Annotated in this window: 39 protein-coding genes (1 of these 39 running past the window's edge); 8 read left to right on the top strand and 31 right to left on the bottom strand. The window is 56.4% G+C overall.

What is annotated here, in order from left to right:
* From VK738_10560 to sbnA, 8 genes are all read right to left on the bottom strand, one after another.
* A protein-coding gene (locus VK738_10560) for a peptide ligase PGM1-related protein (GenBank protein ID HTD23087.1) crosses the window boundary here: on the bottom strand, window positions 1–1,149 show its 5' portion. It extends 174 nt beyond the left edge of the window; the window shows 1,149 of its 1,323 coding nt (coding positions 1–1,149); its start codon is at window positions 1,147–1,149; the stop codon falls past the left edge of the window.
* A complete protein-coding gene (locus VK738_10555; protein HTD23086.1) occupies window positions 1,146–1,880 on the bottom strand; it encodes a methyltransferase domain-containing protein in 735 nt (244 codons plus the stop codon). Before VK738_10555 ends, VK738_10560 begins: the two co-directional genes overlap by 4 nt.
* A 68-nt stretch (window positions 1,881–1,948) precedes the next feature.
* The gene (locus VK738_10550) at window positions 1,949–3,640 is read right to left on the bottom strand and encodes a class I tRNA ligase family protein (protein ID HTD23085.1); all 1,692 of its coding nucleotides are present in this window, start codon (window positions 3,638–3,640) and stop codon (window positions 1,949–1,951) included.
* The gene (locus VK738_10545) at window positions 3,637–4,725 is read right to left on the bottom strand and encodes an FAD-dependent oxidoreductase (GenBank protein ID HTD23084.1); all 1,089 of its coding nucleotides are present in this window, start codon (window positions 4,723–4,725) and stop codon (window positions 3,637–3,639) included. The genes VK738_10550 and VK738_10545 overlap by 4 nt, the downstream gene beginning before the upstream one ends.
* Window positions 4,713–5,054 carry a cupin domain-containing protein gene (locus tag VK738_10540; GenBank protein HTD23083.1) on the bottom strand — a complete coding sequence of 114 codons (342 nt, stop codon included), beginning with the start codon at window positions 5,052–5,054 and terminating at the stop codon, window positions 4,713–4,715. The genes VK738_10545 and VK738_10540 overlap by 13 nt, the downstream gene beginning before the upstream one ends.
* Window positions 5,051–6,367: a SidA/IucD/PvdA family monooxygenase gene (locus tag VK738_10535; GenBank protein HTD23082.1), complete on the bottom strand. Its 1,317-nt coding sequence runs from the start codon at window positions 6,365–6,367 to the stop codon at window positions 5,051–5,053. Before VK738_10535 ends, VK738_10540 begins: the two co-directional genes overlap by 4 nt.
* Before the next feature lie 186 nt (window positions 6,368–6,553).
* Window positions 6,554–7,564 (bottom strand): 2,3-diaminopropionate biosynthesis protein SbnB, encoded by a 1,011-nt coding sequence (sbnB, locus tag VK738_10530; protein ID HTD23081.1) that lies wholly within the window; start codon window positions 7,562–7,564, stop codon window positions 6,554–6,556.
* Between the two features lie 21 nt (window positions 7,565–7,585).
* A complete protein-coding gene (gene sbnA, locus VK738_10525) occupies window positions 7,586–8,617 on the bottom strand; it encodes a 2,3-diaminopropionate biosynthesis protein SbnA (protein ID HTD23080.1) in 1,032 nt (343 codons plus the stop codon).
* Between the two features lie 859 nt (window positions 8,618–9,476).
* On the opposite strand from sbnA, the gene fucP reads away from it, so the two are divergent.
* The gene (gene fucP, locus VK738_10520) at window positions 9,477–10,763 is read left to right on the top strand and encodes an L-fucose:H+ symporter permease (GenBank protein ID HTD23079.1); all 1,287 of its coding nucleotides are present in this window, start codon (window positions 9,477–9,479) and stop codon (window positions 10,761–10,763) included.
* 58 nt (window positions 10,764–10,821) lie between these two features.
* On the opposite strand, the gene VK738_10515 is transcribed toward fucP, so the two are convergent.
* From VK738_10515 to VK738_10505, 3 genes are all read right to left on the bottom strand, one after another.
* Complete coding sequence (locus VK738_10515; GenBank protein ID HTD23078.1) at window positions 10,822–13,902, bottom strand: hypothetical protein; 3,081 nt, start codon at window positions 13,900–13,902, stop codon at window positions 10,822–10,824.
* An 80-nt stretch (window positions 13,903–13,982) separates the two neighbouring features.
* Entirely contained in the window at window positions 13,983–15,212 is a 1,230-nt protein-coding gene (locus tag VK738_10510) for a Gfo/Idh/MocA family oxidoreductase (GenBank protein HTD23077.1), read from the bottom strand.
* Window positions 15,209–16,210: an FAD:protein FMN transferase gene (locus VK738_10505; GenBank protein ID HTD23076.1), complete on the bottom strand. Its 1,002-nt coding sequence runs from the start codon at window positions 16,208–16,210 to the stop codon at window positions 15,209–15,211. The genes VK738_10510 and VK738_10505 overlap by 4 nt, the downstream gene beginning before the upstream one ends.
* 403 nt (window positions 16,211–16,613) lie before the next feature.
* On the opposite strand from VK738_10505, the gene VK738_10500 reads away from it, so the two are divergent.
* Both VK738_10500 and VK738_10495 read left to right on the top strand, forming a co-directional pair.
* Window positions 16,614–17,615 (top strand): ROK family protein, encoded by a 1,002-nt coding sequence (locus tag VK738_10500; protein HTD23075.1) that lies wholly within the window; start codon window positions 16,614–16,616, stop codon window positions 17,613–17,615.
* 179 nt (window positions 17,616–17,794) lie between these two features.
* A complete protein-coding gene (locus VK738_10495) occupies window positions 17,795–18,802 on the top strand; it encodes a LacI family DNA-binding transcriptional regulator (protein HTD23074.1) in 1,008 nt (335 codons plus the stop codon).
* A gap of 286 nt (window positions 18,803–19,088) precedes the next feature.
* Here VK738_10495 and VK738_10490 read toward each other — a convergent pair whose 3' ends face one another.
* Entirely contained in the window at window positions 19,089–20,543 is a 1,455-nt protein-coding gene (locus VK738_10490) for a hypothetical protein (protein HTD23073.1), read from the bottom strand.
* Window positions 20,544–20,554: 11 nt separating this feature from the next.
* Complete coding sequence (locus VK738_10485) at window positions 20,555–22,282, bottom strand: NAD(P)/FAD-dependent oxidoreductase (GenBank protein HTD23072.1); 1,728 nt, start codon at window positions 22,280–22,282, stop codon at window positions 20,555–20,557.
* Window positions 22,283–22,699: 417 nt separating this feature from the next.
* On the opposite strand from VK738_10485, the gene VK738_10480 reads away from it, so the two are divergent.
* Window positions 22,700–24,934: a hypothetical protein gene (locus tag VK738_10480; protein ID HTD23071.1), complete on the top strand. Its 2,235-nt coding sequence runs from the start codon at window positions 22,700–22,702 to the stop codon at window positions 24,932–24,934.
* 335 nt (window positions 24,935–25,269) lie between these two features.
* Here the strand turns inward: VK738_10480 and VK738_10475 are convergent, their stop codons facing one another.
* From VK738_10475 to VK738_10455, 5 genes are all read right to left on the bottom strand, one after another.
* On the bottom strand, window positions 25,270–26,988 hold the full coding sequence (locus tag VK738_10475) for a hypothetical protein (protein ID HTD23070.1): 1,719 nt from the start codon (window positions 26,986–26,988) through the stop codon (window positions 25,270–25,272).
* A gap of 232 nt (window positions 26,989–27,220) precedes the next feature.
* On the bottom strand, window positions 27,221–27,889 hold the full coding sequence (locus tag VK738_10470; GenBank protein ID HTD23069.1) for a hypothetical protein: 669 nt from the start codon (window positions 27,887–27,889) through the stop codon (window positions 27,221–27,223).
* A gap of 923 nt (window positions 27,890–28,812) precedes the next feature.
* Window positions 28,813–32,043, bottom strand: a complete 3,231-nt coding sequence (locus tag VK738_10465; protein ID HTD23068.1) for a CHAT domain-containing protein — start codon at window positions 32,041–32,043, stop codon at window positions 28,813–28,815.
* Between the two features lie 395 nt (window positions 32,044–32,438).
* On the bottom strand, window positions 32,439–33,125 hold the full coding sequence (locus VK738_10460) for a sigma-70 family RNA polymerase sigma factor (GenBank protein ID HTD23067.1): 687 nt from the start codon (window positions 33,123–33,125) through the stop codon (window positions 32,439–32,441).
* Between the two features lie 1,062 nt (window positions 33,126–34,187).
* Window positions 34,188–37,280: a TonB-dependent receptor gene (locus VK738_10455; GenBank protein HTD23066.1), complete on the bottom strand. Its 3,093-nt coding sequence runs from the start codon at window positions 37,278–37,280 to the stop codon at window positions 34,188–34,190.
* Window positions 37,281–37,442: 162 nt separating this feature from the next.
* On the opposite strand from VK738_10455, the gene VK738_10450 reads away from it, so the two are divergent.
* Window positions 37,443–37,814, top strand: coding sequence for a nuclear transport factor 2 family protein (locus tag VK738_10450; protein HTD23065.1), 372 nt, complete (start codon window positions 37,443–37,445; stop codon window positions 37,812–37,814).
* 32 nt (window positions 37,815–37,846) lie between these two features.
* Here the strand turns inward: VK738_10450 and VK738_10445 are convergent, their stop codons facing one another.
* From VK738_10445 to VK738_10400, 10 genes are read right to left on the bottom strand one after another with little or no spacing between them, the layout of a single operon-like run.
* Window positions 37,847–39,085 (bottom strand): M20 family metallo-hydrolase, encoded by a 1,239-nt coding sequence (locus VK738_10445; protein ID HTD23064.1) that lies wholly within the window; start codon window positions 39,083–39,085, stop codon window positions 37,847–37,849.
* A gap of 4 nt (window positions 39,086–39,089) precedes the next feature.
* Window positions 39,090–39,827, bottom strand: a complete 738-nt coding sequence (gene allE, locus VK738_10440) for a (S)-ureidoglycine aminohydrolase (GenBank protein ID HTD23063.1) — start codon at window positions 39,825–39,827, stop codon at window positions 39,090–39,092.
* Complete coding sequence (locus VK738_10435; GenBank protein HTD23062.1) at window positions 39,827–41,182, bottom strand: allantoinase; 1,356 nt, start codon at window positions 41,180–41,182, stop codon at window positions 39,827–39,829. The genes allE and VK738_10435 overlap by 1 nt, the downstream gene beginning before the upstream one ends.
* Entirely contained in the window at window positions 41,175–42,395 is a 1,221-nt protein-coding gene (locus VK738_10430; GenBank protein HTD23061.1) for an allantoate amidohydrolase, read from the bottom strand. The genes VK738_10435 and VK738_10430 overlap by 8 nt, the downstream gene beginning before the upstream one ends.
* Window positions 42,396–42,737, bottom strand: coding sequence for a hydroxyisourate hydrolase (gene uraH, locus VK738_10425; protein HTD23060.1), 342 nt, complete (start codon window positions 42,735–42,737; stop codon window positions 42,396–42,398).
* Window positions 42,738–42,753: 16 nt separating this feature from the next.
* The gene (gene pucL / locus VK738_10420) at window positions 42,754–43,605 is read right to left on the bottom strand and encodes a urate oxidase (protein ID HTD23059.1); all 852 of its coding nucleotides are present in this window, start codon (window positions 43,603–43,605) and stop codon (window positions 42,754–42,756) included.
* Window positions 43,602–44,114 (bottom strand): 2-oxo-4-hydroxy-4-carboxy-5-ureidoimidazoline decarboxylase, encoded by a 513-nt coding sequence (gene uraD / locus VK738_10415; GenBank protein ID HTD23058.1) that lies wholly within the window; start codon window positions 44,112–44,114, stop codon window positions 43,602–43,604. The genes pucL and uraD overlap by 4 nt, the downstream gene beginning before the upstream one ends.
* Window positions 44,111–45,418: a guanine deaminase gene (gene guaD, locus VK738_10410; GenBank protein ID HTD23057.1), complete on the bottom strand. Its 1,308-nt coding sequence runs from the start codon at window positions 45,416–45,418 to the stop codon at window positions 44,111–44,113. The genes uraD and guaD overlap by 4 nt, the downstream gene beginning before the upstream one ends.
* A complete protein-coding gene (gene xdhB, locus VK738_10405; protein ID HTD23056.1) occupies window positions 45,415–47,745 on the bottom strand; it encodes a xanthine dehydrogenase molybdopterin binding subunit in 2,331 nt (776 codons plus the stop codon). The genes guaD and xdhB overlap by 4 nt, the downstream gene beginning before the upstream one ends.
* Window positions 47,742–49,202 (bottom strand): FAD binding domain-containing protein, encoded by a 1,461-nt coding sequence (locus tag VK738_10400; protein ID HTD23055.1) that lies wholly within the window; start codon window positions 49,200–49,202, stop codon window positions 47,742–47,744. The genes xdhB and VK738_10400 overlap by 4 nt, the downstream gene beginning before the upstream one ends.
* Before the next feature lie 167 nt (window positions 49,203–49,369).
* Between VK738_10400 and VK738_10395 the strand changes: the two genes are divergently transcribed.
* Entirely contained in the window at window positions 49,370–50,842 is a 1,473-nt protein-coding gene (locus VK738_10395; GenBank protein HTD23054.1) for a CoA-acylating methylmalonate-semialdehyde dehydrogenase, read from the top strand.
* Window positions 50,843–50,996: 154 nt separating this feature from the next.
* Here VK738_10395 and hydA read toward each other — a convergent pair whose 3' ends face one another.
* Complete coding sequence (hydA, locus tag VK738_10390; GenBank protein HTD23053.1) at window positions 50,997–52,388, bottom strand: dihydropyrimidinase; 1,392 nt, start codon at window positions 52,386–52,388, stop codon at window positions 50,997–50,999.
* A 125-nt stretch (window positions 52,389–52,513) separates the two neighbouring features.
* On the opposite strand from hydA, the gene VK738_10385 reads away from it, so the two are divergent.
* Both VK738_10385 and preA read left to right on the top strand, forming a co-directional pair.
* Complete coding sequence (locus tag VK738_10385; GenBank protein HTD23052.1) at window positions 52,514–53,881, top strand: NAD(P)-dependent oxidoreductase; 1,368 nt, start codon at window positions 52,514–52,516, stop codon at window positions 53,879–53,881.
* On the top strand, window positions 53,874–55,199 hold the full coding sequence (preA, locus tag VK738_10380; GenBank protein HTD23051.1) for an NAD-dependent dihydropyrimidine dehydrogenase subunit PreA: 1,326 nt from the start codon (window positions 53,874–53,876) through the stop codon (window positions 55,197–55,199). The genes VK738_10385 and preA overlap by 8 nt, the downstream gene beginning before the upstream one ends.
* Window positions 55,200–55,705: 506 nt before the next feature.
* Here the strand turns inward: preA and VK738_10375 are convergent.
* Together VK738_10375 and VK738_10370 are read right to left on the bottom strand one after the other, a co-directional pair.
* Window positions 55,706–56,722 (bottom strand): tetratricopeptide repeat protein, encoded by a 1,017-nt coding sequence (locus VK738_10375; protein ID HTD23050.1) that lies wholly within the window; start codon window positions 56,720–56,722, stop codon window positions 55,706–55,708.
* Window positions 56,707–57,671 (bottom strand): DsbA family protein (locus VK738_10370; protein HTD23049.1); only part of this gene is annotated, 965 nt, incomplete at its 5' end. The genes VK738_10370 and VK738_10375, both read right to left, overlap by 16 nt.

Here is a 57,671-nt window from a genome sequence, read left to right as displayed (position 1 = left end):
GTCCAAGACGCCCGCAAATGACATCTGGTTTTGCAGTGGATGAGAATCGGCCAGCCACGAGTGCGTCCTCTCATAATCGTCAGCCACGAGGCGTCGCATGAGAAGATCCAGATAGGTGCCGCCGGTTTTGCGCAGGTTCGTTTCGGTGAGAAACATCTCTCCGTTTTCCGTTACGCCCGCGTCAACATCACAGAAACCAAATACATCGTTGCGGTGCAGGTATTCGCCGAACTTCAAGCCATAAGCATCAAGCTGTTCACGCATTTTTGCGTGCTCCTGTCCGGGAGGCGTCAACATGCCGGAGAAGGAACCGCCCGGCACCCGCATGGAACATGTATACGTAAGCATGGGGCCGGAACGGGAAATGTGAATTTCCACACTTGGTGAATCGACAAACGGCACGAACGGTTCAAGAACAAAACCGGAGGGCTGATCGGCCAATCCGTTGAATAATTGTTTGACATGTTCAGCCAGGCCGTTGTTTTCGTGAGCTGCAACGTCAAGGGTCAGGTGACCAAAACCGTTGGAACCCCGGTTCGGTTTGATTTTGTATTGTTTGTGTCGAAGCGACCCTGACCGGGCCAACTCATACACGCTCTCAGGAGAAGCGCAGTATCTTCCGTCGAGCACGGGAAGCCCCAGTTCTTTGGCGATCTGCTTGAATCCTGCCTTGGTGTTGAGTAGATAGTAGATCGCCATCGCCGACGCAGGCACCTGGCTGTCATAACCCAGCAGCGGTATTCCAAGAGCGTTGGCCAAGTCAATGGTTGGAAGGTCCGGCGCAAAGCAATCCAAAGCAAAGCCATCGCCGCATAGTGCCGCTTTCAACCTGGCGAACTGTTCCTGACCTGTGAAATACGTTGCCAGAGGTGAAAGATATGGCTCAGGCGTGGCGATGATGGTGACGCTCCCGGCATCAAGGCCGATAAGCTCAAGGCAGTAGTTCTTGAAGACGTCGGAAATGGGACAGGGAATGACTAGAACATCGCCGGGGAAGCAAGTGCAAAGCTCTCGCGGCGTCACAATGGCCATGCGGCGTGCGTAGTCGGCCGGGGCCTTTGCAATCATCAGTTCGTTGACGAGGTTTACGAAGACAACCCTGGGGCGCGCGGTGATTCTATCGAGCAGCTTTACTGGCGAAGGCTTCATAGCTTCCGTCCTCCAAAAATGGCATGGCCTGCATACATCCAGTAGCTATCCACCTGTGAAAATCCAGCCTTGGCCAGAAGGTCACATTCTTGCGTGATCGGAAGCGGATGATCACCCTCGTTTTCTTCCGGATGCCGGAACAGGTTCCAGCGCGTAGTAACAAATGCACGGTAGGCAGCCCCGCCATCGTTGCTTTCTTCGCTGAAATGCTTAACCCAGCGGTCCCAGGCATCGGCGGCAACGCTCCGGCCCTCTGCGCTAAGCGGCCAAACCAGGTCCGCGTTTACAAAAATCCCTCCGGGGGCCAGCGAGTCATACAGATCACGGTAGAAGCCGGGTTTTTCCTCCAGGGTAAGGTGATGTAAGGCGAGTGAAGAAACAAACGCATTGACCGGAGGCGAAAACTTTCTCCAATTGTGATTGTGAACATCAAACAAATCGGCCTGAAAGCGATTGCCGAACTCCGCCAGGTTGGCTCTGGCCTTTTGCAGCATGACCTCTGAACCGTCACATGCCTGCAGGGTGGCTTGCGGAAGTCCTTCGAGTAATACGCGACACAGCTTGCCTTCACCGCAGCAGAGCTCAACCACGCGATACGGATGCGACTCCGGCAGAAGCCCACAGATTGTCTTGTACTGCTCTTGCCGATAGGGGACGAATGCTTCGCCGTAAGTTACGAAGACATCGGTTGCATCGTTGTCCCATTGATCGCGAGCGTTGCACGTATTCATTCTTTTGGTCCTTGTCATGTTCCTGCGGCAGCCGAATTTTTCGGGCCGCAACTCGCATATTTCGTTTTTTAAACTGCAGCCTGGCTCATCTGCACGTTCTTTCCCAGCAAGTCAAAGCTAAGCGTAGCCAATCCGGAGAGGGCCTGACCGACAGGCAACGGTTCCAGGATCTCGTTCCACCTTGCCCCGGACAGCGGAGTTTCATAGCCCAGCGCTCGCCATCCTTTAACAGCAAAAGATGGGACCAGCGGAGCCGCGAGCATCATAAGAACCTTGGCTGCCAGCAGTTCCAAAGCCACACTCGTCTTCCACCGGACATGCCGGCCACGGACGAAAGACCAATGGTCTTCTGACTTTCCGAATCTGCGGGCGAGACGCACCAGTTCACAGCAAGTGCGGGTTGCTTGTTGTGGGGAAAACGTTTCCGGCTGGTAAGCGGCTTCCGCCTGAGAGATCAAACTGCGCAATGCGCCGGCAAAGTTTTCGTGGTCTTCTTCCAATTGCCAAGCCAAGGGAACGCGCGCGTTGCAGCCGCGGGAGACTTTCTGGCCAAGCCCCTGCAGCCAGGCTTCCCATCCTTCGATCAACTCGCACTGAACGGTCTGGTAAAAGTCTTGCAGGGTAAAATTGCACTGCTCACGCTCCGGTCCGGTATGCGCCAGGTAAAAACGTACCGCGTCAGAGGAAGCTTGTCGCAGAAGCTCCTGTCCCCAAATAGCATGGTTCCTGCTGGTAGAAAACTTCAGCCCATTCAGCCGGTAGAATTCATTGGTAACAAAAGTCTGAGGTAGCTGGATCTTTGGATCGCCGGCAAGAAACAACGCCGGAAACAGGACAGCGAAGAAATAGCTGTTGTCAAAACCAAAGAACTGCACAATCGCAGCGTCCTTTGATTTCCAGTAACTGGTCCAGTCAGGCGGGGTCTGCAATTTGGCATTCAGCTCGCACGTTGCTGCCAGGTAGCCAGGAGCCATCTCAAACCAAACATAGAGTCGCTGATTTTCAAAGCCCGTGGCAGGCACGGGTATACCCCAATCCGTAACGTGGGTTACGGCGATGTCAGGAAGCCTCTCCGCCAGCATTTGCTCGCACAGCGCGCGGACATGAGGGGCCATCTTCAGTGATTTGTGATATTGCCGCAGTTGCTGTTCATACTCGGATAGCGGGAAATATAGCCGCTTGAGAGGGACCTTATACGGAACGGAGCCACAACTCTTGCAGACTGGATCGATCAAGTCTGCGCAGTCGTTGGGGCGTCCGCAATCCTCGCAGGCGTTTCCACCGCTGGGGTGTTCGCAATGCGGACATTTTCCTGATACATAAGCCTCGAAGAGATGGCGATTGCAGACGCGGCAAAAGAGCGACAGGGTTTCTTTTACTACAAGCTTGCCTTCGCTATACAAACGTTTGAAAAATTGTTGGACAACCGGAATATGATACATGGATTTTCTCGGGCGAGCATAGATGTCCAGTTGAATCTCTGCCGCCTCAAGGGTCGTCTCCATGGCATCGCCAAAGTAATCTGCGACCTGGGCAGGTGACCAGCCCAGTTGCTCGGCCTTCAAGCTGACATAGCTCTGATGATCGTCGACACCGGAGATATAGTAGTGTTCGGTGCCGCACATCGCCAGGTAGCGGCAATAGATGTCCGCGCCCAGATAAGGCCCGGACAAGTGCCCCACATGCAAGTCTCCGTTCGGAGTGGGTGGAGTGGCAATTACAAGGAAGCGCTTGGCTGTGGTTTTTTTATTGTTGATCATGCAATCCGTGCCTCAACGGAACAAGCACCAAAATCTGGAAACAACTGAAGGGCCGTCGCAGCAATGGCAGGCACCAGGCGAAACCCGGCTCCGGAACATGCGCCTGCAATAACAAAATTTTCGGCTCCGGGATGGGAAGTGATCAGTGGTGCCCAATCGCTGCTGTAGGCATCACAGAAAACGCGCCCTGCATTGCAATAGGGAACCAGTGGCGGGCAATAGCGCTCAAGTATTGCAAGTGCCGCCCTCCTTTCATCGGGCCGGATATACAGGTCTGAGAGATGGGGCAAACAGTTCCATTCGCTCGAAGTAAAGCTGAAAATCCATTCCCCACGTTCGCAGGAGGGCAGTAGAAATGCATCCTCATCAAAGAAATAAATGATAGGACTATTCAACAATGGAGCTTGCAGAACATGCAAAGCAGCCACTTTCTTTGTCCGCACATTCATTGCTTTCGATAAAGCACTGCCTGGCCCATTCAGTAACCACGGGCCGGTTGCTATCAACACGCGCCGTGCATGGATGCTGCGGCCATCGAGGGCCTTTAATTCATGGCCATCGCCAACTGAACAAATATCAGAGATAGCGACACCTTCCCAGCACTGCGCCTGCGGCAGGTGACGGAATTGAGAAACAAGCAAGGAGGCCGTTGCCTGAGCGTAACCGATAGCACCGAAGCAACCGACCAATAGTTCCTGGTCACGAGCGACTCGCACTCCCGGTTCGGAGCGCGCGATATCCGCCCGTTCTTGGTCGCTGGCAAAGCGGACTGGTTCGATGAATCTTTCTGCGACCTGCTGAGCATTTTTCTTGCTGACAATGCCCAGAAACGGAAGCCGCCGAATTGGCAAGCTGGGGATATCTCGCCGGAGTTGCTCGTAAAGACGGGCACTTTGAACTGATAAATGCTTCTGGCCAGGAGTGCGGCCGTACGGGAAATCGAGTCCGGCGGAGTGTGCGGTCGCCCCCCCGCCCACAAGTGAGCGGTCGAGCAGCAGGACATGCCACTCCGGCCGTTCGCGCTTGGCCAAATAAGCGGCCGCGGCGCCAACGATCCCGGCACCGATGATTGCTAGGTCAAACATTTATCCTGCCACCAAAAAGAAATGACTCTTAACGGTTCAGAAGAATGGTTTTTTATCTGGTGCGTGTGCAGAGGCTGGAAATATACTGCGTCTCCGGCATTGAGAGGTATGGATTCCTGGTCATACAGGAGCTCCCCCGTGCCCTGAATGATGATCCACATTTCAGCAACGCTGTGGACGTCGGGTGGCGAACAGCCGCCGGGTTCCACTACAAAACGGGAAGACTCAAAAGGAAAACGCGAATCCACCTGCAGTAGTTCAAGTCGCATCCCGGAGTCCTCGATCTCCGGTTCGTCATAGGGAACGCGCACATCGGTTGCGATTTTCACACCAAGCCTCCTGCAGCCTGTCGTTTCATTTCCGGCACTTCCAGTTCGAACAACGAACTCACCTGTTCAACCTCGTACACTTTCTGCTTCATCAGGCTGTTGATGATGATGGCGCTCCGCCATGCCATCAGACTGAGATTGGGATCTGCAATGCCACGCTGATTGCGTGCCCCATTTTGGACATAAATTTTCTGGTCGCGAGGCCCATCCCACTCAATCGAAAAGTCCTCGTGCAGGCAATAGCCATCTTTCGTCCAATGGATTCGCTCCTTCAGAGGTTGCAGAAACTCTGGCATTCGATATTCAAAGCCGGTGCACAAGATAATCACGTCAGCGGAAAGATGTTCCGGACGGTTTTGCACAGAGTTGTGTAGCGTGAGCACCCACTCGCCGTCGCATCGATCCAGCTCTTCGAACTGGCGGCCAGGGTGCAGCGAACACACACGCCCCTTTTCCTGGCCGAATTCAAGGACGTAAAGACGACGGTAGATTGCCTCGAGCACGTCAAGTGAAATCCCGTCGCTCGACAGTTTCTGTTCGGCAAGTAAGCGCGCTTTCTCATGCGGCTGAAGCTTGAAAAAATGATTGCTGTAGCTCGGAGTAAAAAGCTCGTTGGCAAAGGGAGATTCATCCAAGGGCATGAAATTTGCCCGCCGCGAAATCCAGATGATTTCGCGAGGCAGCCTGGCGGTATTGGAAAGCAGGTGCAAAACCATTTCAGCCCCGGTTTGCCCGCCACCCACAACTGCGACCCGCAACCCGGATGCATCCAGGCCAAGAGCTTCTTGCGCCGGGAAGACCGTGTCGCCGAGGTGCCGGCGGGCACATTGAGGAATGACCGGCGACAACCCAGTGCCCAGCACCAGGTTTCTGGCCTGTATGATCCCGTTGTTTCCGTAGAGCTGAAAGCGTTCGTTGTCGTGGTCAACGGCTTCGATGCCGCACCCAAAGTTCAAGTTTGGCAGTGAGTCGCAGATCCAGCGCATGTACTGGTTGAACTCCAGGCGGCTGACGCGAGAGAAATTTGCCGTGATGAAACGATAGATTCGTTTAGTAGCAAATAGAAACGACACGAAGGAAAAAGGGCTGGTAGGATCAGCCAGAGTTACCATGTCCTTAAGGAATGAGACTTGAATCGTTGAATCGGGAAACATCAGACCTGGATGCCAGTGAAACTGTTTCTTTTGATCGCAGAAGCAGGAGGTAACTTCTTTTAGCGGATGGATGAGGGCAGCGATGCTCAGATTCGAGGGTCCAATGCCGATGCCTGCCAGATCGTATACATCAGGTTCCGGCAAGAACCCATCATTCATTTTGCCAGACTTGTCAGAATCGTCCATAACGTTTGACAGAACACGTTGCAACCTTGATCCAAATTGCTATTGCGTTCAAAGTCTTCTGCAACAACGCAATCGAGCAAAGAAAACCTTCATCCGGGATTCGAAAAAGATGCGGGCCGCAAGTCCGGACAAAAATGGATGACAGTGATTCCGCATCGGTCAGTAGTTGCATTGACAGAATTGCTCGAGCTGCTGCCCAATGTGGCCCGCGGCCGCAAGTTCGAGTGCGCGCGCGCTGACCGCAATGTCAAGTATGCCGAGACCAAACGGGCTGAATAGCGTGAAAGGAGCAGGCGTTCGCGCCGGCTGCTCCCCCAGAGTTATTTCTGCAAGCGAACAACGGATGAAATCCCGGTTACCTGAGGCCATCTCCGCCAAATGTAAAGATGTTTGTTCCCGGCAAACATGGTTGCGATCATCTACGACATTGTCTGCTTTGAGTACCAGGGAGGGACTTAAATCGCGCAATGAGATACCCAGTATCACTGGTCCGGGCGCGCATATGGACAGGTCTTCAATATAGGGTCTTGCCGCCGTGGTCGCAATGCTGATCAGCGATGATTGTTCCATGACATCCTCGCGCTCGCGAGCGCATTCAATGAGCGCAAAAGGAAAGAATTCTTTAATCCTGTGCGCAAATTGCATGGTCCTGTTGGAGTCAAGATCGGAGGCCAGGATGCGCTGAACTCCGGGAAAGACGACACCGAGAAAACGGGCAATCTCATAGTTGATGCGTCCACAGCCCAGGAAGCCAAGCCTTACTGCCCGTCCGGGATCTACCAGCGAGCGGGCCGCCAGGGCCGCGCTCGCGGCCGTTCGCTTTGCGCTGATGACAGCGCCTTCCAGAATCGCGATCGGCAAACCGGTCTCAGTCGAATTCAAGATGATGACGGCGGAAGCCCGCTCGAGTCCGCGTTTCAGATTGTCAGGAAAGGAAGCGATCCATTTGAGGCCGGCGACGGGCTTCTCGCCTCCTAGATACGCAGACAGCGCGATGATCCGATTCCCGCCATTTCCATTAAGGCGCAAGAAAGAAGAATGCGGAAGTGAACTGTCTCCGCGATAATGCAGCTCATACGCAGACCGGACAACAGAGATCAGCTCATTTTCACGGCCGTGAAGAAGCTCACAAATCTGTTTGCCGCTTAAGACCAGGATACTGTCCGACACAAGCCTCCTCTTCTCCGCCCTTTAGGGTTGAGTCTGCCAAAGATGAACGACATTGCCAAAATGTTGCAAGACCCACTCATCGGAGTAAATGGTATCTAGGTAGCGTTCGCCGCGATCGGGCATAAGCAACACAATGTTGCTGTCAACGGGCATCTGGTGCGCGAGCCGGGAGACGGCGGCGATCACGGCGCCGGAAGAACCTCCGGCTAGAATGGCTTCACGCTGCGCCAACCGCCGGCACGAAACAATGCAATCCAGATCAGAGACCAGTACGCATTGGTCGTACAGACCATCCTGAAGAAGGGCCGGGCGAATGGAAGCACCGTGTCCTGGAATCAGCCGATGTCCCGATGGCCCGCCAAAGATCACGCTGCCTTGCGCATCAACGGCAACAACCTTGGTTTTCAGGCCATGAGCGCGGAGATATTCCGAACACCCTCTTAAAGTGCCGCAGGTACTCGTGGATACAAACAGCCAATCGACCTTGTCCTCAAGCACTTCGACGATCTCCCGGGCCGTCTGATGGTGGGAGAGTGAATTCATAGTGTTGGAGTATTGGTTGGGCCAGAAACTACCGGGAAAGACACGCAGTATTTCCTGTACGCGCTGCAGGCGGGCGGGCAGATACTCGCCGGAGACTGGGTCAGGCTGATCGACCATCTCAATCTTCGCCCCATAGGCTTGCAACAACTGAATATTCTGCTTTGTAGTCTTGGGATCGACCACGCAGATGAGCCGCAGCCCGTGATAGCAGCAGGCCTGCGCCAGACCAATTGCCATGTTGCCGGAGCTCGACTCAACCACAACCGTATCGAGACCGATCTTTCCCATTTCGATTGCATTCTCAATGATCTTCCACGCAGGACGGTCTTTGATGCTTCCCCCCGGGTTGAGCATCTCAAGCTTGGCGTAAATCTGGATAGGAAGGTCTTCATAGACCCGGTCCAGCCGAACCAATGGCGTCTGCCCGATGGCCGATAAGACCCCGGTAGCTGGACGCACTCCAACTGAGGTCCGCGTCTGTTCCGATACCGTCGTAGATACAGCGTTCATTTCAAAGTATCGGCGAGTCAAAGGCGCTCGCGATGCAAAAGGATTGCTGCCGCTCCTTCCGGTGAGATTTGCGACCTATTCACATTCGCAGTAAGACCAATAACGCCAAATCCCAGTCACGTCCTTTTGGATGACAGGAGAATTTGTCTCTCGCCTTCGACTTCATGGCTAGGTTTCATCACGAAGAAGGTCTTCTGGAGCGTTGTGCCCGCCGAGAGAAATATGCGAGGTAAAGAAGGAAAACAATGCATCATGTCGTTTTCAAGGTTTGCCGGAAAGCAGTTCCGGAGTTACTTGCTTCAAGAGGAAGGAAACTTAAGGTGAAAACTAAAACGGCGATACCAAACCCCGCGGCACCAGCCAAAGACCAACGGCAATCGCAAACTGATGCTATTGCCAACGTCGAGGACAGTTCCACACTAGACGACCATCTTAATCGGATCCACTGTAGTAACTCGCAAACCGGTGCCGTCGGGAGATACGACTTCATCCGTCTTTATGCGCGCAAATTCCCCAGCGATCTGATGTAGCAATGCGGAAAGCAGAGGCCCTCTCCTGTGCAATAATTCCACCCAAGTGAAGAAGAAAAAATTCATTCGCGAATAAAACCGAATGGACGACTGCGTCTCGTGCATTGTTCGTCTCTCTCTAGCAAGGGAACTTCATACGTGATCTCAATTGTGAGTGTGGAAGTGAAGGCCACTATGGTTTTGAAGGGGGCTGGCAAACTAAAAGTAAGCGCTTTTTATCGATAGATAATCGCTTACCCAAAATTAGGCTGTGGTGTTAAGATGAGAAGCGAAAATGCCAAAAAACTTACGGACTGCAACAAGTATTCGGGAGAAGGGTTAGCGGATCAATGGCAATCGCGAGCGTTCAATGTCCCTCAGCGGGGACCGCAGCGCCATCCATATACAAGGGTGCGCTGGCCACGGTGACTACTCTGTTCTTTATGTGGGGTTTCGTCACGGTATTGAATGACATCCTTGTTCCTCACCTGAAGTCGATCTTCGACTTGAATTATGCCGGGGTGATGCTGATCCAATTCGCATTTTTTTCAGCGTACTTCATTTTTTCAATCCCCTCGGCCAAGGTGATCGACTGGATTGGCTACAAGAAAACGATGGTTGTTGGCCTCTTTACCATGGGCCTCGGAGCGCTGTTATTCATACCGGCAGCCAGCGTGCCCTCCTATCCCCTTTTTCTCGGAGCATTGATGGTTCTGGCGGCCGGAATTACCGCTCTGCAGGTGGCTGCCAATCCTTACGTTGCCGTGCTGGGGCCTCCGGAGACTGCTTCAAGCCGTCTGAACCTGGCGCAAGCGTTCAATTCCGTGGGGACGACGATTGCGCCGTACCTGGGTGGCCTGTTGATTTTGAGTAGCGCTCCCAAGAATATGGACGCGGTGCGGCACATGTCCCCCGAGGCGCTGCAGGCTTACCGCATCCATGAAGCCTCCTCGGTCAAGGCGCCTTATTTGATCATCGGACTTGTACTGGTTGCGCTTGCAATCGGCATTGCAATGTTCAAGCTCCCGGCGATGCCAGAGGCGGAACGTCGCGGGCAGATGGCCCCGGGCACGAGCATATGGAAGCACCGCCATCTGGTACTGGGAGCAGTTGCGATTTTTCTTTACGTCGGCGCTGAAGTCTCTATCGGCAGCTTTCTGGTCAACTATTTCAGCCGGCCTGAAATCGGCAATGTTTCAACCGTCGTCGCCTCCCGCTTCGTTTCTTTCTATTGGTTCGGCGCAATGGTCGGGAGGTTCATCGGCTCAGCAATCCTGCAAAGAGTCCGTACCGGAGTGGTGCTGGGTATCGCAGCAATTGCGGCCTGCGTGCTGGTAAGCATTTCTATGCTCACCTCCGGACACCTGGCTATGGGGAGCATCATTCTGGTTGGATTATTCAATTCAGTGATGTTTCCCAATATCTTCACACTGGGAATCGAGAGACTTGGACCGCTGACCGGTGATGGCTCAGGGTTGCTGGTGACCGCCATTGTTGGAGGGGCAATCATTCCGGTGGTCCAAGGTGCGTTGGCAGATCATGTGGGCATCCAGCATGCTTTTATCCTGCCGGCAATTTGTTATCTCTACATAATGTTTTATGCGTTCCGAGGTTCAAAACCGGAATTGCCGGCGTGACCCGAATGCAGCCATCGTGACTAGTCCTCCCGACTTGCCATGCCCGGCCATATCCATACTAGAAGCCATATTTGGCGAGAATAGCTTTTTCGTGCTTTCCGATTAAAGCAAGTGCTGCGTGCTGAGCCGGGAGTTGGAATGTCAGCCGCACGCCGGTGAGGTTGTCGCGAAGATCGAGTTTCGTATCGTCCGCATTCTCGGAGGTCATCACGTAGAGGATGGAATCTTCGAGCGCCACGGGATAAACCAACACACCGGATGGGAGTGCTGACTGCAGCTCAAACATCGGTCTTATGCCAAGGCGCGCGGAGACGTAGGTGTAAAGGTCTGCGGCAGCCTGCGATCCCTCCGACAGTTCCACTGGATACGCGGCCCAGAAGATGCGCCCTTTCCCATAGGGGACCTCCTTGAACGTCGACCCATCATTAAATCGCAGTGCATCCAGCAGATTCTGTTTTTGCTGATCGAAGGAAAGGGGAAGCGTGCGATCATTCAAGCGGAGCGCTGCACTATGCCAGGTGAGCGGTTCGGTTTGCGCGTCCAGCTTCAGTTCCGCAGCTCGCATTGTGGAATGCCAGTGCTCGTCGCGATCAACCGGTCCGGTAACCAGCAAATTCCCGCCTTCGGTCACATACTTCAACAGCGAACGCCAGGCGGTCTCGGTCAAGGCTTGCGGTGAAGGCAGAATAGCCAGTTTGGGCGATCCAAGTTTTTCAATCTGATTTTCGGCAATAGCATAGGGAGCCAACCGGCTGTAATAAGCCAGTGCTCGAACCACCTTCCGTTGCGCCTCTAACTGCAGATCCGCCTCCACGGAAAACTGGGAGGCTTGCGAGGTAATGATCGCGATGGAATATTGTTGAGGGTTCCGCAGATGCTCATGAAGAGACTTTGCAAACCCGGCAAAGTTGCGCATGACGGTGGCTTCCGGTTTTTCAGTGGCGTCGGTACGAATCGCGCCGATCGGTGTCTCGTTGCCTTCGGTCATGTAGGAGTTTGTGTTCCAGAGCCACTCGACCGCTCCAGATCCCTGAATGAAGGAAATGGCAACCTTGCGTTCCAGGAGCGCTGCCTCACTCTCTGGCGTGCGGCGCGCAGTTTCATCGAGGTTCAGCTCTCGCTGCAGGCCGGTCTCCTGGATCAGCAGCGGTTGGCCCGGCTGCTTCGCCAGGAGCGAATCCCACAACACGAAATCGTTTTGCCACCAGGAGTGGTTGGTGGTGAAGTCAACGAACTCTCCCCAAAAAGCCGGCGAAAGCCGGTCTTGAATACCGCCTTCATCCTGGCCGACGGTAATCAATTGTCGGGACCCGGTGCTGCGAACCGTGCTGCGCATGCTCTGGACCCAATCCGAGAACGTGTCTTGTGCGAAGAGAAAGAAGTCGTAAACCTTGAGCGAGTTGTGGCCCACGTACATGCCACGTGGCGTGAATTCGATTTCTTCGGGGAGGGACACGGCTCCGGTGACCTCGCTGGCAGGCAGATTCCACGCCGCGGCTAACGCAGCTCGATCGGGATAACGCTTGCTTAGCCAATCGTTCCATTTCCGGAGTTCAATGGGATCGCCGTTGGGGCGCATCTTCCACACATATTGAGAAATGCTGGGCTCGTTGATGAAGTCCCAGGCAAGCGAGGGGACATCGTGGAAACGCCCAACCACGGACGCAATGAGCGTCTGTTGCTTACGCACCGCTTCCGGATCCAGATATGGATTGACACCCCCTAGAACCTCGGGCAGGAACGCAAAAAAATTAAATTGCACGGGTAATCCATTTTTGCGGGCAGTCATCAGGTAGGCTTCAACCGTGCGCAGGGTTCGCTCATAGGGCTCGCCGTTTTCGTCGCAGAACTTGTCCCAGCCTGTCCACCAACCGGTGCGGATCATGTTCAGACCGGCCTCGTGGATTTGGGCAAGGTCGCGGTCCCATACGTAAACATTGGGATGCTCAAAATACAGGCGCTGAACTTCGCTGGACATGTAGGTGGTTCCGACAACGGCCAGGGGATGGCCGTCGAGTTCAAAGAAATCCCGATTTACCGTCAGGCGCGGACCAGAACGCAGATAGGCTTCGTCCCTTATCCAGAAGCCGGAATGATAGATAGCTCGAACCTTGTCGCCATCGAGCAATTGCGCCTCTATGATCCAAAGCCCCTTGTCATTCGGCGCGGGCAGAACGAGCGGCTGCGAAGAAGGGAGAGTGATTGTTGCCAGGGAGCGGCTCGACGGTTGTTGCTCGGGGAATGTGGCGATCTTGACGGTCAGCGGCCCCAGAGGCGGCTCGGCTGAGTGCCACAAAACTTCTAACTCTACCGGTTCGCCGTGCAAATAGAGTGGCAGCACCGGCCGCACGGTGAATTCCTGGCTGCCTTGCATGGCCACTTCCGCCAGGGCCCGAATCAGGTCTGGCGCTTGCGCGCTGCTGTAGAATTCCGGCGTCAACTCGGCATTCAAAAAGATCCATCGCCCGCCGTCAAATCCGTTTCTCAGGTGATCAATCTGGAGAGCGGGAGCGGCCAACTTGCGATGATCCTTGACGCCCCACGCAAGTGCGTCCAGACGAGCATCAATCGCGCCGGCCGACCCTCCCCGCTTGTAGAGATCAACCATGCTGAGGCGAATGACTGGGCTGAATGCTCGCTTCCAGGCAAAACGCGGCAGTTGCAGGGTTACATCGGGATTAGTCTGGAATTCCAACTCTTCCGAGCCCGGTGTCACCTGATACTGATCAATCATGAGTGGGCGTGTGAATCTTACGCTGTAGTCTCGAAGCTTCCAGCCGGCGGCATCACGATAGGCCGATCGCGTAAAAGGCCTCCCACCCAGCACCAGAAGGTTTCCACCGCGATGGAGAAATCGGTAAATCTCAGGCCAAGCTTTCTCAGGGAATGCGGAGCCGTAAGGAAGCACGAGCAACCGGGTCGTAGTGGTATCAAGCAGTGTTCCAAGTTGTTCCCCGGAGACCAGGCGGGCTGCGGGCAGTATTTTCTCCAACTGCTCCGGAGAGGGACTAGCCGAATCTGCAGCAGGAAATCCCGCCTCGCTAAACACAACGACAGATGATGGCGGTTCGGCTACAAGCGCCGCAGTCCCCGCAAATAATATGGTTATGCAGACTGTAGAGATTAGCGTTTTGCTCATTCGTATCCCACCCCTCCTCAGGTGGCTGCGTGCAGCGAAGCTCGGCCAAGCATTCACGCTGCTGAATCAGAAAACGCCATTTATGTCTGACGGGAGTGTTCAGAAAATACGATGCGCTTGCCATGATCAATCGCCTGATTGCCGAGCGCGACCGCCATGCCGGCAGCCAACGCTACCTGTTCGTCTGCTTCTGGGCGTTGATTCCTGCGAATGCTATCTATAAAGGAAGCACAGGCAACATAGTCCGGACTGCCCTGTTTGTCTTTCGGCACAGAGACAGTTTCGCCAGGACCGCGATACGGCATCTCTGAACGATAGCTTGCGCCGGTGACAATCCCGTGCTCCACGATGGTCTGTTGAGCGACCGCGGACTGCGGTCGCTTGGGCTCATAATAAAAGATCGCGTCCGACTCTGTGAGCACAGCGCTGCCGTCGGTGCCGTAGACGCGCACCTGGGCGCCGTCAAGCTGGTTGGTGGTGATCGCTGAAAAGACTAATGTCTGCCCTGAGGGATAGCGATACGTAACTTGTACGTTGTCCTGGGTCTCGCGCCCATCCTTCCAGAAATCAATTCCACCGCTACCCACAACCAACTCGGGCATACTGCCAAAAACTTCGTTAGCGAAATTGATGTGATGCGAGCCCAGCTCGGCGACCAGCCCGCCGGAGTACTCCTTGTAAAGCCGCCAGTTGATCAAGCGTTCCAACTTCTTGTCACTGCCATTGGGAACAGGACGCCGCCAATTGTTGTTTCGATGCCAGTAGGCATAGACCTGCGTGACCCGCCCGATTTTTCCCGCCTGAATGCGGCGCAGGGTCTCGCGATACCAGGGCGCATAGTGATATTGCAGGCCCACCTGGAAGTGTTTCCCGGTGCGCTTCACCGCATCGACGATGCTGTAGCACTCCTCGACGGTAAACGCCAGACTCTTTTCACCGTAGACATGCCTCCCGCTTTCGAGCGCTGCGATCTCATGCTGAGAATGAAGCGAAAGCGGAGTGGAGACGATTACAGCATCAAGGTCACGCGCCGCTAGCAGCTCGCGGTAATCGTGATAAATCGGCGTGTTTTCTTTTGTGATTTCACGTGCAGCAGCGAAACGAGGTTCATACACATCGCAGAGTCCGGCAAAGCGGACCCCGGGAACGCGCAGGAATGTGCGCATCAACTGCTGGCCACGGCTTCCAGGGCCAATAATGCCGAGATTGATCTGGTCGGAGGGCGCCTTAGGCCGCGATTCCCCGTTTTCTACCAACAACAGAGCACCGCCCGCCGCTGCCGCGCGGCCAATAAATTCGCGTCTGTTCATCTTGCTATTTGCTCCTTTCCCTTCTCTCGTTTGGTAACCAGCGTCTGCACATCGCCGCCGCAATCCTGCCACTGCCATTGCACCAATCGCTGCGATTCCGGTTCACCCAAAATCCACAGCCCCCGCGCAGCTGATACGGTCGCAAGCAATTTACTTCCTGCCTCGGGCCCCATCACGAACATGGCGTTCGAGAGAGCATCGGTGGTTGTGCTATCTGGAGCTATCAGCGTAGCTTGCAGAACACCTTGCACGGGCACTCCGGCGCGCGGGTCCATGACGTGACAATACCTACGTCCGTTAAGCTGAAAGAACTTTTCATAATTCCCCGAGGTGGAGAGCGCCTCATTGCGCAGCGCTACAGTCGAAACTGTTTGGGAACGATCTCCCGGCCTGGGTACATGCACGGTCCAGGCACTCTTCCCTGGCGGAGCATTCATGGCATAAAGTGTGCTGGATCCTGCATCGACCAATGCCGCTTTCACGCCAGCTTCGCGCAAAACCTTCACCGCACGGTCTACGGCGTAGCCCTTTCCGATGGCGCCCAGGTCGAGCTCCACACCGGGAGCGGCAAAGTGCACGGTGCGTGTTGCCGGGTCAAGATTTACCTTCTCCGAACCCACGCTCTCTCGCGCGTGCCGGAGTTCCGCGTCCGCGGGATAGCGGCCCCCGCCGCGAAAAAATCCCCACGCCCGCATCAGCGGTCCGACGGTCACGTCAAATGCTCCAGCGCTTCGCTGGCTGTAAGCTACTGACGTCTGGAGCAACGCGAAGACCTCAGGATCCGTCGTGACCGCCTGGCGTGCTGCAAGACGGTTGATGCGCGAGAGTTCGCTCGTTGCCCGGTAATTGCTCAACGCCTCTTCCAGGCGTTCGATCTCTTCAAAAGCCGATTCAAATAAAACTCCCGCCAGTTCCCCGTCGTGCGCATAAAGGTAAATCGTAAACACTGTCCCCATTGCGTTTCGCGACTGAACAAATAACTCATCGGGAGATTTCACTTCTACAGGTCCTTCGCTTTCCTAAGGGTTCGGCAGGAGCTCTCGCGTCTGAAAGTTTAACTCAAGTCCCTACCCGCCTTCGCCGTCTGAGACACCTCCTGGAAAGTAAGCTTGAGCCCGAACTGGAGGTTGCCGGGTAAGGATTGGGCGACGCTGAACCGGGGATGGTTAAAAACGTTGAACGCCTCCGCGCGGAATTGCACCCGTCACCATAATTAAGCATGTGTTGCGCCCGTGTGGAAGCGAAGGCTACTATGGTTCTGAAAGAGCTGTCAAGGTAAAAGTAAGCGCTTTTTAAGCATAGATAATCGCTTATCTAAAACCCGCATAATCATGCGGGCGATGCTATGATAAACAGCAAAAATAGTGGGGTAGTTGGACTCGGGTCCGGATAAGGAACGTTGTGCTTCAGGCTGCAGCGCAAGAAAGCATTGTCATCGGTGTGGATGTTGGTGGCACGAAAATCGCTGCCGGGTTGGTTGACCGCGCTGGAAAAATACTGCATAAGAACCGCATCCCGATGGTTTCGCAGGCTGGAGCTGCCTCTGGCATGGCGGCGGTGATCTCTGCCATCGATTCAGTCTCCGCCAAGACTTCAAGTGATACGGCCCTCAGGTTGATTTCCGGCATTGGGATCTGCTCCCCCGGCCCGCTGGACCCGAATGCAGGCATCGTGATTAATCCTCCCAATTTACCCTGTTGGCGGAATTTTCCGCTGGCGGCTGAAGTCTCACAGATCTACCGGGTCCCTGTGAAGCTCGATAACGACGCCAACGCCGCGGCGCTGGCAGAGACTTTATGGGGTGCCGGCCGTGGCTATCGTAATGTCTTTTATATCTGCATAGGCACGGGCATTGGCACCGGAATTGTGTTGGATGGCCGCATTTATCACGGACGCACCGGCGCGGCCGCCGAAGGTGGCCATCTCAGCATTGATTACCGCGGTCCTCGCTGCGGATGTGGCAAGCGGGGCTGCATCGAGGTTCTCGCATCCGGTCCCGCGATCGCCCAAAGAGCGCGCGCAAAACTTGCTGCAGAGCCGGCCCGCGGCTCGAGCATTCTTGACCTCGCTGACGGGCACATTGACGCCGTCACCAGTGAAATGGTCGGCCAAGCTTACGCCGCCGGTGATGGTCTGGCCGCCAACGTACTGCAAGAGACCATCGAGTTCTTGTCGCTGTGGATCGGCAACATCGTGGACCTGTTGGAACCGGAGGTGATGATCGTGGGTGGCGGTGTAGCCACCATGTTGCGGCCGTTCTTCGACGAGATTCGCAATCGCCTCCCTGGTTGCAGTGTCAATTCGCGCTGTCAGGAGATCCCGCTGCTTCCCGCATGTTACGGGGCGGATGCCGGCATCGCCGGGGGCGCCGCGCTCTCTTCTCAGGCTTTGGCGACGTCATAGTCGTCGCGATCTTTACTTCAATGCAAATAGAGCAGCCGATTCATCAAACCATCTGGTTTTGTTGACATCAGGGCGCAAAACAAAGTCTGTCATGCTGAAGCGCGGGCCTGCCCTGAGCGCTTCTATCTTCAGCGTGGCTTCGTGCCTATCCCAAATTTCCCTGTGGTATTCTCCCTGCTATGCCAGTCACTTTGCAGGACATCGCCAATGACCTGAGAGTTTCGGTGGTCACAGTTTCCAAGGTCCTGCGCAATCAGGGCCCGATCAGCGCTGCCACCCGGAAACGGGTACTGCAGCGGGCAAAAGCACTGGGCTACCAGACAAACTGGACTGCTCGCAGCTTGGCCACGGGGCGCACCTACACCATCGGGCTGCTGCTGCCAGACTTCACGCACCCATTTTTTGCTGAAATTGCCAAAGCTGTGGCTGAGACAATCCGTCCGCATGACTATCATTTGATCATTTCGTATTTTGAAGAGGATCCCGAATTGGAAAGAAATGAGGCAAATTCCCTGGTGGCCCGGCAAGTGGATGGATTGATTATCGCGTCGGCCCAGTCCCCCGGGAACCGAGACCTGTTCGAGAATATCCGAAAACGGAAAATTCCTTTTGTTTTGATTGACCGGCCCATTGCCGGCGTCCAGGCCAGCTTTGTCGGCGTCAACCACGAGGAGATCGGCAAACTGGCGACCAGCCACTTAGTAGCGCAGGGCTGCCGCCGGATTGCTCATCTGCGCGGCCCCGCACTGGGCATCGCGGCGGCCCGGCTGGCGGGTTACCGTCGCACGCTGGAAAAACACAAACTGACAGTACCTTCGGGTTACGTCGTCGAAGCCGGTTATGAAGACAGCACTGGATACAAAGCGATGCAGAAGCTGCTGCGAAAAAATCCCATTCCAGATGGCGTCTTCTGTTACAATGATCCCGTTGCCATCGGCGCAATGAACGCAATTCTCGACGCAGGCCTTGGTATTCCGCGGGATATTGCGGTGGTGGGCGCAGGCAATGTTCATTATTCCGATGTTTTGACGGTACCACTCACCACAATCGATCAGGAAACCCGCCAGATAGGAAGGCAGTCTGCCGAACTGCTCCTTGAGCAAATCGCATCGAAAAACACAGTGCGACCGAAGAAAATCTGGATTGCTCCCAAGCTCGTGGTACGCAAGTCGAGCCAACGTCTGTAGCCCTCTTGCCGGCCAAAGGATCTAAAGATCAAGGTTGGCTGTTATGCCGAATGCGACATGAGCAGCTCGAGTGTTTACATCGATCTGCCGTTGGATGTTACTCAACGGCCCCTCGGTCTCGCAGCAGAGCCGCCGTCCTCCTCTCACTCGCGCCGCCAAACAGCAGCGCATATCCCAAGGCAGTGCACTCAACTGGTCAAATGTGATGGGTACGAAGAAATCCATGCGAGCAAAGAGTAAGACTGCGGTTGCTAGTGGGTGAGCGACATAAAAGTTATGGATTACTTTAGCCAAGCAGAATTGGCAACAGCACTCCCAGCCCCAGCACGAAAAACCACAAAGCTGGGGCCGGCGTCCCCACCGGACGAATGCGCCGCGATTCGCGGGCTGCAATTCGCGGGTCGAGAAGCAGCCATCGTTTATACCGCTGCTCGAGCAAGAGGAAGATAAATGCCGTGGCCCCGCCATAGATCAAGTGCCCGATAAGCGAAGGGAGCAGTGCCGATGCCGCACTCGCCCTCCAGTCACAGACACCAGTGAGAAGCAGAGGCAGCAGCGTCAGGGGACCGACATACCACCAGATCAGGCCAAACAAAAATCCCCAAGGGATACCGAGCCCGAGACTTGGGGCCTCGTTGCGAAATAAAAGACCATAGGTCATACCGATCAATACACTGACAATCAGGTGGATCGCCAGACCACGTACACCACCGAAGTTGCTGTCAAGACCAGCAATTTTCGGCAATATGCCGGTCGCCGACATCACTGGACCCGACACCAAGCCACCAACCAACCCCGCCAGGGCGCCCCATTCTACGGAACGCAGAAAATGGAGGCCGAGTCCTTCCGGTTCTCGATTGAGGGGATCAGATTGGATGAACAACCTTACCCATATCCGGTCTAGGAACGCGTACACTGTGCCCAGGATCAATCCATAAATAATGTGGCCGACAAGTGAACCGAATAACGCGCTGCCTTGTTCTGCCGACCAATCAACCGGCGCGCCGACGCTGAGCGGGAAAATCGTAAGCGGGCCGAGAAACCACCAGAAGATTCCAAATCCCAGGCCCCAGCCCATACTGGAGCCATAGCCGCGGATGTCCCGCTGGAAGAGGATCCCAAAGATCGCGCCGATGAGCAGCGCGACCAGGAAATGCAAAGTTACGGATGTGGCCTGAGACTCGAACTCCGGAAAGCCGCCGAGAAGAGGGAAAAATTCACCTGCATACATCCAGCGGCTGAAAACCAATCCAGCGATTGTTCCAGCAAGCCCGCCGGCGACGATCGCCCGGCCCCAACGAAATCGCGGCTGGCCTGGGTGCGGGCGCAGGCCGCCACGAATTCCCAGGACCACGCCCACAGGCATGCCCAGGCATACCAGATAAGCAACCAGTTGAGGAAATCGCTCCTGAGCATTGCTCAACATGCCCATGGAGTGGGCAGAGCCGGTCAGCAAGGGACGAATTCCAGCGGGGACCGCGAACCAAAGAAGAAAAGCGAAGCCCAGACCCCAAACCAAGCCCGCTCCTGGTGTAGTAGCTCGTTTTGCGAACAAGAGGCTGAAGACGAGCCCGAAGGCCATGCCAAGCAAGATGCCGTTCGCTAGTGAACTCTCTAATAGTCTGCTCTCTAGCGCTCCGCCCAGCGCGCCCGCCAAAAGGCCGAGCAGCGGTCCAACCCAGACCGGGTGCTTCGCGGCCGCCGGCACAGGCACCGTAGATGAAGATGCTGATGAGGACATGTTAAGAGCTCCTACTGCAAATCTATTGTCTGGACGATGTCTCGGGGAAAGAAAAGCTCGATTGTCCAATCCATCAGCACTCGAATCTTCCGCTCCAGCCCCGGCAGCTTCGCGAGATAGATTCCTCGCCACATCAGCCACGCCAGCAGTCCCGAGAAACGAATTGATTTGGTCCGGGTAAACGGGACCGTCAACTCCGCGCAGGCCGTCTGATGGCCGACGACGCACAATGCTCCAAGTGAATCAAAATGAAAATTCTTTGCAGACTTTCCACTCAATTGACTGGCGATATTTCCAGCTACAGTACCTGCTTCCCTGATGGCAAACTGTGCGGTCGGAGGACATCGTTTGCCGGTTTTCGCATCGGCGACCGCGGCGCAATCGCCAAGGGCCCACACACACTTGTGACCTGGAACTGCCAGCGTAGAATCAACTTTGACAGCCCCACGCTTATCCGTCTCGAATGGGATCGACTTGAACAGTGGATTGGGGGCCGTCCCGGCTGTCCATACCAGGGTGTGGGCGTGAATCTCTCCGTCACTGAGGACCACTACGCCAGGCTGAGCGTCACTCAGACGGACATTCAAGCGAAATCTTACACCCCGCACTTCCATCTTTTCCTGTGCGTATTTTGCCAGCGACTCACTCAGTTCCGGCAAGATTCGGTCCCGTGCATGTACCAGCACAATGTTCAACTCGCTTGGATTCAGGTTGGGATAATCGGCCAAAATCCCGCGGGCGAAGTCGTTGAGGGCTCCGGCAAGTTCGACGCCTGCGAATCCGCCGCCGGCGATTACGAAGGTGAGCAGACGAGCCCGCTGCGATTTCTCGGGCTCGCGATCGGCCCGCTCGAACATCTCGATAACGTGATTGCGGATGCGTATGGCGTCGAGCAGGCTCTTAAAGTTGAAGGCCAGCTTCTCGACGTTCGACATTCCCAAATAGTTCGAGACCGAGCCAAGCGCCAGGACAAGATGGTCGTACGCTACTTCGAGATTTCCCGCTGGAGAATCGGAAGCCGGCCCCGCCAGGACCACTCGGCGACGTTCAAGATCAATCGCAGTTACGCGGCCCCGGATGAATTCCGTGCGGTGCAGGCCGCTGCGCAAAGGCGTGCTGATGTGGCTTGGTTCAAGAGTGCTCCCGGCCACCTCAGCGAGCATGGGGGTAAAGAGAAGCGCGTTCGTGTCGCTCACCAGTGTGATGGAAGCCGAAGGGTTGGCACGGAGTTGCTCTTCCAAACACTCCGCCGTCTTCATGCCGGCGAATCCACCGCCCAGGATAACGATCCGCTTCATCACCGGCTGAGCCTGCGACGCAGGTAAGGGCTCTGGGCCGAGCACGCGCTCAGCCACGTCGCTCAAAGCCTGGGTGAAGAGGCCAAGCGACGCGCCGTACAGCACCCAGCCGACAAGAGCTGGAAAATGTTCTTGCATCTGCTCCGGGCTCCACTCCGGCATCCGACCGGAAAGCAATGGGAACGCGATCATGCTGAGCAACCCCCAGAGCGGCACGCCGAGCGCACCGGCTGCCATGAGGTTATCTACATAGGCGCCAGATGTGGGACGTAAACTCGCGGCATATGCCGCACCTACTACGACGCCCAACAGGATGCTCCATCGTGGATAGCCAAGCGTGAATGCCAGAAACACGCTGGCAATTGCTCCCGCCAGCATTCCTAGCAGGCTTCGCCGGATGAATTGGTTGATTCGCCTGTCCAAGAGTCGCAAGATGTGCATGTGATGACCTCGCGGGACAAAAAGTTACATTTGCTATTTGGTAGTGTGAACTCGCTCGAAATAGTGCCTGGAAAACTGGACACGCCAACTATGCTCTGTTCCAAGCACTCTCTCCAGGCTGCCGACAGTTTTCGGAAAGCAATCCAGAAGAATCGATCCGGCACATTTGAGACGAAAGCTGTTTGTTCTGGCGTTTGAAAACGGCAAGCTGCTGACGCACAGTCCACTGTCAACACTCTTTGCAGCCAAGCCATTGGGAAGAAGTATAAGATTCAAGACACCTCGGTACAAGCGTTGTTGTTTGGACTTAAGGGTTTTTCGCCGGCTCAACAACGAAAAATTGTTGCACCGATTCAAACCGCACAGGTATTGTTATTCTGTCTTTGTTTCGAAATCAAAACCACTAAAGCCTGCTTAATGAACCCACGAGTCCTCACGTTTCTTGTGGCCGCTGCAACCTTGGCCGGATTTGGCATCGCGCTCTTCTGGGCCAGGCGGCGTGGCCGCCCGTTCTTCGATGCGGCAGCCGCCGGCTTCGAAGGCTGGAATCTTACCCACCTTCTGCTTGCCAGCTTTCTCACGCTTTTTGCCGAACTGGCATTCATTCGTTGGATCGCGGTAGAAGTCCGGGCTTTTGCCTATTTCAAGAACCTCGCGCTCTTGCTCTGCTTTGTAGGCTTTGGCCTGGGATGCGCTCTGGCCCGCCAGGCTCCGCGTTGGCTTGCTGGTATTGCAGCGTTCCTCGGGTTACTTCTGGTGGTCCGTCTGCCGATCCAAAATGGAAAATGGCTGGAGGGGCTCTCGCAGAGCCTGGGTGCCGCCGCCGATTTAGAAATCTGGGCTACAGGAAGTTCCTGGCATTGGGTGCGCTTCGCGGGTGGAGCGCTCATGGCCACATCCCTGTTCCTGCTGATAGTGTGGATCTTTGTTCCTCTGGGGCAGACCGTGAGCCGGCAGATGGACCGGGCACCGAGCACCCTGTCGGCATATTCCTGGAACCTGATGGGCAGCCTTGCCGGCATCCTGGCCTTTTTAGGCGTCAGCCGCCTGATGCTGCCACCTTCTTTTTGGCTGGGTGCGGTGCTGCTGGGCTTCGCGTTTCTGCAAGCTACGCGGCGCGGCCAACTCGTGGTCGCGAGCCTGCTGGTTCCTCTGGCGCTGCTGTTGCATGACCCTTCCACCCCGGAGAGCTACGCCATGTGGACACCCTATCAGCAGGTGCAATACACGCGGCACTACGCTTCCAACGGAGATTTTTGGGGAGGCGAGGTGTGGGTGAACCATGCCGGCTATCAATACATTGTCGATCTCTCCCCTTCATTCCTGGCGCGTCACCCGGGGCTGGTCAAAGAAGCTGTGGAAGAGAATCCTTATAATCTGCCCTTCCGATTTGCCATGCTCTCGCCCAGTACAATGATTGTAGGATCAGGAACGGGCAATGATGTTGCCGCAGCGCTACGTCACGACAGCCGCTCCGTGGATGCGGTTGAGATTGATCCTGCTATCCTCGCTTTGGGCAAACGCGAGCATCCGGAGAGGCCCTACGATTCGCCCCGGGTAACGGTCCATCTAACCGATGCGCGGGCGTTCCTCAAGCGCAGTGCGCGGCGCTATGACCTGATCTTGTTTGGGCTGCTGGATTCTCATACCGAGTTTTCCGACTATTCAAATATGCGGATCGATAATTTTGTATACACGGAAGAGTCGTTCCGCGAAGCCAGCCGGCATTTGAATCCCGAGGGCGTCCTGTTCGTGAAGTTTCACGTTGATCACCCGTGGATGGCCGTTCGCCTGGCCGAAATGCTGCGGCAAACCTTCGGCAAGCCTCCGCTGGTGTTCTATGCGGATTCCAGTTACGGCGCGACCGCAACCTGCTTCGTGATCTCTCCCTCAAGCCGCGTGGAAGATGCACTTGCGGCCGATCCCCGGCTCGCGGAGTTCGTGCGTAAGAACGTGGTGTCACCAGATAAAGGTCAGATCGCGATTACAACCGACGACTGGCCGTATCTCTATCACGAAGGCCATTGGATCCCGCGCCTTTACTATTCTCTGGGTGTGCTGGTAGTTCTGGTTTCGCTCGGCCTCTACGCACAGATTCCGGAAGTACGTCGCCAGGTGCCATCGTTATTCTTCTTCAGCATGGGCGCCGGCTTCCTGCTGCTGGAAACCCAGGTGATTAGCCGGCTGGCCCTCTTTTTTGGGACTACCTGGCAAGTGAACGGCATTGTGATCTCTGCCCTGCTGTCTGCCCTGTTGCTGGCCAACATGGTAGTCGAACGCACCCGCGCATCGCTGCCACGCTTCTGGATTTTCGCGGCCCTGCTGGCCGGCCTCGCGATGGCCTACTTGCTGCCGTTGAATCGGATTCCGGGATCCCCGGCAACCGCGGGAGCGGTCGCAACGGCCGTCTTTGCTATCCCGATTTTCTTCGCAGGAATACTCTTTGCTTTGGAGTTCCGCGAGGCTGAATCCCCCAGTGCCGCTCTGGGAGCGAACATGCTGGGCGCGGTGGCAGGAGGATTATTGGAGAATCTTTCTCTGCTGTTTGGCATGCGCGCGCTGCTACTCGTCGCGATAGGACTCTACTGCCTGGCAGGCATAGGACTCTGGTTCCGGCAGCAGCGGCCAGCGCTCCAGTTCAGGAGAGGATAGTTGCGGTCAGTAGTTGGTGAATATCCTGCGCGTTTCCCTGTACATGGACGCAATTCCAGTACCAAGGCGGTCTGCGGGATCTACGATCGTGCCAGACGATCTTGAACTCAACAGTTATAGCGCTTCCACAATTACTGTATCCGCTACCGTGGCAGAGCGGGCCTTCAAGGCCCGCGTTGAAGTGTAAACAAATGGGCTTTAGGCCCGGTGCGGGCGCGGATACACCAACTCTGGGATTGCTATAGGTCAAACGTGAGTTTTATCTCCGAAACCGTTTGACGCGAAGTGAGGATCCTCTACTCCCCGCTTCGCAATCAGAACGGGACTCTGCCATATTACTTGGCGAGTCCAAGGACCTTACGCGCGTCATTCACGGAAAAAGTCACCATCACCTGGAGCTTGGCCACTCTTTTGCTGTACTGATCAAGCTTGAGTTGGCCAGGGCTCGCCGTCGCTCCCAGAGCGAGCGTCCGTGTGCGGAATTCTTTTTGATACCGTATCCCCACGGCTGGGGAAAAACGAATCCACTTTGACAGGACGCCGAACCCGACGCCGAAGAAAGGGCTGTTAAATGGCTGGTTGCCGATGGGAATGCCAAATGAGAATTTGGGCGGTGTGAAAGAAAACCTGGTTTTTTGTGTTGCCAACTGCAGATCGGCAGCCAACGGATACAAATCCAACAGCGCATAGGGCTTCACGTCTGAAGCCTTCTTGGGAACAACCAATTGCGAATCCGATTGATATTGGTAATCCTTATAGCTTGTAACCGGCATGCCGATGCTCACATCCCAGTGGTGCAGCCCTTCGTTGAGGACGGTTGCGGTGAACGTAGGACTGTCGGCTGTTCCCGTGGATGGAGCGGTTGCTCCGTTGTTGGCCGGCGCAGTATTTTTCTTATCTGCTTTGTCCTCAACAATGGAACTAAGGTCTGCGAGCAAGAAATGCGGCTTCCCGTTCTGCACCATAGGATCGCTGCTGGGTATTGCACCGGGGCCGCTATTTCCCGTGTTTGCATCCGTTGTTCCTGAAGCGGCGACCCCAGCGGTGGCAGTGGCACATGTGTTGCTGACGGAGAATCCTGACCTTACTAGATGACCACCTGCGTCTGCCTGCACTTTACCCTGCAGCGCCCCAGAGAAAGTGACCGATGCCGGCAAATCGGGCAACGAAAGGATAAGCGTACCACCCCAAACCCCGATTGTCGGGCTTGGAGTCGGCGTGGGCGTAGGTGTTGGGTTCGGGGCGATTGAATGGATTATGAGCCCTGTTGCGGTTCCATCTAAGGCCTGCGCTAGTTTGCCATTTGACTGAGGGTTCGCTCCCCCGGCACCAGACTTAGACAAAAGGGCAACCGCAGTCTGAATGAGCAGCAAGGTGTCTTGTTGATTAAGCGGTGTGGTGTGCTTCGCCTCAATCTTGTACTGGATCTTGCAGCTATCATCAATGTTCAGATGGATGGCCAGAAAGGCGACATTCTTTGTTCCCAAAATCTCATTCAGCTCTGACACTGGGTCAGGAGAGCCCAGGACGCGGCCGCTCCAGCCACCCTCACTTCGGTGGTAGTGGTACCAGGCCCCCTGTGGAGAAGCAGCATCGTCCCAACGCACAAGGTGAATCACGACATCTTCAATTGGTGCGTTGAGTTCGGTACTCGTATGCTCATCAAGAGCAGATCGAACCGTCTCCCGCATGCCTTGGGTATCACTTGCAACTGCCTTTTCGCAAAAGCGCTCGATATCTTTGTCCTTGATTGTTTGGTCATGATCCCGGTTGTCAAACGTCTCATTGGCAATCGTTTCCGCCAGTAGACACTCTGTAGAAGCAAGCCCTCCACTACCTTGCACGCCATCGGAACTCAATTGCGGCTTATTTTTATCGAGCCCGGCCTGATCAGCCATTTGATCAGTGAACGGCATGTCGACTTTGACAATGTGGTTAGGTGCCATGTCTCCGCTTCCCTTGGCGGCTTTTGCCGCAGCAATTTTCTGGGCTTGGGTGGGGAGACACGTGGTGAGTACAACGAAGCATAACAACATGAAACTGTAGCGGCGCATGATCCACTCCTAAGCTGATTTGAAGTCCTGCATGCTAGAACGTGGCGCCAAGTGAAATCCCTTTTTGCTGTGATGATGAAGACCAAAAAAATAACGGGTGTGCGAAGAGAGGGCGGCCAGCAACAATTAATGAGAGAAATTGCTTGCGCCTCGTGAGAGGTTCTGTTTCTTGGAATGCTCATCTAGGGATGTCCAGAAGACACTGGAAATGATGGATAAGCCGTAGGGGTTGTCAAGATTGGCCGATTATGCCACCGTTCTTGCACTCAAGCGTCGTTGTCACCAGAGAGTACTCCGTCTTATCAATGCTCTTGAGGAGACAGCTTTTATCTTTGTAGAGGTCTGGAAAGAAGTTCTTCAGTAGATCATTATAGAAGTGGATAGCATGAGGTATCGTCATATTACTACCAGGGGTCAACCCAAGTTCAAGCCGAAAAATGCCATCTGCCATAATGCTCTGGGAGCCAAGTTCCCTGCAGTTGACTTCTATTTGCTTGAAGTCACTAATCTCGTACACCAGGATATGGTTGAGCGGCATCAGCCCTGACGATTCATCGGCAAATTTCACTCTCGCCGTGCGATCCTGCATAATTTGCAAGGGACAAGGTAAATCTAACGTGATGAAGTAGTCTCGGTCATCATACTTCCATGTATTCGTTGGTTTGTTAGACCAGTCAAAAGCCGGAGCTTTGGAATATTCCTTGATGCCTTTGCCTCCCAGATCGAAATGATAAGAGTCGGTAATTTTATATTTGATCTCCTGGTCATTTATCAGAAAGTGATGGGTTGCATCAAGCGCGGTGAATGCACAGATTCTATAAGACTTACCGCGTTGAATAACTACTGCAAAGGGGCCCTCAAGACGTAGATGAAGAAATTTCGGTGCCGCCAACACGGTCATAGTCCTCTCCTGGAGCGAAGCAGAATGAAAACTCTCAGACTTGTGTTTTGGGAATTATTTAAGGGTTTCCGCCGATTAGGCCTCCGGTCTTGCATTCCAAAGTCGATGACCTGTGATTGAGTCTTTGGTCAATCTCAGGCGGTATATTTGGTGCGCATGTGCAGCTTCCGCCGATAGCAGTGAGCGTTGGTTGTGCGGAAGAAAAGCATTTAAGGAGGGAATAGTTGTGAAAGTGCATAGCATGCTCGCCCGTTTTATCGCGCGGCGGATTGGGCAACCCCACCTCAATGTGGAACACATTCTTTTGGTCCGGCAACAAGACCTTTTTAGCTTCTTCGTCCCAAAGTACCGTCGCCTGTCCCGGGTCTTTGATCTCGTATTCCAAGACGTGATCTTGCGGGATACACACAGTGTTACTTCCTAGAGTTCCGGATAGCAGTTTGCTGGTCCAAATATTCTTGGGGCAAGGCAGTGAAATTCTGACAAAAGAATCTATCTCAGGATCGCAGAGCAAGCCCAGGTGGTCGCTTGAAAAGGGTTTGAAATCCGGACTTATACAAGCGGGTGGGAGCGTGTTAAGCCCTGGCCCATCCAAATCGAAATGGTGCCTTTTTGGGTAGCTGCTCAAAGTCTTACGCATTACTACGAGATCGTGTTCTGCCTCAATCGGACTAAACGCCGTAACGTCAGTAACCGGGTTTCCGTTGAACACCACCGCGAACGGCCCTTCCAGCCAGACCAATAGGGAATTGTTGGCTGGACTACAGCTTGCTCCAGGATTGCAAAGGGGTAACCCTGGAGCAGCAGTACCAGCGAGAGCCAACGTTGCTATACCCTTCACTACGTCACGTCTATTCATTTAAGATCCTCCGTTGAATTGAACGAAATTGTCGACCTTTTCCCTGCAAGAAAATCCAATTTGGCTAGCTTGTTTTTCCAATGAGATTGAAAGCAGCCCAAAAATAGGGATGAGTCCGAACCTTAAGAATCTCGGTCCGGGCAGCAAACAGCGCCATAGCGGCAGATTCGCCCCGAGCGAAGTGCAGGTAGAAGGCCTTCATTAGCTTGGCTGTCGCAACGGAATCCACGTTCCAGTTGCTCGCGATCACGCTTGGGACATCGCCGGCCAGAAAAGCGTGTACCAGGTTTCGGTTGTCGAGCAGGCCGTTCTCTCCGCCTAAACCAGTAGCACAGGCGGCCAACACTGCCATCTGAAGACGCTGCAAAATCAGTGGGGAGAAGTCCTCCGTCCTGAGGAGCAGGCCGGGGTTGACACGCAAAGCCGTACCAGTACCGTTACGTTCACCATGGCCAATAAAGCCAAAGATGTCGCTCTTAGCCAGAAGTGTCTGCGTCTCGGCCAAGCCTGCCTCGGAGCCAATGATCTTTTTCCTCGGAAAGAGTCGTGAAATGGTTTCCCGCTCAAGTTCACTGCCGGGTAGATAGCTCCCGCCGCTACCCTCTGACGCATCGGCCAGCAAAAACGATCTGCTCGCGTTGACTGGTTCTGGATTGCGAAGGTGTTTTTCACGGACAACCCCCGGCGAATAAATCACGGGGTATCTCTCGGCAAAATACCACCCCGCCGGACTGCGCAACGCCTCCACTGGAAGCCCTGCCAAAGAACGATCCAGTTCAACGGCAACCACCGAACCCGCAGGCAGCTCATCGATCACAGGTTGCAGGAGCAAGCTGAACAAGTCTTGCCCCTGTTGCTGCACCTCGGCCAGAGGAGAATCGGGCCGCGCGCAGCCTTGCGAGAACTGTTGGATCATCTTCTCCAACTGCACTCTTGTTGTTGGCACCCAGGCCGTTGTGAGCTTGTCGCTGCTGATCGTCCAGATCTGTATCCCGTCATTGAAAACGGCATAAATAATGCGAACAGCGTTGCCTTCATGCCAGGAAACTCCTGCAGCACTCGCCCAAATCCTTGGCCAACTGATCCTGCCGTCTTTCACAAGATGGGTTGCAGAAACCGTGCTTTCCTGAGATGGGCGGCTCTCCTGCCACTCCCAGAGTCTCAAAGAATCCGCTTGATTGCGCTCCTCGATCAGTACTCGTACTAGGCCGCGATAGGCGTCGTCTGCAGCCTGCATCCATTGAAGCCGGTCACTGTCATTCTTAATCCCACCAAGCGATTTCTCGACAATGACAACGGCTGACTTATATGCTTCCGACGCTCGATCAAGCTGCTTGAGCTGAAGGCTGATGTTGCCGAACAACTGATAATAGCGGAGAGATACAAAGTAGCCATCTGTTTCTGACAACAGTTCTTGTACCGGTTCAAGCGTGGAAAGTGCTTCCGCCGGCCTGCCACGCTTGAACTGGAGCTCGGCCAGCCCGATCTTGCCGGCCAGGAGGTAGCTACGTGCCGTGGGTTCCCCGGGCTCACGATCGAATAACCGGTTCGCCTCAATCAGTTCATCCTCTGCGGTGGAGTCTTGCTTTTCGGCAATTAGGATTTTTGCCAATTCGAGCAGCGCTGCCCCGCGCTGAATCGAATCTTCCTCTGTCAGAATGTTTATTGCGTGGCGTAGCAGAACCTCCGCTGCAGACCAAAGCTCCCTGTGTTCAGCGCTCAGTGCCAAGCCGACATAGAACTGATATACCCTCTGACCCGAGGGCGGACCTGTCCAGTAGTCACCTAGGCCTTGAAGTCCTGCTTCCCAAGCTGCATCGTATTTGCCTTGCTGAATCTCCAAGCCTTGAGAAATGCCGATATTTCGCAGAGCCAGAATAGGGAAATGAAATCTCTTTGCGGTATTGAGACTGGAGGATAACTCTGAACTGACCGCCGATAGATTGCTGGTAAAGTTCAAACAGATAGCTCGCTCCAAGGCGACTTGCGACTGCAACCAATGATAGGTAGTCGCGGCCACGGCCGTTTCGAGCGGATCAGCGCGAACAAGGCACTCCTTTCCATGCAAGAACCGCTGACTGGCGTACACGGATTCATAACGAGCGCGTAATTCACCCGGGAAATCGTGTTGGCTATGAAAGAGCTCTTCGGCTAGGTGAGATTGTTTGATGGCTTCGGCGTAGTGTCCCTTGGTATTTGCCGTGAAAGCAGCACTGAGGGCCCGTGCTCCAGAGGAATCACGAGTCGTTGGGGAGCCGAGAAAATCTTGGAGCCACAAATCAGAATGGTTGTGCGACATGACTCCTGCCAACCGCGAGATTGCGCGATGCTCTTCATTGTGGGGATCGGCCATAGCTGGCGCGAGCCAATGCAATAACGCCATATCCTGATATCGTTCCGAATTGAAATTCACTTCTGCGTCAGACAGCCGAAGGAACGTGCCAGCGTCCATTGAAGCTTCAGGAGGGCCTTGCAGGCTGGCTTTCAACTTTGACTTGGCCAAATCAAGGTTCTGCTTTGCTTCCTGGGCCCACGGCCCCTCAGGATCGAGTCGCAGGTAGGCTTCCCAGGTCGCTGCCGCCTGGTCCCACATTTCCGAGCGAGTGTAAGTCAAGGCGAGATTGAATATGGCTTCTCTATTTCCTGGATCATTTCGCGTGATCTTGGTAAGAAGCTCGATTGCTTTGGCGTAATTCTGCCGATCATGAGAACTCTGTGCCTGCTGAACGTAAGCGATTGACAAATCGAGCATCAGCGGCACTGATGCAGGACGAGATGCGAGAGCTTGGTTGAGACCGGCAATTGCCGGCTCCGGGTTGCGGTCGAGTATATCTGCTTCAGCCTTGGCCCTTAACCATTCGGCATCATTTGGATCTGCGGCTTGCTTGTGCCGAATAATCCCCTCGGCGTCTAACAGTGGAGCCGGCTTTGAAAATCTGGAATCTTCTTCGCCTCGGATCACGCGCACCGGAGCCCAAGCTGCGCCCGGGAAGCGCATCTCTATCGTGCGCTGCTCCGTATACGCCTGGGCAAGCAGCTTCTCTACTTTTTCCGGTGTTTCCCGTTGCGAGTACCAGACCGCAAAGGCGACCGCCGCGCAAACCGTGGCAGCCGTGGGAACAAGTACCCACCGCCAAAAGGAAGACCTCTTTGCAGATTTCTCTGGGGCCGTTCCTGAGCTGGTAAATATTTGTGAAACCAGCTTCTTTTGCCATCCTGCTGACGAACTCTTCAGCTCTCCCAGCACTGCTTCATCTTCTTTGCCCAGTTCTTCAGAAAAATCTTCCGAATACATCCGGAGCAAAGCTCCGCAGTGGTCGCATTGAGCGGCGTGCTCGGTGAGTTTGGTGGCTTGATCAGGTGGGTAAAGGCCGGCAGCTAGATTGCGCAGATCATCTTCGCTCGGGCAATGCGGGCCACGGCGATCTGGGAACGATGCGGTATTCACGGGAGAATCCCCCATGAGAGCGAAGCGGACGCGTTGCGACACCAGCAGGCGATGGCAGCAAGCTGGACAGTCAGCAAGGTGGGTCTCAATCTGCTGGCCGGCTTCCGCTCCTGTAGCGCTAGACGTGTTGCCGTACTGCTCGATTTGAGCATCGCTCAAGTGTAACGATTGCTGCTCCACCTCGCCCACTACTCCTTTCTATAAACGTAAGCCAGCCGGTCATACCTTCAGGCGCCGGACCCTCAAGCGCCGGAAATCCCGGATCGGCTTGCAGCCGGTGTTCGGCCGGAAGCTGTTGTTCGCCCCGGTCTGTCATTCATCTTTTCCTTCACCAGCCGGGTCAGGCGTAGTAGCGTGCTCTCTACACCCTTTACGCTCAAGCCGATCGTGGGAAGTTTGGAAATGGCTTTGGCCGTGAGTCCCTGCTGGTAGTAAAGCCAGAAGATCGCGTAATCGCGCGTAAAGTTTGGTTCGGCTGCGTGTGTCTCCAGGCATTGCTTGATTTCCCCGATGAGAATATTCCTGTCCGCGCTTTCAGAGAAGCTGCTGCTGGAAGGTGCGACGATTTGAATCTGGTCAAGTTCTTCCTCTTCTTTGCCACTGCCGCGCTTTTGGCTGTAGGAACTGCGGAAGTGATCTTGTACGACGTTGGAAGCTACAACTTTCAAAAACCCAAACAACGCGTGTTCATGCTGACAGTCAAATTCGCGCAAAGCCCGAAAGTTGTTGGCGCACAGCTTAAGATAAGTGTCTTGGACAAGGTCATCCACAAGGGCCGGCGCGGGGTTGCTCCAGCGGCGAATGCTTTTGATGATTACGCATGTTATGAGCGGCTGGAAGCGGCGCACAAACTCCAGCCACGTAGCCTGGTCTCCTGATTGGAGACAAAGCTGCAAAAGTTCTTGCGCAGGCAGCTTGCGGAGATCCATTTGTTGAATTGGCTGGTCATTGTAACCTACTTGCATTTCAGTGCTGAAAATATTTCTTATCCACTTCTGCCTTTGTGGCAGAGCGAAAAAGCCCTGAAGTCTCATCTTGGCATCCCTCTTTTAGTACGCCAATCTGGTGGGCAACCGTTCAGCTATTAGGATGGGCTACGCTCTTGGAGCCGAATCTGCGGCGGGCGCGGAGTAACAGCAAAAACGTCCCTCTAAGCGATATTCCTATTTCGGCACAAGTTCTGTTTCGGGAAAGAGGTGCTCGGTAGCGGAACCGTACCTTATGATGGGGATGTCGGTACGCGCTGCCCTTGCAGTGTCAGGCCCCCGGTCTCAATTGAAAACGGTATCACTCTGATATCAAAAAGCTCATTCCTGAGGGACTGTATGCCATCATTGTGCCAGACGTGTGTTTACGTTAAGGCATTCAAAGAATGCCGGGGTTCAGGCCCTTTAGCTCTTTGAAAATTTGGTGCGACTCGGGATTCTGAGGACTGCTACGTCAGCTAGTCCCCTGCCACGGATTGATTTTCGCCAGTAATGACGAGGGGCAGACGCGATCTGAGAGGCTCAAATCACTAGCCAGCAAGTGTAGGGTGCGGAAGCGGTAAAAACGGGCAAAGACCGGGCACATGGCTGACAGATTAGATCGGGAGAAATTCCAATCAGATTCTGAGGACTAAGGACTGAGGACTGGGTCTAAAGCAGCAAGTCCCCTGCTCCGGATTGATTTTCGCAAGTAATGACGGGTCAGACGTCGATTTGGGGCCCTTCAACGGCCTGCTAGCAAGTGGGGTGGGGGGCGCCTACAATCTTCCAAAAATCTGCGTTGATCTGCGGCGAGGTTTTTGCGGTTGCTTTTTCTGAGTACTGTATTGCTGCTTTGTAACCTGGAGCCGTTTTTAGACTACTTGGTCCTCACGCGTAAGAAATTGATTACTAAGGATTTAGAGCAGCGTCCACTACTGAGTAATGGGGGTGGGGGCACTACTCTAACCGGGAAAATCAGGCTGAGGGCCGGAAAAGCCGGCCCTCAGGATGAAAATCCTCAACTCAGAAGGTAAATTTCAGCGCCAGTTGTGCTTGCAGCGGATCGCCCACGCCCTGACGAAGGAAACCATCAAAATTGAACAGTCCCGGCGTCACCAGCGGATTGATGTTGTTCTTGTTGTTGAAGCTGTTGAACATCTCCACCATGGGAATCAGGGCATAACGTTCTCCGAAGTGGAAGGGCCGGTCTGCCCGCCAGTCAAAGGTGAAGAAGCCATTGTCTTTGCGCAGGTGGTTACGGCCGCAATCAATGCCGTTGACCACCCGGGTGATGGAGTTGTTGGAACTGCACGCCGGCCCGGTGCCTGTGCCTAAAGGATTGTCGGTAATCGGTTGTGCCGTGTGCGCCTGGATTCTTCCGCTGAAGTTGACGCCCGCCGGTAGCTTGACAAAAGTGTAAAGATTAAATTTGTGACGGCTGTCGCGGTCAGAGAACGAATAATCTTTGCGGAAGTTGAAGCGGTTGAAATAGCGGAAGGTGAACGGATCACGTTCATTGGAGTCGTCATCCAGGTCTTCCGAGAGCACGTAGTTGGCTTCCATCTGGAAGTTACGGCTGAAGCGCTTGCGCACTCCCACCGTCATGCCGCGATAGAGCGAATGGGCCGTGCTCTGCGTGTCGGTGATCGATCCCAGGTTGGGGAACGGCGCGGCGCCGCTGTAAGTCACCGTGTCACCGTTGAGCGGCGTCGTCACCGTGGAACCGGTATTGGGATCCACAAACCGGGTGAGATACACGCCTTTGGACCAGGTCAGATCAAGATATCCCTCCCAGTTGGGAGCTAGTTCCTGGGAGAAGCCGAAATTGGCAGTGTAGATGCGCGGATTCTTGTAGTGCCTGTCAAACACCGTGACCCCCGGCTGGAATGGAAACGTTCCCGGTGGCAGTGCGGCAGGAGTAATAGGATTGGGCCAGGTGGGGCCCGGCGTATCGAAGCCGGTGGCACCGACGAAGCCGCCCGGCACATCGCCCGAGAACAAAGTTTGCTGCTGCACTCCATTGGTGGTTATGGCGCCGACCTGCGTGAGCATGTTCTGCTGCGCGTTGTAGATTCCCCAGTTGGCGCGGATCACAGACTTGCCGTTGTTGAGGATGTCCCAGGCCAGACCCAACCGGGGCTGAAACATTTTGGTAGCGTTGGGAATCTTTCCCGTAGATGGAAATCTGGGATCGCTCAAGTTCACACCGTATGCCGTCTTCCCCGGAGCGATGACCGGATCGGGGAAGATCTGCGCCTCCCAGCGCAAGCCGTAATCCAGGGTCAGGTTGGGCAGGATCTGCCACTTATCCTGAAGAAAGACAGCGTAGTTTTCATTGTCGATGTCGGAAGCGCCGGCGGCATCGGTGGTCGTTCCGTTGGTGCCTGCATGCTGGAGATACAGGAGCAGCGGGCTGGACGTGCATGCACCTCCCACCCCGGTGACGAACGTTCCGTCAGGACACTCAGCCGCGGCCGGGCCAAAGCCCGGACCTGTGCTTGCCGGTGAAGCGTAATGCAGAAAGCCCACCACCGAATCGAAGATATAGCGGCCAGTGAAGAATCCGCGGAATACCTGGGCATTGTTGCTGTGCAGCCATTCGCCCCCGAACTTAATGGTGTGCTTGCCCGCAAGGATGGAGAAATTGTCGCGCATCTGAAAACGCTTGAACACTTCATCCACCTTGGGCTCGAGAAAAAAAGGGTCTCCAAACCGGAAGGTTGTGGCAAACCCCATGGCAGTATCAGCGGGCACGTTGGAGGCCACCCCGGAGCGCGGCCGGTCTTCCCGAGAAAAACCGAAATGGCCTTCGTTGACCTGCTTTGCCGACACCGTGGTGAAGATATTGAAATTGACGGAATTGATCTTGGAAGGACCCTCGATGCCGTTGGCGGAATCTCCATAAGTAGGGACATCAAAAGTCTGGTTCCTATTTTTTGACCGATCAAAGTTATAGGACACGCTCAGCTTGTTGGCGGCATTCACCGTCCAATCGTATTTGGCGAGCACTGCGGTATTGCGAACCGGATGTTTAATGGGCAGCCCCTCGGCCTGGCTGCGGCTGCTCTGGAAGAAGTTGAGCAGGGCCAGCCGCTGGCACTCGGTATTCGTGCTGATCAGGGCCGCGTTGGCGGTGATGGTCGGCGCCGCCACCGGACAGGCCGTGGGCCCGACGGCAGCACTCAGGTTGGGACGCGTGAGGTTTTCCAGTATCTGTTCGGCAGCCCCGAAGAAAAACATCTTGGTCTTCACAATGGGGCCGCCTATGGTCGCGCCGAATTGCTCGCGACGAAAGTCCTTGAGCGGTTTGCCATCGGATGTGTTGGCGGTGAGGGCCTGCAGGCGCTGGAAGTAGAAAATACTGCCATGCAGATCGTCAGTGCCCGATTTGGTAATCACGTTCACCACGCCACCGGCGGTGCGCCCGAATTCGGCGCTGGCGCCGCTGGCCACTACCTGAAATTCCTGGACCGCGTCCAGGGTGATGTCAATGGCGGCGCGCTGCCCGCCCACCTGTTCGCCAAAGAAGCCGTTGTTGTAGTCACCACCATCCAGGCTCACGTTGTTGAAAATACCGCGCTGGCCGGCAAAACTTATCTCGTCGCCGTCCGGTCCCTGCACTACACTCACTCCTGGAGTCAGCGTCAGCAGGTCCTCAAATTTTCTTCCCAGAATGGGTGTCTGACTGACGGTAGTGTCATTGAGCGTGGTGCTCGATTCCACCTTGGTGACCTCGATGGTTGGGGTGTCGGTCACCTCCACGGTCTCACCGGTGGCAGAAACTTTAAGCGTGAATTTGAGCGAGATGGCCTGGCCGACGGTCAGTTCCACGTCTTTTTGAATGACCTTGGAGAAACCGGGCTTGGAAGCGGTCACAGAATAGTGCCCGGGGGCCAATGCGAGGAAGACAAAGCGGCCGCTTGCATCCGTCTGCTGGGTGGTATCGGACTTTGTGGCCAGGTTATTGGCCACCACATCTGCACCAACTACAAGCGCGCCAGACTGATCCAACACGGTTCCCTGGATCACCCCGGTGGTGATTTGAGTTTGAGCAGACACAACGCCGGTTAGAGCAAAGGCGATTAGAAGACACGCAACAAAGTATCTGAACACCATGGCCTTACCTCCCTCGAAAAAAAGTGATGGCAATTTTATTCCACTTCACAGGCAATTCATATCCCCATATTTACTGATTCGCCGAATGTTCTGGATTTGGATTTTCTATCAGCGGTGGCGAGATGGTTGCCAACCCAGAGACAGGTGGGCTAGTGTCTCTTCATGCAGCCGAAAGACGTTGTCAAAGCATGGGTGGAGGCATTCAACCGGGCGGATGTTGACGCACTCACCGGATTTTATTCTGAAGGTGCGATCAATCATCAGGTGGCGGAATCGCCGGTGGAAGGACGCGAGGCCATTCACGAGATGTTCAAGGCAGGCTTCGCCAAAGCCAACATGGTCTGCATCGTGGAAAACATCTTTCAGGATGGAGAATGGGCAATCCTGGAGTGGCGCGACCCAAAAGGGCTGCGCGGCTGCGGTTTCTTTCACATCGTGGACGACAAAATCCTGTTTCAGCGAGGTTACTGGGACAAATTGTCTTTCCTGAAGCTGTACGGCCTCCCGCTTCCTGATTCAGGCTCGAAACCGTGAATTGCGGCGGTACCGATCTGGGCGAGAACGCCTCAACCTGCCAGCCGTCGAAGGGCCGCAGCCAGCACGCCAACACCGCGCGCAATCGCCTCGGGCGACGCATACTCATCCGGCCGGTGGCTCACCCCCGCGCGGCAGGGGATAAACAACATCGCGGCTGGCGCAATCCGCGAAACGAATAGCGAATCGTGGTAGGCGCGGCTCACCATCTTGTCGAACCCAGCCCCCTGTTCTGCGCACGCCGCAGTCAGCGCTTCCACCGCCATGGCATCGCACACCGCGGGAGCATCCGCGTTCAAAACCTCGCGCTCCATTTTCAATCCCCGCACCGCCGCCACCCTCTCGCAGGCTCGCGCCAGTGAGCCAAGAACATGGTCTCGCCGCGCCTCGTTGATATCCCGCACATCCACCGCCAACTGCACCCGGCTCGGAATACTGTTCACGGCTCCGGGAAAAACCTGGCAGACCCCGGTGGTCGCTACCGTATCAATTGCTCCCGTAGCTTTTGCCGCCGCTTCGAGGGCGAGGGCAATCTCGCACGCCCCGAGAAACGCGTCCCGGCGGTCGGACATCAACACTGCACCCGCGTGTCCGCCTTCGCCTTCGATAGTGATGCGCAGGCTGGCCGGTGCGGCAATCGCGGTTACCACGCCGATCGGGATTTGCTTCCGCTCGAGCAGCAGGCCCTGCTCAATGTGCAACTCCATGAAAGCATGATAGTGGCCGCGCGGCAGCCGGACGTCGGCGAGAGAACCGTCGAAGCCCGCGCCCTGCCGTACTTCGTTGAGCGACCGTCCATCGCTATCTTTCAGGCGCTCGCCCGCGCTTGCGTCGAGACTTCCGCTCAGCAGCCGGCTCCCCAAACATCCGATACCGAAGCGCGTTGGTTCCTCCGACGTGAACATCACCAGCTCGATGGATCGCCGCGGACGGAACCCCGTTTCCTGCAGCACGCGGACCGCTTCAAGCCCTCCCAACACGCCGACAGTTCCGTCGTAGCGCCCCGAGTGCGGAATCGCATCAATGTGCGATCCGGTTCCGACCGCCGGCAACTCCGGCTCGGCGCCGGCCCAGCGCGCGAACGTGTTCCCAACCGCGTCTTCCCGCACCGCCAGTCCGGCAGCGGTGCACTCGGCTTTCACAAATCGCCGTGCTTCCAGATCCGCTTGGGAAAAGACCACACGTGTGACCGCCGGCGCTGGAGCATCGGAAAACTCCGCGAGCCGTTCCAATTCCTTCATTACTCGCTGCTGGTTGGCTTTCAGATCCATAAAACTATTCCGCAAGCGGATGACGGTTCCAATCTTTGTAAATCAGGTATCTGGCCGGCGTCTTGCCCAACGCACCAAACCACTGCAGGCAATAGGGGGCCATCCAGATGAAATCGCCCGCCGCCACCGGATACCAAGAGTCGCCCAGCCGGTAGATGCCGCCGCCTTCGAGCATCAGCAGGCCGTGCTCCATGATGTGAGCTTCCACCATTGCGAGCGCAGCGCCCGGCTGATAGATCATGGTGTTTACCGCGAAATCGAAAGCGAAATCATCGGGCAGCAGCGTGCGCACCTCGAGTGCCTCATCACCCATGAGCGGTTGGCCGACTACCATCCGCTCATTACCGAACAGCGCCTGCGGAGCAGCCCGCCCTTTCAATTTGAGATACGGCTTCTCGATGACGACCGCACGCGCACGCGCAGCCGCCAGCACGTGATGCTTTCCATCCGCCGGCAAGTATGCGTATCCGTCTCGCGACAGCCGCTGCTTCTTTCGACCCGCGCTGACCTCGATCTCCCCTTCAAGCACGTAGAGGAAGCGCTGCCCCTCTGTCGGCCCCAGGTGCCCACCTGGTTCGAATTCAGCCGTGTATTCGGTGAAGGCAGCGCCCATCGCCGGAGCCGCATGAATGATTGCCGTCGCATTCTTCATCCCAGGCAACGGCGTGCGTACGAAAGTATCCGGCGTCAGCAAAGCGTGATCGGCCTTTTGCGAACTGCGTGTATGTCCCAGTCTCTGCACTATTCTCCTCTCGCGCTTTGCGGGCGCACCATCTTGCCTGTGCCCGGCGCCGCCATCGCGCCCTCTTGAAATATCGTCTTGCCTCTCAAAATCGTCCGCCGGACCATGCCGCGAAATGTTGCTCCCACATAAGGACTCGCCCGGTGGCGAGAGCACAGCCGCTCCGCTTCGAGCACAAACGGCTCATGCGTCGCGACCAGCGTGCAGTCGGCATCTAATCCGGCGCGAATCTCGCCCTTGCTCGAAATTCCAAACCGCCGCGCCGGGGCTGCCCCCGTCAATTGGGCGATGGTTTCGAGCGGAAGCCCGCGCTCATGATGGCCGGATTCAAGCAGCACATTGAGCGTGGATTGCACTCCCGCAATGCCGCCCCACACGCGAAAGAAATCCTGGTCTTGCTTCATGCGGGGTTCTGCCGGCGAATGATCCGACGCGACGATATCCACCTCGCCGCGCAGCAATGACGACCACAACTCCGCTCGTTCATCGGCGCTCCTGAGCGGCGGAGCGCATTTCGCCACTCCGCCGAGACGCTCCATGTCGTCTTCGGTGAAAAACAAGTAGTGCGGGCAGGTTTCAATGGTCACGTCGGCCCCCGCCGCTCGCAGTTGATGCGCCAGCACGACGCCGCTTCCCGAACTCACATGGACGATGTGCAATTTTGCACCCGCCTCCTTCGCCAGCAGCGCCGCGCGTTGAATCGCTTCCAGCTCGGCGAGCACAGGCCGTGACTGCAGATAGTCGCGCACTCCGCATCCGCCTTTGGCACGGGCCTTCTGTGCCAGCCCCCGCGTCAGCTCTTCACTTTCGGCGTGGACCGCCACTGGAAGTCCCCAACGTGCAGCAACCTGCATCCCCTTATATAAGGTTAAATCGTCCGCCCGCGCGAACTCGGGTAGCCCTGAATCTGACATGAACGCTTTGAAGCCGATCGCGCCGCGCTCGGCCATCTCATCGAGCGTGTCCAAACTTTCCGGCGTCAGCCCGCCCCACAGCCCGAAGTCCGTCGCCGACGATTGTTCCATGGCTGCGCGCTTCAAGTCGAAGCTCGCGCCGTCGAGCGTGCACGGAGAAGAGTTCAGTGGCATATCGAAAAAAAGCGTCCCGCCTCCCGCCGCCAGCGCGCGGCTGCCGGTCGCGATGCCTTCCCATTCAGTCCGCCCGGGCTCGTTGAAATGCAGATGGACATCGAGGAGCCCGGGAAATACAACCAAGCCACGCGCGTCAATCTCTTGCGCGCATCCCGGAAGCTCCGGCGCTACCGCCTGAAAGAGGCCATCTTCAATTGCAATATCGGCACACACAAATCCTTTTGGAGTGATCACACGCCCGCCGCGAATTACCAGGTCAGCCACCCTGCGCCTCCAATTGGGCCAGGAAATTCAAGCCGACCTGCAACGCTGCGTCAACATCCTCCTCCAGCACCGCTTCATCCGGATGATGACTTACGCCCTTTGGCGAACGCAGGAACAACATCGCCACCGGCACATGCCCGGCCAACACCATCGCATCGTGTCCCGCGCCGCTCACCATGCGATGAACCGCGAACCCGGCTGATGACACCGCACTCTCCAGCGTCTTGACGAGCCCTTCATCGCAGCCAGTCGCCGCCTGATCGAGCCGGTGTTCCACCTCCACTGTGATTCCGCGTTCTTTCCCGATCTGCTCCGCCTGCGCCAGCATCTTGGTAACGACCGCGTGCCGTTCAACGTCGCTCGCGTGGCGCACGTCCAGGCTTGTTCGCACCTCGCCCGCGATCACGTTTCCCACTCCGGGCTTGGCATCAATCTGCCCGACCGTCGCCACCAGCCCCGCAACCGTACGCGCTTCCTTTTCGACCGTCGAAATCCACTGCGCGGCCGCCGCCAGAGCGTCGCGTCGCAAGTGCATCGGCGTCGTTCCGGCGTGATTGGCGGCCCCTCGAAACGTTACTCCTAGGCGACTCTGCCCGGCAATCGCGGTCACAACCCCCAGCCCCAGATTCAGGCTTTCGAGGACCGGCCCCTGCTCGATATGAAATTCCAGATAGCCGCGTACGCCACGTGGATCCACCGCCGCCTCAGGCACGCGGGCAGGATCCAGACCAAATCTGCGAATCGCCTCCGCAACCGTAATTCCCTCGGCGTCGCCCGCCGACAGCAGACCATCATCCAGCGTACCTGCGAGTGCACGGCTTCCTATAAAAGGAACGCCAAAACGCACGCCCTCTTCTTCTGAAAAAGCTACGATCTCGATGCCGAATCGAAACCGGCGTTTGGCCAGCGCCTCGATCAGCGCAATCCCCAGCACCACGCCCAGCACGCCGTCGTAAGCTCCTGCGTCAGGCACGGTATCCACGTGCGAACCGATCAGCAGCCGCGCCGCGCTGCGGTCGCGCCCTTCATACTCGCCGCGTAAATTGCCCGCGGCGTCTACACGGACATGCATCCCCAGCCGCTCCATCCACTCACCCAGCGTCCGATGCACGTCTCGCATCGGAGGCGACAGAAACCGCCGCGTAATGCGGTCCGGGTCCTCGCTAAAACGAGCCAGCTCTTTACAACGTTGGATGACTGCCGCAGACGTCATTCAAGAGCCCCGATAGGTGCTATAGCCATACGGTGACAGAAGCAGCGGCACATGATAGCGTCCGGTCTCATCTGCGATGCCGAACCGGACTACCACTTCGTCGAGGAACGGCGGATCAGCAAGCCCGTCGCCGAGCCCGCGAAAATATTCTCCTGCATGAAACACGAGTTCATATATTCCCGCCGGCAGGCGATCGCCCGAAAGCAGCGGCTCAGCGGTGCGCCCATCGGCGTTGGTCGTCGTTGTTTTCAGAAGCTGCCCTGCCCGATACAGATCGATCCGCAGATTCGCCGCAGGCTGCCCGCGGCTGGTGTCGAGAACGTGAGTGGATAGTTGTGCCATGAGAGCAACGCCTGGTTTACCGCCGCAATGTCAATCCTATACAACCATACGGCGGCCGCGCGTCGGTAAACACGCCCAGGTGTTCGCCTGCTTCCGCCACCGTGTCCCAGGTGCGATTGTTCGCCTCCAGATGGATTTCTGCAATCTCCGGAATCTCTGCCAGCATGCGTGTTCCCAGTTGATAGATCACCTGCTGGATACTGCCCGATTCGAAGCCGTGGAATACTTCATGCACCATCTTTCGCACGCGAGCTGGAATCGCGCCGCCACTGAACCCTGAGTCTACACTCGTGTAGCTCCAATCCAGGTCCAGCCACATATGCAGAGGCCGATCCAGGATGTCGGGCAACGTAGTGTACTGGTCGCGAACGAATCCATGAAAGGCGCTACCGCCCAGTCGCAATAAACGAAACCCGCCGATCCCGCTGCGCAGCTCCGCGATCCCCGCCTGGGTCAATTCCACTCGTGCCTTTGCGCGCTCCCGCCCGCTCGGAGCGAACGCAACCGAGCCATCGGCAATTCCCGTATAGGGAATCTCATTCGCAGAAACCTGGATCCCCGCCGTCTGAGGATATGTGTCAATAAACTTCTGAGCGAGAAACCGGCAATATTCCTCCAAGTCGAAGCCGTCGAAGTTCAGGGTCTCACGCTGGATGAAATTCTTCATCGAATCGGTCGCCACCAGGCCGGTATTATCGCCCGTCGTGTAGGTCGGCCAAAAGGCGTCGCCATAGACCAGCATGAGCACGCTCGCTCCGAACACCGGACACTTGCCCTGCGGGCACTTACCATCCCGATGGAGACGGTAAACGATCACATCGCCCTTGCCGTAATAATTTCGCTTGAAACCGCTGGCGAATGAGTTCACCGTGTCTCCTGATCTTGTATAACATCCGCAAGACGAAGCTGCGCAATGCGCCCGATCTGTGCCAGCGCCGTCGAGCGTTCCAATTCCATGCTTGCCTGTAAACGCTGCTCGAGCGCGCGCAAAACATCGTGCTTCGTGCTTCCCTTCACCGCATAGATAAACGGAAATCCAAATTTCTGGCGGTAGGCCGAATTCAGCGCCTGCAACCGCTCGAATTCTTCTGATGTCAGCCGGTCCAGCCCTGCCCCTGCCTGCTCGCCCGCCGACGCCGCGCTCATCTTCGGAGTCACCCGCGCGCCCAGGTCCGGGTGGGCACGAATCAGCGTCAACTGCTGCTCCAGACTTGCTCGTTCAACGGCGCGCACCATAGTCTCATGCAGTCCCGCCACCGTGGCAAACGGACGCGATGCCCACGCTCGCTCCGCAACCCACGGCGAGTGCTCGAAGATTCCGCCAAGCGCGGTGACAAATCCTTGCTGGTCGAGACCGTTCACTTCGTCGAGTGTCATGACGGGCGAGTTTCCTCAGCGCGATACACTTGCTGGCCGCGCACCCGCGTCTCCACCACACTCTCGGAACCGGCGAGCGTGAAGAGCGCGGCCAGCACTCGCTCTGAACTCTCCGCATTCTTTGTCACCGCCTCCAGCGGACTTCGCTCGGGCGGACGCAGATACACAAAATCCGCCGAACAGCCTTCGGAAAAATCCCCAGTCTCTTCGGCCAATCCCAGTGCTTCCGCACCGGCACGCGTCGCAAGGTACAGCAACTGCGCCGGCGTCAGCGTGAGCCCCTCCGGAGACAGCCGCTGCAACAAGTACGCTTGCAGCCCTTCTTTCAACATTCCGAATCCAGTGCCCCCGCCCACGTCCGTCCCGAGCGCCACCCGAACGCCCGCTGCGATGTGCCGTCGCAAGGGGAACAGCCCGCTCCCCAGCGATGCATTGCTCGAAGGGCAATGCGCGACCGAGGCTTTGTGTGCTCCCAGCCGTGCCAGCGCCTTATCTGTCGTGTGGACGTTGTGCGCCAGCATGGAACGGTCGCTGACCAGGTCAAATTTCTCATACACTGCCAGATAATCTTCTGCCCAGGGAAACAGCCTCGCGACCTCTGCGATCTCGCTTGCATTCTCGTTGATGTGGGTTTGGAAGCGAACTCCCGGATGCTCCCGCATCAGCGTCTGGCACACTTCAAGCAACGCCTCGGATGCCGACAAGGCAAATCGCGGCGTTACTGCGTACTTTACGCCGTGCCCATGATAACGCCGGATCAGGTCGCTATTTTGCTGGTAAGCCTCCTCTGGCGACACGTGCAGTTCGGGCAAAAGCATCCGGTCGGAAACCACTAACCCGCTGATAATCCGCAAACCCGACGACACCGCTACTTCGAAGAAGATCTCCATGGCCGAAGCGAAGTGCGCTCCGAAAACCAGTGCGGTTGTTGTACCGTGCGAAGCCAGCCCTCTCAGAAACTCGCCGGCCACGCACCGCGCGTGATCGCGGTCACGCATCCGTACCTCTTCCGGCAGCGCGCTTTGGTTGAGCCAATCGAGAAGCTCATGGCCGAGCGCTCCCAGCACACGGACCTGCGGATAATGAACATGGGTATCCACGAATCCGGGAAGCAGAAAGCCGCCTCGCAAATCGCGCACCTGCGCCGACGGAAAGCGCCGCCGCAACTCGTCAAACTCGCCGCAGCCAGAAACGCGCCCCGCCTCGATGGCCAGCCCGCCGTCGGAAAACACCTCGAGCCCATCAGCAGACAGAAAAGGATTACGCGGCGTGTGAAAGATCGTCGCGCGAAGAAGCTCGCTCAAAGCTGGATCGCCTCCGCTTTCCGCCGCGGCGCCGTCAACCGGCGCGGCCGCACCCGCTCAATCGCAAAGAAGATCCGTTCTGGCGTTGATGGCGTATCCATTTCGACGATTCCACCCCGTCCAAACGCAGCGATCGCCTCTCGAATCGCCTCTCGCACCGAAATGGCGAGCATCAACGGCGGCTCTCCCACGGCTTTGCTGCCGTACACGACTCCCGGCTCATCCGCGCGTTCGAGCATGCGAACGTTAAATGTTTCTGGCAGCTCCGACCATGATGGCAGTTTGTAGGTCGAAGCGCTGTTGGTCGCGAGCCGTCCCTCGGCGTCCCAAACCAGCTCCTCCAGCGTCAACCATCCGGCGCCCTGTATGAATCCGCCTTCAATTTGCCCGCGGTCAACCAGCGGCGATAACGATCGGCCTGCATCTTCCAGAATGTCTACCCGCAGAATTTTCGAGTCGCCGGTGAACCCGTCAACCTCTACCTCCGCAACCGCCGCGCCATACACGTAGTAATAAAAGGGACGCCCCTGTCCCGTTTTGGGATCATAGTGAATCTCCGGCGTGCGGTAGTAGCCTTGCGCGAACAACGGCAGCCGGCGCACATACGCCGCCTCCACTAGCTTTCGAAATGGAATGGCGCCAGCTCGGTGCTCTCCGGCGAACACCAGACCATCTTCGTAGCGCACTGCATCCTCAGCGCATTCGAGCAGTGCTTTCGCGACCGGCGCGAGGTTCGCCTGGATTTTGCGGCAGGCATCCATCACCGCCGCGCCATTCAGATCGCTGCTCGCGGAGGCCGCCGTCGCCGACGTGTTCGGCACCTTGTCGGTGCGCGTCGGCATGACGCGGATTGATCCGAGCGGCAATCCCAGCGTCTCGGCCGCCACCTGCTGGATCTTGGTATGCAGCCCCTGCCCCATCTCCGTTCCGCCGTGATTCACCTGCACGCTGCCGTCGCGATACACCAGCACCAGCGCTCCCGCCTGATTGAAAACCGTTGCCGTGAAAGAAATTCCGAACTTCACTGGCGTCATCGCGATTCCGCGCTTGCGATGCGGCTGTTCCGCGTTGAACGCCGCCACCACCTGCCGCCGCGCTGCAAAATCGCTTGTGCTCTTCAGTTCATGCCAGATCCGCGTGATCCGCGAAGCGTCCTTCACCTCTTGGCCATAGTGAGTCGTCTGCCCCTCGACATAGAAGTTCCGTTCGCGCACTACATCCGCCGGAAGATCGAGAGTGCGCGCAATGCGATCGAGGATATCCTCGATCACCACCATCCCCTGCGGGCCGCCGAATCCTCGAAAAGCCGTCTGCGATGTCTTGTGGGTCTTGCACACGTATCCTGTCAAATCGCAGGCCGCGAGAAAATAGCAGTTGTCCACATGAAACAGTGCCCGCCATAGAACAGGCTCCGATAGATCCAGACTCCATCCGCCATCGGAATACAGTGCTAGTTTCACGCCGTGCAGCTTTCCTTCTCCGTCGAAACCCACTTCAAAATCCGCGAGAAATGGATGCCGCTTGCCGGTCAGCACCATATCGAGTCGCCGCGGAAGCCATACACGCACCGGTCTCCCGGTCTTCACCGCGCCCAGCGCGGCGATCGCCGCCCAAGTGTTGGCTTGCACTTCCTTTCCGCCGAACGCCCCGCCCATGCGCAGGCATTCCACCGTCACCTGGTGCTTCGGCTTTGCGAGTACACGCGCAACAATCTCCTGCGTCTCAGCCGGATGCTGGGTCGAAGAGTGCAAAGCCACTCCGCCACTTTCATCCAGCCATGCAATCGCGCACTGCGTTTCAAGATAGAAATGTTCCTGCCCGCCAATTCGTAGCCGTCCTGCAATCCGGTGCGGGCTGTGCGCAATCGCGCTGGCTGCATCGCCCCGCTCCAGATGAAATGGCCCGGAATGAAAACTCCGCGCTGCGATCGCATCGTCAATCGTCAACACCGCGGCGAGCGGCCTGTACTCCACCGCAACGCGCTCCGCCCCCAGGCGGGCCGCCTCGAGTGTCTCCCCGAGGACCCAGGCCACCGGCTGGCTGTGATACAAAACCTCTGCCGGAAATAGCAGCTCATCGTGCCGATTCGGGCCAGTATCGCCCTCTCCCGGCACATCCACACTTGTCAGCGTCGCCGCCACGCCTTCTACCGCGAGCGCCGGCGTTGCGTTGAGGCTCACGACCTCTACGTGCGCGTGCTTCGCAAGCACCGGCCACGCGTGCAGAAGACGCGGAAAGCGATTCAGCAAATCGTCGGTGTACAACGCCTCGCCGGTTACATGACCTCGCGCGCTTTCGTGCGGCAGAGTCTGGCCCACGGTCTTCATCGCGTCACCAACTCCTGTTCCGCCCAAAACTTCTCAAGCAACGTTTGCGCCATTGCCAGGCGATATTCAGCACTCCCGCGGTGATCGCTCAACGGCTCAATTTGATCGGCAACCGCTTCCGTTGCCGCCGCAATCGCGGTTTCATCCCACTGCCGCCCTTCGAGAGCTAACTCTGCCTCTCGCACTCGAATCGGCGTCGCCGCTACTCCGCCGTACGCCACACGGGCACGCGCCACACGGCCGCGAGCGTCCAGGTCCACGGCAAACGATGCCGCTACGGTACTGATATCGTCCATACGGCGCTTGGCAACTTTGAAGAATCGAGTGAAGGATGGATACGGCTTTGGAACCACCGCTGATACGATCAGTTCGCCCGCCTCAAGAGCGGTCTCACGGTAGCCGCGAAAGAAAGAATCGAGTGGCACCAGCCGTTCGCCACTCTTCCCTGCAATCCGTATTTGCGAACCCAGCGCCAGCAACAAAGGTGCTGCGTCGCCGATCGGCGATGCCGTCGCCAGGTTGCCGCCGAGCGTTGCCCGGTTGCGGATCAGTGGCGAAGCAAACAGCGAAAACCATTCACGCACCGCCTGCGGCGCATCTTTCCAAAGCGCTTCGATTTCCGAAAGCGTCAACCCGGCGCCGATCTCAATCTCATCACCGCTTTCGCGAAAGATCCTCAATTCCGCAAGCGCTTCGATGCTCACCAGAAGCGGCCAGCGCCGGTCACGCAAGTTCGATTCAACCGCCAGGTCGGTGGCGCCAGCCACCACCCGCGCCTCCGGATGAGCAGCCAGCATGGCGAGACACTCCGACAAGGTTCCCGGCCGGACAAATCTTGCCGCGCCGAACTGAGACTCGAATGTCTCTATTGCCGACGCGGGATTTTGCAACCGTTGTGTAAAGGAATCGTTTGAGACTGGACCCAGTGCCAGGGCCGCATCGCGCATCGGGCGGTATCCCGTGCAGCGGCATAAATTACCCGTCATGGCGTGTGGATCGCACGGGCCGGTTCTCCCCGGCCGGTGATGCTCGGCGAACAGGCTCATCACGAAACCCGGCGTGCAATATCCGCACTGCGATCCGCCCAGCTCCGCCAGCGCCCGCTGGACCTCGGTCAACTCTCCGCTCTCCGCAAGCGCTTCTACCGTGTAGACCTCCTGCCCCGCCATCATGGGCAGAAAAACGAGGCAACTATTCACGGGGACGAAGCGGCTTCCGGGGGGAGCATTGCGTAGCAGCAGGACCGTACACGCACCGCACTCTCCCTCTGCGCAACCCTCTTTGGAACCGGTTAATCCCTCTTGCCGCAGCCAGGTCAGAAGTGTGGTTTGGGGATGAGCTTCCGGCACTCGGCGACACTTGCCGTTGAGGACGAACTCCATATCGGTCCCCCCGTCGTGCTCCTGGTTGAGATAGCGGCGCTGTAAGACGAGGAGCCTCCGCGATGATTGCATCATTATATGTGCGATGCGCCGGCTTCTCAAACTCTCTCAATTCCGGCTCGCTCGGACCCGACATGCTCCAATACGCTGCTCGGCAAGCTTTTTTCGCTGATTCTCGTTCATCATCGCCTGGCTGCAAAAGGGGTGTAAAATTTGATTTTGTACCTCATTGGAGGCCTGTTATGTCACCCACCGCGACTGCCCTTGAACTGAAATCATGTCCACTTTATATCGATGGAAAACCTGTCATTTCGCGAGGGGTGAAAGACATTCAGCGCAACCCTGCTACGGGCGAAGCGGTAGCCGAGATTCCACGCTGCACGCCGGAGGAGATTTCAGCCGCAGTCGCCTCCGCACACGCCGCTTTTGGATCATGGAGCAAGACGCCCGTTCTGCAGCGTTGCCGCACCCTCTTTAAATATCGCGAGCTGCTGGAAAACCACGCTGACGAGCTGATTGCATTGGTCACCGAAGAAAACGGCAAGACGCTCGACGAAGCCAAAGGCTCATTTCAGCGTGGAATCGAATGCGTTGAATTTGCTTGCGGCGCCCCCACTCTCATGATGGGCGACACGGTGGACCGGGTGGGCACAGGCGTGGATGCCTGGTCAACCCGGCATGCAATCGGTGTTTGCGTTGGCATTACGCCTTTCAATTTTCCTGTCATGGTGCCGCTCTGGATGTTTCCCATGGCCATCGCCTGCGGAAACACCTTTGTATTGAAGCCCTCCGATAAAGTGCCGCGCACCTCCGTGCGATTGGTCGAGATCGCCCACGAAGCGGGGCTTCCCGCCGGCGTCCTTAATCTGGTGCACGGAGCCAAAGATACCGTAGACCAGTTGCTCACCGATCCTCGGGTGAAAGCGGTATCGTTTGTGGGCTCAAGCGCGGTTGCCCGCTACATCTATCAGACGGCAGCCAACAACGGGAAGCGCGTGCAGGCGCTCGGAGGCGCGAAGAACCACTCGGTGGTGATGCCGGACCATGATATGAAGACAACCGTAAGCGCGATCATGGGCTCGTCTTTTGGCTGTGCCGGAGAGCGTTGCTTGGCCACGAGTGTGGTGGTTGCGGTCGCGGAGGCGGCTGATCCTCTGGTGAAGGAATTGACCAATGCGGCAGACAACCTCACCATGGGTTCAGGAGCGGAGAAGGCCACTTGTATGGGCCCGGTGATTTCGGAAGAGGCCAAGAAGCGCATCTTGAGCTATATAGATGTTGGAGAAAAAGAAGGAGCGACGCTCGCCCGTGATGGCCGCAAAGATTCGGCGGCCAAGAACAATGGATTCTTTGTTGGCCCCACGATTCTCGATCATGTTGATCCAAAATCACGCGTTGCCAAAGAAGAGATCTTTGGTCCCGTGCTCTCGGTGGTCCGTGTAAAGACCCTGAAAGATGCCCTCGAGGTCGTCAGTCAATCCGAATATGGGAATGCAGCCTCCATCTTCACGCGCTCTGGCTCAGCAGCTCGTGAGTTCACACAAAATGTGACTGCTGGAATGGTCGGAGTGAATGTCGGAGTGCCGGCACCCGTGGCGTTTTTCCCCTTCTCAGGATGGAAGAACTCGTTCTTCGGCGATCTGCACGCCTTGGGAAAAGATGCGGTGCACTTTTACACCGAGACCAAAGTTGTTACCTGCAGATGGCCGGATTAGCAGAAGACTGAGTGGCACAGCGCGGCAAGCCACAATGAAATTTATACCTTTTCACGCACTGTCATCCTGAGCCCCGTGGCGAAGGACCTCCGATGGCGATGGGAACCACCCACGGCTGAAATCGGATTTTCGCCTGGATTTTTCCCTCGCGCTTTCACACCCCGCTATAAGCCGCACGCTTCAAAAAATTCCCCGCACCGGCTCTACCCTGAAACTTATCTCCGTCAACAATCACGCGCCCGCGTGAGAGGACGACATCTGGCATGCCGGTCACCGTGATTCCTTCGAACATCGAGTAGTCCACCCGCATGTGATGGGTTTTTACACTGATTGTGTGTTGCCGCTTGGGATCGAAGATTACCAGGTCGGCATCGCTGCCGATCGCCACCGTTCCTTTTTGAGGATACAGCCCGAAGATCCTGGCCGGTGTGGTCGAGACCAGCTCGACGAAACGGTTCACGCTGAAGCGGCCTTTCGCCACGCCGCCGGAATAAATAAGGCTCATGCGGTGCTCGATGCCCGGGCCTCCATTCGGGATCTTCGTGAAGTCATCTTTGCCAAGCTCTTTCTGCTCCTTGAAGCAGAAAGGACAGTGATCGGTTGAAACCACCTGAAGGTGGTCCTGTTTGAGTCCCGTCCAGAGTTTTTCCTGGTGCCACTTCTCGCGCAGCGGTGGAGTGAAGACGTATTTCGCGCCTTCAAATCCGGGTGCGTCCATATCTTCTATAGAAAGGTATAGATACTGCGGGCAGGTCTCAGCATAAACCGGCAAGCCTCGGTCCCGCGCTTCGCGCACCTTTTCGAGCGCATCGTTGCAGCTCAAGTGCACGATATAGACAGGCGACCCGGCCATCTCCGCCAGGGCAATCGCCCGTGACGTGGCCTCGGCTTCCGCGGTGGTTGGGCGGGTGAGCGCGTGGTACTTGGGCGCGGTCTTGCCTTCGGACAGGGCCTGCTTGACGATGACATCAATGGCCCCGCCGTTCTCGGCGTGCATGCAAATCATGCCGCCGGCTTTCGAGGCGGCGCGCATCGCTTTGAAGATGGTTGCGTCGTCAAGCATGAACACTCCAGGGTAGGCCATAAACAGCTTGAAGCTGGGCACCCCGTCGCGCACCAGGTCATTCATCTCGCCGATGCGGGCGTCTGGAAGGTCGGTAATGATGCAGTGGAATGCATAGTCCGTAGTTGCTTTGGCAGAGGCCTTTTGCATCCAGGTATCGAAAGCAGTCCGCAGCGACTGGCCTTTGTACTGGATGGCAAAGTCAATCAAGGTCGTCGTCCCGCCAAATGCGGCGGCGCGGGTGCCGGTCTCGAAATCATCGGCGCTGGTAGTGCCTCCAAAGGGCATATCGAGATGAGTATGCACATCAATGCCGCCGGGCAGCACGTACCTGCCTTTTGCGTCCAGCACTTGCTTCGTGTTCTCCCGGGGCAGGCCTTCCCCAATGGCCACGATCTTTCCGCCGGAGATCGCAACATCGGCGGCATAGGTATCTGTAGCCGTTACCACAATTCCATTTACGACCAGAGTGTCAAAGCCCATCAGCCCTCCGCGACAGCGCCAAGAGTGTATTCTTAGCAGATAGAGTGATCATTCTATGCTACACTCCAAAAAATTCCACCCCTCCTGCTATTTTTGGGAAGGACGCTACAGCGCCCAGGTGACCCATGCTTAAGGAACCGGCCCCGAAGCTTCCACTCGAACAACTGGAAGCTAACTTTGCCGATATCAATCCACCACTGACGGAGGGGCAGGCCCTGGAAGAGGGTTCGCGCTGCCTCTTTTGCCAAGACGCACCCTGCATCAAGGCTTGCCCAACTGGGATTGACGTGCCCCAGTTTATTCGTCAAATCCTTACCGGTAACTTGCGCGGATCGGCCAAAACAATTCTGGGCGCAAACATTCTCGGGCAGAGTTGTGCACGGGTGTGTCCTACTTCGGTGTTATGCGAAGGCGTATGCGTTTTGAATGTGGAGGGGAAAAAGCCGGTGGAGATCGGGAAGCTGCAACGCTACGCGGTTGATCCTGTGATCGCGAATGGCACGCAGCTCTTTAAAGCCGCGGCGGCCAATGGATATAAGGTTGCGTTGATCGGCGCTGGTCCGGCAAGCCTCTCATGCGCTGCTGAGTTGAGGAAGTTGGGATACGAGGCGATCATCTTTGACGCCAATCCTCAGCCCGGCGGGCTGAACACATATGGAATCGCCGCCTATAAAATGCGGGCGGCGGAAGCCGTGAAAGAGGTTGAGATGATCCGCGCCCTGGGCGTCGAGATCAGGAACGGAATGAAGGTTGGCACAGACATTACGATTCCCGAGCTCGAACGCGATTACGATGCCATCTTTATTGGCATCGGGTTAGGCGAAACTGAAGATCTGCAGCTACCGGGTGAAGAACTCGAAGGTTCTTATGACGCGCTCTCATTCATCGAAAGCACCAAGAGCAGGCGCTTTGACCAGGTTGAAATTGCAAAGCGGGTTGCGGTCATTGGCGCGGGCAATACCGCGATTGACGTAGTCACCGCCGCCAGGCGGCTGGGCGCGGAAGAGGTCTACATGGTGTATCGCCGCAGCCCCGAAGAGATGACCGCCTTCGAATATGAATACGAACTGGCGAAACATGACGGCGTCACCTTCGTGTGGCAGGCCATGCCAATGCGAATCATCGGCTCGGGTCAAGTCGAAGCTCTGGAATGTGTTCGTACGCAGCGCTCTTCGAAGGATCCGCGAGGACGCTACAGCTATCTCCCGGCGCCCGGCAGTGAGTTCAGGCTCGAGGTCGGCATGGTCATCAAAGCCCTCGGGCAAAAGCGCAGACTCGGTTTCCTGAAACAGGTTCCCAATTTGGAACTGCATAATGGTTGCGTTGTGGTCGAGCCACAAACCATGAGTACAAAGAACCCGCGTTACTTTGCCGGCGGCGATTGCGTGAACGGGGGCGGAGAGGTTGTGGATGCAGTCGCGCACGGCAAGAAGGCTGCCTTGGGCATCCATCAGATGCTCGAGGCAACAATGGGAAGGAGGGCCCATGCCTGATCTAAGCATTAATTTTTGTGGAGTCCGTTCTCCGAATCCATTCTGGCTCGCCTCTGGTCCGCCCACCAACACCGCGTATCAGGTCATGCGTGCCTTCGAAGCGGGATGGGGCGGAGCCGTCTGGAAGACGATCGGCGAACCCATTATCAATACCGGTTCCCGTTATGGCTCGGTAGACCTTAAGAACGAGCGCATGATGGGCCTCAATAATATCGAGCTCATCAGCGACCGCCCCATCGAAGTCAACTTCCGCGAGATTGCCGAGGTCAAGAAGCGTTTTCCGCAGCATACGGTCATCGCGTCTCTGATGGTCGAATCGAAGCGCGAGACCTGGCATGACATTGTGAAACGCGCCGAAGACTCAGGCTCCGACATGCTGGAGCTGAACTTCGGCTGTCCCCATGGAATGTCGGAACGCGGCATGGGCGCCGCCGTTGGACAGGTCCCCGAGTACGCCACCATGATTACCTCGTGGGTGAAGGAAGTTGCCCGCACGCCGGTGATTGTGAAGCTGACTCCCAACGTTACCGACATCGCGCATATGGCGGTCGCGGCCAAGGCCGGCGGCGCGGACGCAGTGTCTTTGGTGAATACCTTCAACAGCCTGGTAGGGGTTGATCTCGACAGCTTCGCGCCTCGCCCCAGCGTTGCCGGTTACGGATCACATGGCGGCTATTGCGGGCCCGCGGTAAAGCCCATCGCGCTGCACATGGTGTCGTCGGTAGCCAAGCATCCCAAGGTGAACATCCCGATCTCCGGCATCGGCGGAATCTCGAACTGGCGAGATGCCGTCGAATTCATGCTGCTGGGCGCGACCTCGGTGCAGGTCTGCACGGCGGCGATGCACTACGGCTTTCGCATTGTGCGCGACATGATCGAGGGCCTGGAAAACTATCTGGAAGAGAAGGGCATGAACTCAGCCATGGAGCTGGTAGGCAAGGCGGTTCCCCGCGTCGAAGACTGGGGCAACCTCGATCTCAACTATAAGATCATCGCCAAAATTGATGCCGGAAAATGTATCGGCTGCAATCTTTGCTACATCGCATGTGAGGATGGCGCCCACCAGTGCATCCGGGTCGACGAGCGCCCGCTCGGCGATCTGCGTCATGGGGTACTACCCAAGCACGTTCCACAAGTATTGGACGACGAGTGTGTCGGCTGCAATCTCTGTGCGCTGGTCTGTCCTGTGCCGGGCTGTATCAGCATGGTGGAAGTAAATACGGGACGACCGCCGATGAGCTGGAAGCAGCTCCAGGAGGCCCGCGGCCGCAGTCCGCAATGCAGCATGGAAGAACTGCTCTCTAAAGGCAGCTCCTAGCTCCAAGTAGAGCAGCAGTCAGCCAAAGTACCCGAGCCCCCCTTGCATGCTTGGAGGTAATCCTCCAGTTATCTAAGACCCAGAGAAGATGACCCCTACCGAATTGTGCGGCCCCCACCCCCTTGCGCGCTTAGGGTGAAGTTCGTAAGCCATTCATAATCAATGGGAGATAAGAATGGTGCCAGCCCCTTACAAATAGGTCTAGAACAAGGGTTTTGTTTACTTTGCGGTAAACTTCGGCACAAGGCCCAATACACCAACCTGCTATTTGAGTTTTCAAAGAGCGGCTTTTCTAACCGCCTTGCATTCTGGAATGCCGGCTTCGAGTGGCGCTGCTTATGCCCACCCGCTCCTCAATGATGACTTACAATCGTCCAGAAGTGAAGAGTTTGATATCAGAATGATACCGTTTTCCATGAACAGGCTTCCGTGCCGGAACCTTTCGGCTTTGGTTACTATGAAGCGCCGGATTCCGGGGAGAACCCCGGAGTCCGGCGTCATAATCGTTACCTAGCGGCTCCCGCAGGTGCGCCGTTGAGCATTGCCCCGACGGCACTCAGCTGTTCAGGTGTCATGGCTGCGGATACTCGATGTTGCCAGTCCTTAGCCACGCTACTGTGAATGGCGCCCTTGGAAAACCAATAGTACGCTTTTACCTGGTCTTTCTTGATTCCAAAACCATAGTAGTTATAAGTGCCACACAGAGTTTGTGCCGGCACATAGCCTTGTTCAGCAGCTCGCTGGAAAAGAGCGTAGGCATGGGTCAGGTTCTTGGGTACACCTGCACCTTTTGCATACATCTGCCCCAGCCGAAACTCAGCCGCACGGTTATCGAGACGCTGAGCTTGTTGGAACCAGCTTTCTGCCTGTTCAAAGTCCTGAGCCACGCCGGCCCCGAACAGATACATTTCACCCAGGCTCAGCATGGCTCCCGACTCTCCTTTCTCAGCAGATTGCTTGAAGAGCTCCAATGCTTTTTCCGGATGCTTCTCGGCACCCTCCATGGCCATTACGCCCTGGAGCGTCAGGGCAAACGGTTCTTTGTTTCCTACCGACATCAGCAGTTCATGGGCCTTGGTTTCGTCTTTCTTGACATACCACCCGTGCATATACATTTGCGCCAAGAAAGTACGCCCCTTGAGGCTGCCGTGGTCGGCTGCCAACTGGATTAGTTTGTAGGCCTGCGCTTGATCAACTTCCATTCCATGGCCGTACAAGTACAAGCTCCCCAGGAGAGCCGCGCCATCGGCTGAACCGTGATCAGCAGCCTGCTTGAACCAGACTGCAGCTTGCTCGCTGTCCACTCGTCCGGAAATACCCGAGTTGAACCACTCGCCAGTGTGCAGCTGGGCCGCCGCATCTCCCTTCTGTGCTTGTTGCAGTTCCGGAGGAACCGTTTTCGTCCCCGCTTGACCTGCGTTTTGATTCACCGGTATGTCTTGCCCCGCAACTGAGAACGACACACAAACTGCAAGCGCCATTCCCCATATGATTGGCTTAACTCGATTCAGAACAACAGACATGGATTCCTCCCTTCGGTTGCAAACAGCTCACAATACGGTTCCCTTGCATCGATGCCTAGCCAGGGAGTTGCCGGCTCCCAGACTCGGTCATCGTTTGCAGCCTTTTGTTCCGCACTTGCCTGTTCAATCGCTTTGCGGATGACAGTCGCACTCTGCGCTCCATGGACACGGATACCATTGATAAACAACGTTGGTGTGCCGTGAACTCCATTTTGCTCGCCTTGCGCGATGTCGCTCATCACGGCCGGCTTTGTTTCATGTGTCTCGACGCATATTTTCACCTGATCCAGGTTGATTCGGTGATTGTTACCGAGAAAGTCCAGAGTCTGCTGCTCCAGGGTATCGTTGCTCAGTGATTCCTGGTGCTCAAAGAAGAAATCATGCAGTTGCCAGAAAGCTTTCTCATCCTGCTTATGGACACACTCTCCGATCTCTGCCGCCTGTTCCGCCCAGGGATGGAAGCGCAACGGGAAGTACTTGAAGACCAAACGCACATTGCTGCCTTCTGCCGGAAGCACCTGCTGTGAGAGGGTCGTGGCCAGGGCTTTGCAGAAGGGGCACTCGAAGTCGGAAAATTCCACAATCGTGATTGGCGCTGTCGGGGTTCCCAGAGCCGGCGAACCGCTGGCGAGCCCCTGGAAAACGATTGGCGACAAATCACGGGGTGCTTCCGCAGGCCACTCGAAACGGTTGACCACATTGGCTCGGGCTGTTCCTGGCTTTGACGAGGCCAGTACCATACCCTGTGGCGTCGTTCTGACACACTGCGGATTTGCCGGTTTCGCAACCTTCAGATCCTTCAAGCGCAGACGTGCCGAGGGAGCCGTCTTCCAGAATTGTCGCTGAGCCAGTGAAACCACCGAGCACCCAACATCGCACGGACTGACCGACATGCAACAATCGGTGTCGCAGCCACCACCACCACCACCGCCACCGCCACCGCCACCGC

The sequence above is a fragment of the Terriglobales bacterium genome, assembly GCA_035487355.1.
Classification (GTDB): domain Bacteria; phylum Acidobacteriota; class Terriglobia; order Terriglobales; family Acidobacteriaceae; genus QIAW01.
The sequence above is the reverse complement of the archived record's forward strand: the minus strand, read 5'-3'. Positions and strand labels throughout refer to the sequence as shown.

Coding starts and splice junctions, on each gene's coding strand:
- VK738_10490 (HTD23073.1), bottom strand. CDS start 20,543: ATGTCCTCATCAGCATCTTCATCTACGGTGCCTGTGCCGGCGGCCGCG.
- VK738_10430 (HTD23061.1), bottom strand. CDS start 42,395: ATGACGTCTGCGGCAGTCATCCAACGTTGTAAAGAGCTGGCTCGTTTT.
- uraH (HTD23060.1), bottom strand. CDS start 42,737: ATGGCACAACTATCCACTCACGTTCTCGACACCAGCCGCGGGCAGCCT.
- VK738_10460 (HTD23067.1), bottom strand. CDS start 33,125: ATGGATCTCCGCAAGCTGCCTGCGCAAGAACTTTTGCAGCTTTGTCTC.
- VK738_10510 (HTD23077.1), bottom strand. CDS start 15,212: ATGAACAGACGCGAATTTATTGGCCGCGCGGCAGCGGCGGGCGGTGCT.
- VK738_10400 (HTD23055.1), bottom strand. CDS start 49,202: ATGATGCAATCATCGCGGAGGCTCCTCGTCTTACAGCGCCGCTATCTC.
- fucP (HTD23079.1), top strand. CDS start 9,477: ATGGCAATCGCGAGCGTTCAATGTCCCTCAGCGGGGACCGCAGCGCCA.
- VK738_10465 (HTD23068.1), bottom strand. CDS start 32,043: ATGTATTCGGAAGATTTTTCTGAAGAACTGGGCAAAGAAGATGAAGCA.
- VK738_10385 (HTD23052.1), top strand. CDS start 52,514: ATGCTTAAGGAACCGGCCCCGAAGCTTCCACTCGAACAACTGGAAGCT.
- VK738_10455 (HTD23066.1), bottom strand. CDS start 37,280: ATGGTGTTCAGATACTTTGTTGCGTGTCTTCTAATCGCCTTTGCTCTA.
- VK738_10485 (HTD23072.1), bottom strand. CDS start 22,282: ATGCACATCTTGCGACTCTTGGACAGGCGAATCAACCAATTCATCCGG.
- hydA (HTD23053.1), bottom strand. CDS start 52,388: ATGGGCTTTGACACTCTGGTCGTAAATGGAATTGTGGTAACGGCTACA.
- VK738_10545 (HTD23084.1), bottom strand. CDS start 4,725: ATGTTTGACCTAGCAATCATCGGTGCCGGGATCGTTGGCGCCGCGGCC.
- VK738_10480 (HTD23071.1), top strand. CDS start 22,700: ATGAACCCACGAGTCCTCACGTTTCTTGTGGCCGCTGCAACCTTGGCC.
- VK738_10445 (HTD23064.1), bottom strand. CDS start 39,085: ATGGATCTGAAAGCCAACCAGCAGCGAGTAATGAAGGAATTGGAACGG.
- VK738_10475 (HTD23070.1), bottom strand. CDS start 26,988: ATGCGCCGCTACAGTTTCATGTTGTTATGCTTCGTTGTACTCACCACG.
- xdhB (HTD23056.1), bottom strand. CDS start 47,745: ATGAAGACCGTGGGCCAGACTCTGCCGCACGAAAGCGCGCGAGGTCAT.
- preA (HTD23051.1), top strand. CDS start 53,874: ATGCCTGATCTAAGCATTAATTTTTGTGGAGTCCGTTCTCCGAATCCA.
- VK738_10515 (HTD23078.1), bottom strand. CDS start 13,902: ATGAGCAAAACGCTAATCTCTACAGTCTGCATAACCATATTATTTGCG.
- VK738_10470 (HTD23069.1), bottom strand. CDS start 27,889: ATGACCGTGTTGGCGGCACCGAAATTTCTTCATCTACGTCTTGAGGGC.
- VK738_10375 (HTD23050.1), bottom strand. CDS start 56,722: ATGTCTGTTGTTCTGAATCGAGTTAAGCCAATCATATGGGGAATGGCG.
- VK738_10535 (HTD23082.1), bottom strand. CDS start 6,367: ATGAATGATGGGTTCTTGCCGGAACCTGATGTATACGATCTGGCAGGC.
- VK738_10450 (HTD23065.1), top strand. CDS start 37,443: ATGCAGCCGAAAGACGTTGTCAAAGCATGGGTGGAGGCATTCAACCGG.
- VK738_10495 (HTD23074.1), top strand. CDS start 17,795: ATGCCAGTCACTTTGCAGGACATCGCCAATGACCTGAGAGTTTCGGTG.
- VK738_10550 (HTD23085.1), bottom strand. CDS start 3,640: ATGATCAACAATAAAAAAACCACAGCCAAGCGCTTCCTTGTAATTGCC.
- VK738_10395 (HTD23054.1), top strand. CDS start 49,370: ATGTCACCCACCGCGACTGCCCTTGAACTGAAATCATGTCCACTTTAT.
- VK738_10555 (HTD23086.1), bottom strand. CDS start 1,880: ATGAATACGTGCAACGCTCGCGATCAATGGGACAACGATGCAACCGAT.
- uraD (HTD23058.1), bottom strand. CDS start 44,114: ATGACACTCGACGAAGTGAACGGTCTCGACCAGCAAGGATTTGTCACC.
- sbnA (HTD23080.1), bottom strand. CDS start 8,617: ATGAACGCTGTATCTACGACGGTATCGGAACAGACGCGGACCTCAGTT.